Raw genomic sequence first — 57,671 nt, 5'->3', positions numbered from 1 at the left:
GAAAACAACCGTAAATCAGGCTATCAGTCGCTATAACAGCCTGTTGCGTAACCCACAGCGCCAGTTAACCGTTGGCGAACTTACCGCCCAGCGTATGGCGGCAGCACAATTATTGTTGCAAGCATGCATTCGCGAAGGTGTAAACCGCCCGTGGACTATTGTTTCACGTCACGCCGCTATGGCTGATAGCCTGGTGCCGTTTCGAATCAGCGATTCTGAATCATGGGCGATGTATCTGGAGTTAAAACGCGGGGTGCGATATGAGAAACGCGCCTAACGTTAAGCTATTACCTAAAGACCCTTTTACGGAAGCAATTATTTTTGCCGGTTCTGACGCTTGGAGCCATGCCAAGGGCTGGGAAGAAGGAATGGGTAAACAAGTTGCCGGTGACACTACTCCTCCTGTCTATCTTGGGCCAAGACAACTGGATGATTTAGATAATCTACGAATTATCGACGATGGTCGCCGGTCTGCGCGGGTATATCTGGCTGGTGATATTAAGCAACTTCAAATCAGCACTATTGCTGACAAGCTGGCAGTGGCTGGAGTTAAGGAAGCCCGTTTATTTAAAGGCATTACTGACCGTGAACCGGAAAAATGGAACATGGACAGGCTTAGAGACGCCGCCCTACGCGGTGAAAGCCTGGTGGGCATGCTGCGCAAAGAAGAACGAGCAACCGCCGCAGCAACTGTAAAAGACATTCACGATATGGCTCCTGTATTAATGACAACCTGGCCAAATATTGGAAGCAATGGCCAGCCTTTAAACACACGCCCTAATGTTGAACGTCTATTAGATAACTACAGCATTTCTGCAAAATATAATGAGATTAGCAAGGACGTTGAGGTTTTAGTACCTGGCGTTAGTGGCGGTTCAGATGCTCGCGATAACTGCGCTGTGAGTGAAATTTTAAGCCTCGCCGCACTGAACCGGTTACCAATGAGTAATATTGAAGGTCATATCAAAACTATCGCTGTGCGCAATACTTATAATCCTGTCAGGGATTTCATCAATCAACGTGAATGGGATGGACGAAGCCGATTTGCAGACCTGCTGAATACTATCAGCACGCCAGATGACTACAGTCGCGATCTGCTGGCCATGCTGGTGCGTCGTTGGTTGCTGTCTGCCGTGGCGGCTGCTTACTTAGAAGCGGGTTTCTGGTCCAAAGGCGTGCTGGTTTTCCAGGGCGAGCAGTCACTGGGTAAAACAGCATGGTTTAAAGCGCTTCTGCCCCCTGACAATCGCAACCTGGTTAAGGTGGGAGCAACTATTGACCCCGGCAATAAAGACAGCGTGGCCAGCGCAATTAGTCACTGGCTTGTTGAGCTAGGCGAATTGGATGCGACGTTTCGCAAGGCGGATATTGCCAAGCTCAAAGCATTTATCAGCCAGGACCGTGATGACCTGCGCCGCCCTTATGACCGGCTTGAATCGAAGTACCAGCGCCGCACCGTGTTTTTTGCGTCAGTGAACCCGAAACACTTCCTGGCCGATGACACCGGGAACGTTCGCTGGTGGACCATTCCTGTAACTGCCGTTAACTACGAGCATGGCATAGACACACAACAATTATGGGCCGAAGTTCTTTCCTGGTTTGAAGCAGGTGAACGCTGGTGGCTGGACCGTGATGAAGAAGCCATGCTGGAAGTCGTGAACGAACAGCACGGGCAAACTGACCCGATTGAAGAAATGATATTGGCGCGTTTTGATTGGAACAGTGATCGCCTGGCTGCATATATAGAAATGACTGCAACGGATGTTCTGTTGTCTATTGGGCAGGATCGGCCAACAAAATCCCAGGCAACGCAGTGCGGTAACATTCTGCGAAAACTGACAGGAAGGGATGCACGTAGAACAAGTAAAGGGCGTTTTTACCTAATGCCACCGAAAGTTTTTGGACAGCAAGACCATCGCTATTTTGATGGGCCTAACCACCAGTTTTGAGGTAATACTATGAGTTATCGCGCATATATCATTGCTTTTGACCCGGAACACGGCACCTACACCGAAACCGAAATTATGGAGGGTTTCGCCACTGAACAGGAAGCGGTAGACCATGCTCGCAATAGGCTGCCAGAGGTGCAGCAGGAACTGGCCAAGTTGGGTGAAAACCTGCTATGCAGCTACCGCATAAGGGTAGTGGATTCCGCTGAAATCTTGCCGTTCATCCGATCATAACATCACAACAGTTGTTGCCCATTACCCTGGCGAATGCCGGGGCTTTTTTTATTTTCAAAGTGACGCCTAGGTGTCATTAATTTATAAGGTGTCATGGTAGGTGTCATTGTTCTCAAGCCATAACCCGCAAGGGTTGCGACATTACTAATGACACCTATGACACCTATGACAGCATTTTTAAAGAAAATAACGACCACTGTAATAATGTAACAGTGGTCGTTATACTTTATAGAAATGGGTGTCATGGTGTCACAGGTGTCATTCATTACAGTATCTTGTTTGTATTTTTCTTTAATAATCAGCGTGTTTCCCGCTATGACACCTAATGACACCTTTCCAACATAACGCCGTCATGGTGACATTAGGTGTCATCGCCATCTGCTGCCAAAAAAGTCAAGGTACTTCCGAGGGGGGTACAGCCTGCGGGGGCATTGGTCCCGCGTAATTCGCGTTGTGCGTGCCCCTACAAAACTCACTTTATGATTACGTCAAGTAAATCAATCATTTATGTGAATCCTATCAAAGCACTGGCACCATACGTGCGCGATTGCAAAATAAAGCGAACACGTTTTACACACGCTGAATTGTAAAGATGTGTAAATATCGATTACGCCGGATTATGCCAGGTTATTTGCAAGTATTCAGGGTTATAACTTACTGATTTTACATTAAAAATCTCACATTGTGGCTATTGTGTTCGGTCTGGTTACTGTATATCTTTAAGTCATTCCAGGCGATTTATCGCACAACAACCGGAGCATTTTTAATGAACGTTTTATCTCAACTTATCAACGACGCGTTGAACCACCAGGGCGGCCACATTCGCACTGACGCCAACGGTGAAATTACTCAATTCATCCCTGTGGAACCTGCAGCAGTTCGCTACCTGTCCATGAATGACGTTTTATCCCCGAAAGGCGGCAAACAGACAACCATCAACGCTGTGCTGGCTGAACATTCACTGGTGGCACAGGCAGGCGCTGAAATCATCCGCATTCCTGGCCCGATGACCACGCAACCGACCGGCAAAACCGGCGCAACGACTGGCCGCGAAGTGGCTGACCGCTTCGTTGTCATCCGCCCTGGCAAGTTCGCCAAAGTGGCTGACGGCGAAGAAATCACCATGAGCGGCCTGCCTTACCTGGTATCAGCGTTCAATCACAACAACGCACCAGCTTACGGCGTTGGCTACACCCTTAGCCGCAAGCAGATGAAACACGACTTCGCAGACGATACCACGCTGGAAGTGGTCAACACCGCCATTGAGCGCGGCATAGCTGATCTTTCTGACTTCGTACTGCTGAACCACCTGGAAAGCGTAGCGGAAAACCTTACCAGCCCGTCATTCACAGCAGTGGCACAGAAGATTGCAGCCAAAAACCTGCGCTTTGATGAAGTTAAAGCCATTGTTGGCGGTGATTGCACCGGCCTGGAACTGCAAGACGGCGTTCTGCGTGCCTACGGTGTACGCGCTGAAATCAGCGGCCAGACTTCCAGCACAATCATTGGCGCTTTCGGCAATGCAGCCGTTGCCCTGGATGATGAAATTCGCGTCACCGCCAGACGCGTGCTGAATGGTGCGGTTGAAGTGGTGGTTTGGGTGAACGCATCCGCACTTGTGCCTGACTCAACTATGTTCTGGAAGGCTTGATCATGTGGTGGGGCAGCAAAAAAGCGGCAGCGGAGCGCGCTGCCCTGCCGGGTGAAATCCTGGCAGCTATCGAAGGTGTGGCCATGTATGTGCGCCACGGTGATGAAAACACACCGCGCATCGTAGTGCAGCCGGTTGGCTGGTCAGGATTCATCTACAGCGATGACGCTGCTGAAAAATGGATTCGCAAGGCTTACCCGGAGCTTAAGCAGTACCAGATTGAACGCGCCGTGAATTACCTCGCTTCCCTGGTGCGCAGTCACTACCGCGAGCAGCGCCCGAAACAGAAGCGCGAAAGCTGGATGAACAGGTACTAAGCCATGAAACGACAAGAAACACGCCAGCACGTAACGGTACGCCTCGCCCCTGACCTGGTGCGCCAGGTCGAAAGAGAGCAAGCCAAACTGGAACGCAGAACAGGTATCCGCCCTTCACGCAGCCAGGTGATTGAAAAGTTTCTGAGTAGCGGGCTGAACGGCAAATAATGGCCAAGAATACAGGTTTCACCGGTTCCCTGTGCCCCAAATAACCGGCCAAATTTAACCTTCATCGTTCCTCAGACGATGGATGCTGGAACCAGGTTGGTGGTCATCCTGGAGGTGAAAAACCACAATAACCCTCACATCATTCTTAGCGGGCAAGACTATGAAAAATCACGACCTGTACGAATCAATGAAAGAAGAAGCGCGTTTGATCCTTAGCGAAACAAAGCGTTTCCAAACCATTTCAGAGAAAAACCCTATCAGCTACGAAGCAGCCGACCTGCTGGCAAATCTTCGTAACCGTTTAAACGCATTCGAACACATGACCGATGAAGCGGGCCGCATCATGCGTGACGAAGCGGAAAGCCACGCATCCACCCTGGAACGCAAGAAGTGGCAACCATCCAGCCGCATCAGTTCCGGTGAACGGGCCAAGCGCCAGGCAGTGAAGCGCGGCGCTATCCTGGTGCGGAGCGCATAAGAATGGCAACCAACAACAACATTTATGAAGCCGTTCTGAACGTCATCGGCGTAGCCGACAAGATGACGAAGAACAACGCAAGCCAACTGACCGACGCACAAAAGTTGGCGCTCAAGAACCTTAGCGGCGCGATGAAGTCCTGGAAAGGTATCACGTTTGGGATGCGCGACATCACCGCCAACGACAAACCAACAGAAAGCAAAACCGCATAAGGGGGCACCATGCTGGACCGTATTCACACAAAACCGGAAGGAACAAACCCCTGGCCTGAACTGGTGGATATGGTCCTGCCCAAAGTTATGGTTTGCGAAACAGCGGAGGGAATGCAGGCACAGCGTAAACATCGCACCGAATGCGCCCTGCAACTGGCTGCTGCCGCCCTGCGGGCTGCTGGTGAACACACCCTGGCAGAAAATCTACTTAATTAATTCTTTCAGAGACAAATTATTATGGCCAATAAGAAGTTGAACGCCACAATCACCATCGGGGGTGCCGTTTCCGGCAGCCTCCGTGGTGCGTTTGGTACGGTGGAGAAATCCACCATAAAGATTGGCGCAGCGATTAAGCACATGTCGCGCGAACAGCGCCAGCTTAACGACGCTATGAAGCGTTATGCGCAGGATGGTGCAATGGTCGGGCGCATGAAAGAGCGTTACCAGGCTGTTGTCGGCCAGGTGGAACGCCTTCGCGCTGCGCAAGAGCGTTTAAACAGAGTGCAACGCGCCAGTGCGGAAAACCTGGCGAAGCAGGCACAGCTACGCGGGCAGATTATCGATACCGTTATGGCTGGCGCTGCCGTTGCCGCACCCATCAAGATTGCTGCCGATCGTGAACAGCACGCCATTGGCATTGCCAAACAACTGGACGGCGCACGCGATGCAGCGGGCAACCTGACGGCGAAGTTTTGGGAAATGCGCAAGGCCGTTGCTGACCTTGGGCACGAAATTCCACTGGCCACAAACGACCTGTTTGACATGGCCACAGCAGGGCTGCGCATGGGCGTAGCTGGCGACCAAATCCTGGGGTTCACCCGGAACGTGGCCAAACTGGCCAGCGCCTTGGAACTGAACCCGGAAGAAGTCGCAGACAATATGGGCAAAATCCAGAATGTTTATCGACTTACTCAAGCTGAGCTTGTGCGCCTTGGTGATGCTATTAATTACCTGGACGACCAAAACACCGTTAAAGGCGGTGAGCTTATCGACTTCCTACAGCGTGTTGGTGGTTCCGCCTCCCTCGCCAAACTCACTGCCAACGATATGGCAGCAATCGGCACCACGCTGATTTCTATGGGTGAAAGCGCAGACACTGCTGCAACGTCAGTGAAGGCGCTTGTTTCCAAGATGACGCTGGGCAGCAAATCCACGAAATCTGCGCGCGAAGCGTTCAAGGAATTGGGTTATTCCGCGCAGGAAGTGGCGAAATCCATGCAACTGGATAGCGTCAAGACCATCGAAAACTTCATGAAGACGGTGAACAAGCTGCCAGATTACAAGAAATCCGGCATCCTAGTGTCCATCTTCGGGCAGGAACACGTTGGTTCTATCTCCAAACTGGCAGCCAACATGGACAAGTTTGGCGAGGCGTTGCACCAGGCTAATGGCGAAATGTCCAAAGGCAGTGTGCAGAAGGAATTCCAGAACACCGTCAACACCACCAACGCGCAGATGGTTATCCTTCGTAACCGCACAGCTGACGTGGCTGACAATATCGGCACCGTCCTGCTACCGACCGTCAATGACGCAGCCAAAGGCATTGGCCGCATCACAACTGTTGTGGCGAACTTCGCGGCGGAACACCCTGGCCTGACCAAAGCCGTGGTGGGCACAGCGATGGCGCTCACGTCCCTGCGTGTGGCCACCCTGGCGGCGCAGTTCGGCTTCACTTTCCTGAAAGGTGGAGTGTTGCAGATGTCCAGCCTGTTTGCCCGCATGAACGCATCTGCCGTTCTGGCCAGCACTCGTGGCCTGCCTGCGGTGGCTACCGGCATTCGTGCCGTTGGTGCGGCGTTCATATCCACTGGCGTGGGTGCTGCCGTAGCTGGCCTGGCGCTGGCAGGTTATCAGATTTACCGCCATTGGGCTGGTGTGAAGGCTTTCTTTGGCGGAGTGGGTGAAGGCATCAAATCCGGGCTGGAACCGCTTAGCGACGCTCTGAGCCGCCTTTATGAACGCATGGGGCCGCTGAAACCTGTCATTGATGGTGTGGGTGCTGCGGTTAAGACGGTTTTCAACTGGTTCACGTCATTGACCGAGCCGGTCAAGTACAGTGGCGAGGAACTGGATAAGGCCGGTAAAATGGGGATGACGTTCGGTAAGACTCTGGCGGCTGGCATCGAGCTTGTGACCGCACCGATCACGTTCCTGATTGATAAGATTCTGTGGGTGTCTGACAACATCGGCAACCTGACCAACAAGGCACTGGAGTTTAAAAACGCCGTGTCTGATGTTGCTGGTGGTGCGTGGCAGAAAACCAAAGATTTCTTTACCGCACCATTCCGCGACGATGTACAGCAGCCAGCAGCAACCACTGCCTCTGGTGCTGCCCTGCCGTCACCTGCACTGGCCAACCGCTCTGGTGGCACTACGGTGCATAGCAACGACCAGTACCACATCAGCGTGAAGGCAGAACCTGGTATGAATGAAGATGCATTAGCCCGGAAGGTGATACAGCAACTACGACAGCAACAAGCAGTAAGGCAGCGAAGCATGATGATAGATGGCGCGCAAACACCATAAGGGTTGTCAGTACGGTTGCAACAAAAAGTAAAGGGACTGAAATAGCCCCTTTAATTTCATGCCGTTACAGCTTGACTTTAGTTCATGCCGTATTTTTTCAATTTTTTACGCAGCGTACCACGGTTGATGCCCATCATCAGCGCAGCACGGGTCTGGTTACCACGGGTGTATTGCATCACCATGTCCAACAGGGGCTGTTCTACTTCAGCCAGTACCAGCTCATAGAGGTCATTCACATCCTGACCATTCAGTTGAGCAAAATAGTTCTTCAGTGCCTGTTTAACCGAGTCACGCAGGGGTTTTTGGGTTACCTGATCCTGAGAGTTAACGGTAGAAACGGTCAGTACGTCAGAATTTACGCGTTGTTCGAACATAGTTCTGTCAGCTCTTTATTTCTGTTTACGCAAAATTTTCGAAGTATGCCTCCAACGCCTCCAGCTGTTCGCTGGCATCCTCAATGGCGTTGAATGTGCGCCGAAACTGGTCATTTGGAGCGTGTTCCTGGAGATACCAGGAAACGTGTTTACGTGCAATTCGGTACCCTTTTGCCGGACCATAAAAGTCATGCAGTTCCCGAACGTGCGCGCAAAGCAAGCGCTTAACCTCTGCCAAAGGCAGCGGGGGCAGCAACTCCCCAGTGTCCAGATAATGCTGGATTTCCCGAAAGATCCAGGGTCTTCCCTGAGCTGCGCGGCCTATCATCAGGGCATCCGCCCCTGTATAGTCGAGCACAGCTCTGGCTTTAAGCGGGTCAGTAATGTCGCCATTCGCGATAACCGGAATGGAAACTTTCTGCTTAACTGCCCGAATACTGTCGTACTCAGCTTCTCCATTGAACAAACAGGCGCGTGTACGGCCATGAATGGTCAGAGCCTGAATGCCACAGTCTTCAGCCAGTTGGGCAATCTCTTCGCAGTTACGGTGTTCCGGTGCCCAGCCGGTGCGAATCTTCAGGGTAACAGGAACGTCCACTGCATTGACGACCTCGGTAAGGATCGATTTAACGACATCCGGGTACTGCAAGAGGGCTGAACCTGCGAGCTTGCGATTCACTTTTTTAGCCGGGCAACCCATATTGATATCAATAATCTGGGCACCGCTTTCCACGTTAATACGTGCTGCATCTGCCATTTCTTTCGGATCGCTACCAGCAATTTGCACGGTGCGAATACCGGGTTCATCAATGTGCACCATCCGTAAACGAGATTTGTCGCTTTCCCAAACCTGTGGGTTAGAAGACATCATCTCGGATACTGTCAATCCGGCTCCCATCTCGTAGCACAACGTCCGAAAAGGTCTGTCTGTAATGCCAGCCATGGGCGCTGCGATCAGGCGATTTCTGAGCTGATATTGTCCGATGCGCATGAGTTAAGAAATGACCATACTGTGACTGCAAGGCGGCGTATATTACGCATTTTTTGCACGAGATGAAAGGCCAAACTTTGACCAATCCTCTGAGATGGATCAAAGAATTGCATTTAAAATGAGCGTGGTGCGATAATTACTCATAAAAATCATCATATTAGAAAATAGTGACTAAAATTTACACTCAAAGAAATTTGAGTAAGTTCTCAATTTTTCTTTATGAATGAAAATTTTGGCACGCAAATTTGCGTAAATAATCGGCAAATTTACGTGCCTTTTGTGAGCTTGCTCGCACTTCGCCCCGCGTCACCCTACGGCGATGCGAAGGTTAATTCTTACGACCGGTAATACGGCACCACTCTTCTTTTTCCACGACCGGGTCCAGTGCGAAGCTATCGGCATAAGCTTCACAAACGCTCTCTGCCTGGCTTGCCAGAATACCGGAAAGGCCCAGCAAACCGCCTGAAACCGGCAGGACGCTGATTAACGGTGCCAGTTCACGTAATGGGCCTGCAAGGATGTTAGCGACCACCACGTCGGCTTTCATTTCTTCTGGCTGATCTTTCGGTAAGTAGAGTTCCAGACGGTCAGAAACGCCATTACGTTCGGCGTTATCGCGGCTGGCCTGAATCGCCTGCGGATCGATATCAATACCAATGGCTTTTGCTGCACCCAGTTTCAGCGCCGCGATCGCCAGAATGCCGGAACCACAGCCAAAGTCGATGACTGTTTTACCGGTTAAATCGAGGCTGTCGAGCCATTGCAGGCACAGAGAGGTGGTTGGATGGGTACCCGTACCAAACGCCAGCCCTGGATCTAACATCACGTTGACGGCGTTTTCGTCCGGCACATCACGCCAGCTAGGGCAGATCCACAGTCGTTCACCAAAGCGCATCGGGTGGAAATTATCCATCCATTCGCGCTCCCAGTCTTTATCTTCTAGTTGTTCGATTTTATGCGCGAAGCCTGCGCCGAGCAGCGGATGGTTTTCCAGAATCGCCACCACGTCGTTCATATCGGTTTCAGCGTCGAACAGACCAATCACATCGGTGTCGCCCCACAGGCGCGTTTCGCCCGGCAGCGGTTCAAATACTGGCGTATCGTGGGTATCCTGAAAAGTGATAGAAACGGCACCCGCTTCCATCAGCGCATCGCTAAGATCTTCCGCGTTCGCGCCGGTGGTGTTCAGTTTCAGTTGGATCCAAGGCATGGCAAAACTCTTTATTTATCAGTAGTCAAAACGGTAGCTTGCGGGACGGATGTACCGAAACGGTTTCCGACCAGGAAAGCCAGCAAACTTAGTAGTAACGAGGGCACGATAGGGTGGAAGCCCAGGTACTGAATATTCAGCGTCGCGAGTACGGCATACAGCACGCCGCCAACGATCATCGCACTTAGCGCGCCTTTGGCGTTGGCGCGTTCCCAGTAAAGACCCAGCACCAGCGGCCACAGGAAAACGGCTTCCAGCCCACCGAAGGCCAACAAATTCAGCCAGATGATCATTTCTGGCGGCTTCCAGGCGGCAAGCAGCAGCAACGCGCCGAGAACTAACGTAATTACCGCCGACATCCGCTTCAGACGCGTCTCGTTTTGCATTTGATCCGGACGGATATTCAGATAGAGATCTTTAATGATCGTAGCGGAACTTTGCAGCAGTTGGGCGTTAATTGTCGACATGATCGCAGCCATCGGTGCAGCCAGGAAGATCCCGGCAGCAAACGGTGGCAGCACTTTTACCATTAACGTTGGGATCACCAGATCCGGTACGGTGAGATCGGGGATCACCGCCCGACCTAACGCTCCGGCCAGGTGCATACCGAACATCAGAATTGCGACCACAATCGTACCGATGATGATCCCCCGATGTACGGCTTTGCTGTCTTTATAAGAGATACAGCGCACCGCAGTATGCGGCAGGCCAATCACGCCAAAACACACCAGTACCCAGAACGACGTCATAAAGGCAGGCGACAGAATATCGTCAGCGCCTTGTGGCGTAACCAGTTGCGGATCGATGGTTTGCAAGGTCTGTACTGCGTTACTTAAGCCGCCAGCGGCATGTACTACGCCAATAAGCAGCACAACGGTGCCAATCAGCATCACAAGCCCTTGCATGGTGTCGTTCAGCACGCTGGCGCGAAAGCCACCAAAGGCGGTATATAACGCAATGCTGATACCAAAAATCAGCAGCCCGGTTTCATAAGGAATACCCGCCGCGGTTTCCAGCAGGCGCGCACCGCCGATAAACTGCACGGTCATCGCACCAACGAACGCAACCAGCAAACTCAAACTCGCCAGCCACACCAGAAGACGACTCTGGTAGCGGGCAAACAGCATATCGTTCAGCGTCACTGCATTGTAGCGGCGCGCAAGAATCGCAAACTTCTTGCCGAGAATACCGAGTGAAAGCCAGACTGCAGGAAGCTGAATCATCGCCAGCAATACCCAGCCCAGCCCGTATTTATAAGCAGCTCCTGGCCCGCCGATAAACGAACTGGCACTGATATAGGTCGCGGTGAGCGTCATCGCCAGCACAATACCGCCCATAGAGCGGCTGCCGAGGAAATACTCATTAAGGAAGGTGCCGGTGCTCCGTTTACGCATCGCATAAACCGAGATACCGAACACCACCACCAGATAGGCGACCAGCGGTAGAATTACTTCAAGCTGCATCGTCATCCTCCAGTGGGATATCGCGATAGATAAATTTCACCATCGCCCAGCACAGTCCAATAAACAGCAGCGGCGTCAGGATGCAGGCCATCTCAAACCAGCGCGGAAAGCCGGTAAAACCGGGGGCAACGCCAGATAAGTAAGCGGCTACTAACCAAACTGCCAGATACAAAAGGGTCAGCCCCAGCGCCCAGCGCGCCTCTTTATGGGCCTGAACAAAACGAGTGTCCATTTTTTGTCCCTGATGGGTGAAGAAAGCGGGGATTGTACCTTATGGGGGTTGTCGATCCCCAGTAATAAAAAAGGCCGGAAAATCCGGCCTTTTGACGCTTTAGCAGTCTTATTTTTCCTGAAGACCGAGTTTTTTCTCCAGATAGTGGATGTTAGTGCCACCATGCTGGAAGTTCTCGTCATTCATGATGCGGATCTGCAGATCAACGTTGGTTTTGATACCGTCGATGATCAGCTCCTGCAGCGCATTCTTCATGCGGGCAATCGCCACGTCACGGTTTTCACCGTAGCAAATCAGCTTACCGATCATTGAGTCATAGTACGGCGGTACGGTGTAGCCCGCGTAGATATGAGACTCCCAACGTACGCCAAAACCGCCAGGTGCGTGGAAACGGGTGATTTTGCCCGGACTTGGCAGGAAGGTGTTCGGATCTTCGGCGTTGATACGACATTCCACCGCATGGCCGCGAACGTGAACTTCTTCTTGCTTGATCGACAGCGGTTGACCGGCAGCGATACGCAGCTGTTCTTTGATCAGGTCAACGCCGGTGATCATTTCTGTAACCGGGTGTTCTACCTGAATACGGGTGTTCATTTCGATGAAATAGAACTCGCCGTTTTCGAACAGGAACTCGAAAGTACCTGCACCGCGATAGCCGATATCAACACACGCTTTAGCGCAACGTTCGCCGATGTAGCGACGCAGTTCCGGGGTAATGCCCGGTGCTGGCGCTTCTTCGACCACTTTCTGGTGGCGGCGTTGCATGGAGCAGTCACGTTCCGCCAGATAGATAGCGTTGCCCTGACCGTCAGCCAGTACCTGAATCTCGACGTGGCGAGGATTTTCCAGGTATTTCTCCATGTAAACCATATCGTTGCTGAAAGCAGCTTTCGCTTCCGCACGGGTCATGGAGATGGATTGTGCCAGTTCAGCGTCGCCGCGCACTACGCGCATACCGCGACCGCCGCCGCCGCCGGAGGCTTTGATAATCACCGGATAACCAATGCGTTTAGCAATGGCACGGTTTTTATCCATATCGTCGCCCAGCGGGCCGTCAGAACCCGGTACGCAAGGGACGCCCGCTTTTTTCATCGCCGCGATTGCGGATACTTTGTCGCCCATCAGGCGAATGGTTTCTGCTTTCGGGCCAATGAAGATAAAGCCGGAGCGTTCAACCTGCTCGGCAAAGTTGGCGTTCTCGGAGAGGAAGCCGTAACCCGGATGGATTGCTACTGCGCCGGTGATTTCAGCGGCGCTGATGATTGCCGGGATGTTCAGATAACTTTTTACTGACGGAGCAGGGCCAATACAGACCGTTTCATCTGCCAGTAATACGTGTTTTAGATCGCGATCCGCGCTGGAGTGCACAGCGACAGTCTTGATGCCCAGTTCTTTACAGGCACGAAGAATACGCAATGCAATCTCGCCGCGGTTGGCAATAACAATTTTATCCAGCATGTTCGCCTCGTTACTCGATGACGACCAGCGGCTCGTCAAATTCTACCGGTTGTCCACTTTCGACCAGAATTGCTTTCACGGTACCGGATTTGTCCGCTTCGATCTGGTTCATCATTTTCATGGCTTCAACGATGCACAGGGTATCGCCCACGTTGACTTTCTGACCCACTTCGATGAACGCTTTTGCGTCCGGGCTTGGGGTGCGGTAGAAAGTACCAACCATCGGGGAACGTACGATGTGACCACTGATTTCCGCTGCTGCTGGCGCTTCCATGGAAGGAACGGTCGCCGGAGCGGCTGCGTTAGATTGAGCTGGCTGCTGCATCATTGGTGCAGCGTAAGCTTGTTGCATCACAGGGAAACTTGCGGCAGGAGCTGCACGGCTAATGCGTACTGACTCTTCGCCTTCAGAAATTTCCAGTTCGGAGATGCCTGATTCTTCAACCAGCTCGATCAGTTTTTTAATCTTACGAATATCCATGAGTGGGTTCCGTACTCTTTGTTTAGTGTGATTGTGACAGGCGTTTCACCGCCGTCTGTAAAGCGTATGCCCCGACAGCTGTATGCATAGCGATAAATTCCAGCAGGCCGGGACGCCGGTCTATTTTGCCCCAGAGTGTCAATGTTAGACTTGACGGACATTGTGCAGCGATCTGCTGCTATCCTCCGGCAAAAAACAAAATATACCTTCGTTGCGCCAATGTCACCTTTTCCGCAGCGCAAAAACTGCGTCAGGGAGGACGAGGTCGCACATTATAACGATTTCGTAGCAATTGGCAGCTAAATACTGGTCTTATCAGGGAAGATAATCAACAGCTAACATGTAAATAACCTTCAACACCGTGTAATTTGCAACAAGCCGCACAATTCACGAAATTAGCGCCATCATCGACGGAACTTCTTATAACGTAAGGTGAAAAGCTGTAAAGCCAGCCCTGCGAAGATGAGGGGCTGCAATGAGATAATCTTCACAGACCACAAATAATGTAGGGATGCCAGGATCGCGACAAGATAGACGACATTACGCAGCGGTTGCTGGGGATTACCCAATTTTCACTGCATCGTCTGGATAGATGTGAATGCTAAAGCACGCAAAATTAACCGATTGACAATGCTCAGCATTAAATAGGTTCGAGTGATTAATTTTTAGTCAAACAAAATCAGATTATTCCCCCCATTTTGCAGAAGGTAAACTGTTTTGTCAGGCGGCAGTGCGGCTATCTGATGCTTTCAGAATTTGCCACCTGACAATAAAAAAGCCGATTTGGTAGCAAAATCGGCTTCGGTGAGTTTGCAGTTTTCATCACATACTCCGACAAGCTTTTTCAAGCATGACGGAGGTTGCGTTAATGCAAGGTTTCTACCCAGGGATAAAAGTGACCGTTACGGCGGATGAATATCTGTGTTGTCAGAGGATGGTCATCCTCACGGAAGCATTGTTCTGTTAACTGTCGTAATGCACTGAGATTTGCTGGCTGATCATTGTGGGTGAAAAACAGTTTTCCTCTGGAGGGAACGGTCACTAACAGGTCGCCGCATTCAGGATCGGGTGATTGCACCCAAAGATCGTCAATGAGCATCAGACTGGGCTCATAAGTACCCCCTGCGGAGATAACGGCAACTTTTCCATCGTTTGCGCCTGTATCAACGATTTCAGCCGTAACTTCCGGCAATATTTGCTTCAAATTACTGATGGCTTTTTCGCGGTCAATGGTCACTTCGTAGCGCATCAGATAGCGCATGGTTTCGCTACCATCTTCAGCAAACAAGATAATTAACTCATCGTTAAAGTCTTCCCAGGCAAAATCCAGCGAGGCGTTGAGGACCTCTGGATCAGACTCATACTGGCTAAGCTGTTGGCGAACGGTATCCAGCCAGGCTTTTTCTTTAATCACCGGAACAATACAGCGCCCGGTCGGCAGCATTTCTGCAAGCTGTTTCAGCATATCTGCAGCCACTTCTTGCAGCGGGTCTGGTGCGGCTTGATAACGTTTGTAGGCATCATCAAGGGTGATTTCCACCGTTTGGTGACCCGTATCAATGCGCATCAATTTATGGTCAGTCGAAATCATGACTTTCCAGTTTGGATGATGTTGTACAACTTCCTGACCAAGATGTTCGACGAAAGCTGTCCGGCTAACCGCTTTTCCCGTTAACCGATTGAATAATGATTTCAAAATGAGTTCCCTCTCTTATTATTCCTTGCTAAATGGTTAGTTAACCTTCACCAGCGTGCGACCCTGGATCTGGTTATTAATGATGGCCTCGGCAAACTTCGGTGCCTCTGCCAGAGATATCTCTTTTGCCGCCTGGGTATAGAATGATTCCGGTAAATCGGCGACCAGTCGCTGCCAGGCTTGTGCGCGGCGTTCTGGTGGCGTCATTACTGAATCCACCCCTTGCAAACGGACATTACGCAGAATAAATGGCATGACCGTGGTTGGCAGAGTAAAACCACCCGCCAGACCACAGGCCGCCACGCAGCCGCCGTAATTCATTTGCGCCAGCACTTTTGCCAGCACTTTGTCGCCAACGGTGTCAATTGCCCCAGCCCAGACTTGTTTTTCCAGAGGACGGGATTCGGCAAACTCATCACGAGGGAGAACACGGCTAGCACCTAAACTTTTCAGATATTCATGGGTACTTTCGCGACCGGAAACGGCAACGACCTGATAACCCAACTTATGCAGCAGCGCCACGGCGGTACTGCCGACGCCACCACTGGCACCCGTCACGACAATCTCCCCGTCCTGCGGGCGAACACCGGCATCTTCCAGCGCCATCACACACAGCATGGCGGTAAAACCGGCAGTACCGATAATCATTGCTTTACGCGCGTCCAGCCCTTGCGGCATGGCAACCAGCCAGTCACCTTTCACTCGCGCCTGCTCCGCCAGCCCACCCCAGTGGTTTTCACCAACGCCCCAGCCAGTGAGTAACACCTCCTGACCGGCATGAAAACGCGGATCTTCGCTGGTGCGTACAGTTCCGGCAAAATCGATCCCAGGAATCATCGGAAAATTACGGATGATTTTTCCCTTACCGGTAATCGCCAGCGCATCTTTATAGTTCAGGCTCGACCAGTGAACATCGACCGTGACATCGCCCTCCGGCAGGCGACTTTCGTCCAGAGTCTGTACTGATGCGAGAGTTTTGCCGTCCTGCTGTTCTAAAAGTAACGCCTGCATAAGTGGTCCTCATGTGCATGATGGATTGGAAAATAATTTCTGAAGACTATACTCGCTAATGGAAAAGCAAAGCCGATGAAGCGCAATAAATTGCGAGATAAATCTGATTTGCTAGTATGCCCGCTTCCTCACTATCGGAGTTAACACAAGGATGAGATTAACGACGAAATTTTCGGCCTTTGTTACGCTGCTCACCGGGTTAACAATTTTTGTGACTTTGCTGGGCTGTTCGCTAAGTTTCTACAACGCCATTCAGTATAAGTTTAGTCATCGCGTTCAGGCGGTGGCGACGGCGATTGATACCCACCTTGTGTCGAATGACTTCAGCGTATTAAGGCCACAAATTACCGAATTAATGATGTCGGCAGATATCGTTCGTGTAGACCTGCTCCATGGTGATAAACAGGTTTATACCCTGGCCAGAAATGGTAGTTATCGTCCAGTTGGCTCCAGCGATCTGTTTCGCGAACTGAGCGTTCCGTTGATAAAGCATCCGGGGATGTCGTTGCGTCTGGTTTATCAGGATCCGATGGGCAACTATTTCCATTCGTTGATGACCACCGCGCCGCTCACGGGGGCGATTGGCTTTATCATTGTTATGCTCTTCCTGGCGGTACGCTGGTTACAACGGCAACTTGCCGGGCAAGAATTGCTGGAAACCCGGGCTACTCGTATCTTAAACGGTGAGCGTGGCTCTAATGTGTTGGGAACCATCTATGAATGGCCGCCCAGAACCAGCAGTGCGCTGGATACGCTGCTTCGTGAAATTCAGAACGCACGCGAACAACACAGCCGTCTTGATACGCTGATCCGCTCTTATGCCGCCCAGGACGTGAAAACCGGCCTCAATAACCGACTCTTTTTCGATAATCAGTTAGCAACGTTACTGGAAGATCAGGAGAAAGTAGGTACCCACGGGATCGTGATGATGATTCGTCTGCCGGATTTCAATATGTTGAGCGATACCTGGGGGCACAGCCAGGTTGAAGAACAGTTCTTCACTCTGACGAATCTGCTGTCGACATTTATGATGCTCTACCCTGGCGCACTGCTGGCGCGTTACCACCGCAGTGATTTTGCTGCGCTGTTACCGCACCGGACGTTAAAAGAGGCAGAGAGCATCGCCGGTCAGTTAATCAAAGCCGTTGATACCTTGCCGAACAATAAAATGCTCGATCGCGACGATATGATCCACATTGGTATCTGCGCCTGGCGTAGTGGTCAGGATACCGAGCAGGTAATGGAACATGCAGAGTCTGCCACGCGTAATGCGGGATTGCAGGGCGGCAATAGCTGGGCTATTTACGATGACTCGTTGCCTGAAAAAGGACGCGGTAATGTTCGCTGGCGTACGCTTATCGAGCAAATGCTCAGTCGCGGCGGCCCGCGCCTTTATCAAAAACCGGCGGTTACTCGCGAAGGTCAGGTTCATCATCGCGAACTCATGTGCCGCATCTTCGATGGTAATGAAGAGGTTAGCTCGGCGGAGTATATGCCGATGGTCTTGCAGTTTGGCTTATCGGAAGAGTATGACCGTCTGCAAATCAGCCGTCTTATTCCACTATTGCGTTACTGGCCAGAGGAAAATCTGGCGATTCAGGTTACCGTTGAGTCGCTGATTCGCCCGCGTTTTCAGCGTTGGCTGCGCGATACGTTAATGCAATGTGAAAAATCACAACGAAAACGCATGATTATTGAACTTGCAGAGGCCGATGTAGGTCAACATATCAGTCGTTTACAACCTGTTATTCGTTTAGTGAATGCTTTAGGGGTACGGGTAGCCGTCAACCAGGCTGGTTTGACGCTGGTAAGTACCAGTTGGATCAAAGAACTTAATGTTGAGTTACTCAAGCTCCATCCGGGGCTGGTCAGAAACATTGAGAAGCGAACGGAGAACCAGCTGCTGGTTCAAAGCCTGGTGGAAGCCTGCTCCGGGACCAGCACCCAGGTTTACGCCACCGGCGTGCGTTCGCGAAGCGAGTGGCAGACCCTGATTCAGCGCGGTGTTACAGGCGGGCAAGGGGATTTTTTCGCGTCCTCACAGCCACTTGATACTAACGTGAAAAAATATTCACAAAGATACTCGGTTTAACCTGCCGTTTAATCCGTTTTCACGTAGAATAACGCGCGCTGCGTCTCATGGGAGTGTGCTTGTCTGCTCGCCAGATTGTTGCAGCACATATGCAGATGAATGACCTTACGCGGTTGCAAACAGGCGAGGAATGCTGCTGATGCATTAAGCCTTTCTGGACTCAGGCAGAGATTTGTAACAAAGGAAACGAACTGCACTAATTTTCACCGTAGCAGATGATTTTTGCGCCTTGTCGCTGCTGCGTGTGGTTGGTAAAGTAAGCGGATTTTCTTTTCCGCCCCAGCTTTCAGGATTATCCCTTAGTATGTTGAAAAAATTTCGTGGCATGTTTTCCAATGACTTGTCCATTGACCTGGGTACTGCGAATACCCTCATTTATGTAAAAGGACAAGGCATCGTATTGAATGAGCCTTCCGTGGTGGCCATTCGTCAGGATCGTGCCGGTTCACCGAAAAGCGTAGCTGCAGTAGGTCATGACGCGAAGCAGATGCTGGGCCGTACGCCGGGCAATATTGCTGCCATTCGCCCAATGAAAGACGGCGTTATCGCCGACTTCTTCGTGACTGAAAAAATGCTCCAGCACTTCATCAAACAAGTGCACAGCAACAGCTTTATGCGTCCAAGCCCGCGCGTTCTGGTTTGTGTGCCGGTTGGCGCGACCCAGGTTGAACGCCGCGCAATTCGTGAATCCGCGCAGGGCGCTGGTGCCCGTGAAGTCTTCCTGATTGAAGAACCGATGGCTGCCGCAATTGGTGCTGGCCTGCCGGTTTCTGAAGCGACCGGTTCTATGGTGGTTGATATCGGTGGTGGTACCACTGAAGTTGCTGTTATCTCCTTGAACGGTGTGGTTTACTCCTCTTCTGTGCGCATTGGTGGTGACCGTTTCGACGAAGCTATCATCAACTATGTGCGTCGTAATTACGGTTCTCTGATCGGTGAAGCCACCGCAGAACGTATCAAGCACGAAATCGGTTCGGCTTATCCGGGCGATGAAGTCCGTGAAATCGAAGTTCGTGGCCGTAACCTGGCAGAAGGTGTTCCACGCGGTTTTACCCTGAACTCCAATGAAATCCTCGAAGCACTGCAGGAACCGCTGACCGGTATTGTGAGCGCGGTAATGGTTGCACTGGAACAGTGCCCGCCGGAACTGGCTTCCGACATCTCCGAGCGCGGCATGGTGCTCACCGGTGGTGGCGCACTGCTGCGTAACCTTGACCGTTTGTTAATGGAAGAAACCGGCATTCCAGTCGTTGTTGCTGAAGACCCGCTGACCTGTGTGGCGCGCGGTGGCGGCAAAGCGCTGGAAATGATCGACATGCACGGCGGCGACCTGTTCAGCGAAGAGTAATCGGATGCAGGCAGGGGAAGTGTCTGTTTACCCTGCCTGGTCTGATACGAGAATACGCATAACTTATGAAGCCAATTTTTAGCCGTGGCCCGTCGCTACAGATTCGCCTTATTCTGGCGGTGCTGGTGGCGCTCGGCATTATTATTGCCGACAGCCGCCTGGGGACGTTCAGTCAAATCCGTACTTATATGGATACCGCCGTCAGTCCTTTCTACTTTGTTTCCAATGCTCCTCGTGAATTGCTGGATGGCGTATCGCAGACGCTGGCCTCGCGTGACCAATTAGAACTTGAAAACCGGGCGTTACGTCAGGAACTGTTGCTGAAAAACAGTGAACTGCTGATGCTTGGACAATACAAACAGGAGAACGCGCGTCTGCGCGAGCTGCTGGGTTCCCCGCTGCGTCAGGATGAGCAGAAAATGGTGACTCAGGTTATCTCCACGGTTAACGATCCTTATAGCGATCAAGTTGTTATCGATAAAGGTAGCGTTAATGGCGTTTATGAAGGCCAGCCGGTCATCAGCGACAAAGGTGTTGTTGGTCAGGTGGTGGCCGTCGCTAAACTGACCAGTCGCGTGCTGCTGATTTGTGATGCGACCCACGCGCTGCCAATCCAGGTGCTGCGCAACGATATCCGCGTAATTGCAGCCGGTAACGGTTGTACGGATGATTTGCAGCTTGAGCATCTGCCGGCGAATACGGATATTCGTGTTGGTGATGTGCTGGTGACTTCCGGTCTGGGCGGTCGTTTCCCGGAAGGCTATCCGGTCGCGGTTGTCTCTTCCGTAAAACTCGATACCCAGCGCGCTTATACTGTGATTCAGGCGCGTCCGACTGCAGGGCTGCAACGTTTGCGTTATCTGCTGCTGCTGTGGGGGGCAGATCGTAACGGCGCTAACCCGATGACGCCGGAAGAGGTGCATCGTGTTGCTAATGAACGTCTGATGCAGATGATGCCGCAGGTATTGCCTTCGCCAGACGCGATGGGGCCAAAGTTACCTGAACCGGCAACGGGGATCGCTCAGCCGACTCCGCAGCAACCGGCGACAGGAAATGCAGCTACTGCGCCTGCTGCGCCGACACAGCCTGCTGCTAATCGCTCTCCACAAAGGGCTACGCCGCCGCAAAGTGGTGCTCAACCGCCTGCGCGTGCGCCGGGAGGGCAATAGTGGCGAGCTATCGTAGCCAGGGACGCTGGGTAATCTGGCTCTCTTTCCTCATTGCGCTGTTGCTGCAAATCATGCCCTGGCCAGATAACCTGATTGTTTTCCGGCCAAACTGGGTGTTACTCATCTTGTTGTATTGGATCCTGGCCTTGCCTCATCGCGTAAATGTGGGCACAGGTTTTGTGATGGGTGCCATACTGGATCTGATCAGCGGCTCGACGCTTGGCGTACGCGTATTGGCGATGAGCATCATTGCTTACCTGGTGGCGCTGAAATACCAGCTTTTCCGCAACCTCGCATTATGGCAGCAGGCGCTGGTCGTCATGTTGCTTTCGCTGGTGGTGGATATTATTGTTTTCTGGGCAGAGTTTTTAGTGATTAACGTCTCTTTCAGACCGGAAGTGTTCTGGAGTAGTGTAGTCAATGGGGTGCTCTGGCCGTGGATTTTCTTGCTGATGCGCAAAGTCCGTCAGCAGTTTGCAGTGCAATAAAGGTTTCTATGACTTCTCTGTATTTAGCTTCCGGTTCTCCGCGTCGTCAGGAGTTACTTGCGCAACTTGGCGTGACCTTTGAACGTATTGTTACGGGCATTGAGGAGCAGCGTCAGCCGCAGGAGAGCGCGCAGCAGTATGTTGTGCGTCTGGCGCGCGAGAAAGCACGGGCAGGTGTCGCGCAAACGGCGAAGGATCTCCCGGTGCTGGGTGCGGATACTATCGTTATCCTGAACGGAGAAGTGCTGGAGAAACCGCGCGACGCAGAGCATGCGGCGCAGATGTTGCGCAAATTATCGGGTCAGACCCATCAGGTGATGACAGCAGTGGCGTTGGCCGACAGCCAGCACATTCTCGATTGCCTGGTGGTCACCGATGTGACTTTCAGAACGTTAACAGACGAAGACATCGCGGGCTATGTCGCCAGCGATGAACCGTTAGATAAAGCAGGTGCATACGGTATTCAGGGGCTGGGTGGCTGTTTTGTCAGGAAGATAAATGGCAGCTATCACGCCGTAGTCGGCTTACCGCTGGTTGAAACGTATGAATTATTAAGTAATTTTAACGCACTGCGTGAGAAAAGGGATAAACATGACGGCTGAATTGTTAGTAAACGTAACGCCTTCGGAAACGCGAGTGGCGTATATTGATGGCGGTATTCTGCAGGAAATTCATATTGAACGTGAGGCGCGACGCGGAATAGTAGGCAATATCTACAAGGGTCGTGTAAGTCGTGTACTTCCGGGTATGCAGGCGGCTTTTGTAGATATTGGGCTGGATAAAGCCGCGTTTCTTCATGCATCCGACATCATGCCGCACACCGAATGTGTGGCGGGTGAAGAACAAAAGCAATTCACGGTGCGCGACATCTCGGAACTGGTTCGTCAGGGGCAAGATCTGATGGTGCAGGTGGTGAAAGATCCGCTTGGCACTAAAGGTGCGCGCCTGACCACCGATATCACGCTCCCTTCTCGCTATCTGGTGTTTATGCCAGGGGCTTCTCACGTTGGGGTTTCCCAACGTATTGAAAGCGAATCAGAACGTGAACGCCTGAAAAAAGTGGTCGCAGAGTATTGCGACGAGCAGGGCGGGTTTATCATCCGTACCGCAGCGGAAGGGGTTGGCGAGGCTGAACTGGCCTCCGATGCCGCTTATCTGAAACGCGTCTGGACCAAAGTTATGGAGCGTAAAAAACGCCCGCAGACCCGTTATCAGCTGTACGGCGAACTGGCGCTGGCGCAGCGTGTTCTGCGTGATTTCGCCGATGCCGAACTGGACCGCATTCGCGTTGACTCACGCCTGACTTACGAAGCGTTACTTGAGTTCACCTCGGAGTACATTCCCGAGATGACAAGCAAGCTGGAGCATTACACAGGACGCCAGCCGATTTTCGATCTCTTTGATGTCGAAAACGAAATCCAGCGAGCGCTGGAACGCAAAGTAGAACTGAAATCCGGTGGTTATCTCATTATCGACCAGACCGAAGCGATGACCACCGTGGACATCAATACCGGAGCGTTTGTCGGTCATCGCAATCTGGACGACACCATTTTCAATACCAATATTGAAGCGACGCAGGCTATCGCTCGCCAGTTACGGTTGCGTAATCTGGGCGGGATTATCATTATTGATTTCATCGATATGAATAATGAAGATCACCGCCGCCGAGTGCTGCACTCGCTGGAGCAGGCGTTGAGCAAAGACCGGGTGAAAACCAGCGTTAATGGTTTTTCGGCGCTGGGGCTGGTGGAGATGACGCGTAAACGCACCCGCGAAAGCATTGAGCACGTACTGTGTAACGAATGCCCAACCTGCCACGGTCGCGGAACGGTGAAAACCGTGGAAACGGTATGCTATGAAATCATGCGCGAGATTGTTCGTGTCCACCATGCTTACGACTCCGACCGTTTCCTGGTCTATGCTTCTCCGGCAGTAGCTGAAGCCTTGAAAGGCGAAGAGTCACACTCGCTGGCGGAAGTGGAAATTTTCGTTGGCAAACAGGTTAAAGTACAAATTGAACCGCTCTATAACCAGGAGCAGTTTGACGTCGTAATGATGTAAACAGATGCTGGGCCGCCATCCGGCAAAGGGTTTTTGAGTCACATTTTTAGCAGACAAGGAGTGACGGGTGAGGCGATTGCCGGGGATTTTACTGCTTACTGGAGCCGCGCTCGTTGTGATCGCTGCCCTGCTGGTTAGCGGCCTGCGTATTGCTTTACCGCATCTTGACGCCTGGCGTCCGGAAATCCTCAACAAAATAGAATCCGCGACTGGCATGCCGGTAGAAGCCAGTCAGCTCTCAGCCAGCTGGCAGAATTTTGGCCCGACGCTTGAAGCACACGACATCCGTGCAGAACTAAAAGATGGCGGCGAATTTTCGGTTAAACGCGTTACTCTGGCGCTGGATGTCTGGCAGAGCCTGTTACATATGCGCTGGCAGTTTCGCGACCTCACTTTCTGGCAGCTGCGCTTTCGCACCAACACTCCTATCACCAGCGGTGGTAGTGATGACAGTCTGGAAGCCAGTCACATCAGCGATCTGTTTCTTCGTCAATTTGACCATTTCGATCTTCGCGACAGTGAAGTCAGTTTCCTGACGCCATCCGGTCAGCGCGCCGAGCTGGCGATCCCACAACTCACCTGGCTGAACGATCCACGTCGACACCGTGCGGAAGGCCTGGTAAGCCTCTCCAGCCTTACCGGACAGCACGGCGTGATGCAGGTGCGCATGGATTTGCGCGATGATGAGGGGTTGTTAAGCAATGGTCGCGTCTGGCTCCAGGCGGATGACATCGACCTGAAGCCGTGGCTCGGTAAATGGATGCAGGACAATATTGCGCTGGAAACGGCACAGTTCTCCCTTGAAGGCTGGATGACGATCGACAAAGGCGATGTAACCGGCGGTGACGTCTGGCTGAAACAGGGCGGTGCCAGCTGGTTGGGCGAGAAGCAAACGCATACGCTGTCGGTGGATAATCTGACCGCGCATATTACGCGTGAAAATCCGGGCTGGCAGTTCTCTATTCCCGATACACGGATCACGATGGACGGCAAACCCTGGCCGAGCGGAGCATTGACGCTGGCCTGGATACCGGAACAGGACGTTGGCGGCAAAGACAATAAACGCAGTGACGAACTCCGGATTCGCGCCAGTAATCTGGAGCTGGCAGGCCTGGAGGGCATACGCCCGCTGGCCGCGAAACTTTCACCTGCACTGGGTGATGTTTGGCGCTCCACACAACCGAGCGGCAAGATTAACACTCTGGCGCTGGATATCCCGCTTCAGGCGGCAGACAAGACCCGTTTTCAGGCATCGTGGAGCGATCTGGCCTGGAAGCAATGGAAATTATTACCGGGTGCGGAACACTTCTCCGGGACGCTTTCCGGCAGCGTTGAAAATGGTTTGCTTACCGCGTCGATGAAGCAGGCAAAGATGCCTTACGAAACGGTATTCCGTGCGCCACTAGAAATCGCCGACGGCCAGGCAACTATAAGCTGGCTGAACAATAACAAAGGTTTCCAGCTGGATGGGCGTAATATTGACGTTAAAGCCAAAGCCGTCCATGCGCGCGGCGGTTTTCGTTACCTGCAACCTGCTAACGATGAACCCTGGCTGGGTATTCTGGCTGGCATCAGTACCGATGATGGTTCACAAGCCTGGCGCTATTTCCCGGAAAACTTGATGGGTAAAGACCTGGTTGATTACTTAAGTGGCGCGATTCAGGGCGGTGAAGCGGATAACGCGACGCTGGTTTATGGTGGCAATCCGCAACTCTTCCCCTATAAACACAACGAAGGTCAGTTTGAAGTGCTGGTGCCGCTGCGCAACGCGAAGTTTGCCTTCCAGCCGGACTGGCCTGCATTAACTAACCTTGATATTGAACTGGACTTTATTAACGACGGTTTATGGATGAAAACCGATGGCGTTAATCTGGGCGGCGTGCGCGCGAGTAATCTTACCGCAGTGATCCCTGACTACTCAAAAGAAAAACTGCTGATTGACGCTGACATTAAAGGTCCGGGTAAAGCCGTTGGCCCTTACTTTGATGAGACACCGCTGAAAGATTCTCTGGGTGCGACCCTGCAAGAACTCCAGCTCGACGGCGATGTGAATGCTCGCTTACATCTTGATATCCCGCTGAACGGCGAGCTGGTAACCGCGAAAGGTGAAGTGACGCTGCGTAATAACAGTCTGTTTATCAAACCACTCGCCAGCACCCTGAAAAATTTGAGCGGTAAATTCAGCTTTATCAATGGCGATCTGCAAAGTGAATCACTGACAGCAAGCTGGTTTAATCAGCCGTTGAACGTGGATTTTTCCACCAAAGAAGGGGCAAAAGCCTACCAGGTAGCGGTAAACCTCAACGGTAACTGGCAACCGGCGAAAACCGGCGTTCTGCCTGCAGCGGTGAACGAAGCATTGAGTGGCAGCGTGGCGTGGGATGGTAAAGTGGGCATTGTTCTGCCTTATCATGCTGGCGCGACGTATAACGTAGAGCTAAACGGCGATTTGAAGAATGTGAGCAGTCACTTACCTTCACCGTTAGCCAAACCTGCGGGTGAACCACTGCCGGTAAACGTTAAGGTTGATGGCAATCTCAACAGCTTTGATTTAACCGGACAGGCTGGTGCGGATAACCATTTCAATAGCCGCTGGTTGCTCGGTCAAAAGCTGACGCTCGACCGTGCTATTTGGGCGGCAGACAGTAAAACGCTCCCGCCGTTGCCGGAACAAAGTGGTGTTGAACTCAATATGCCGCCGATGAATGGTGCCGAGTGGCTGGCCCTGTTTCAGAAAGGTGCGGCGGAGAGTGTCGGTGGTGCAGCGAGTTTCCCACAACACATAACGTTACGTACGCCTATGTTGTCGCTGGGAAATCAGCAATGGAATAACCTGAGTATTGTTTCGCAACCGACGGCAAATGGCACCCAGGTTGAGGCGCAAGGGCGTGAAATCAACGCCACGCTGGCGATGCGTAATAACGCGCCGTGGCTGGCGAATATCAAATATCTTTATTACAACCCGAGCGTGGCGAAAACTCGTGGTGATTCAACGCCGTCATCACCTTTCCCGACAACGGAGCGCATTAACTTCCGTGGCTGGCCGGACGCACAAATACGATGCGCAGAGTGCTGGTTCTGGGGGCAAAAATTCGGTCGTATTGACAGTGATCTCACCATTTCTGGCGATACATTAACGCTGACCAATGGACTGATTGATACTGGTTTCTCGCGGCTTACTGCCGATGGTGAATGGGTTAATAATCCGGGGAATGAACGTACCTCGCTGAAAGGAAAACTGCGCGGGCAGAAAATTGATGCCGCCGCAGAATTTTTTGGTGTCACGACGCCCATACGGCAGTCGTCATTTAATGTGGATTACGATTTACACTGGCGTAAAGCACCGTGGCAGCCAGATGAGGCGACGTTGAATGGCATCATTCATACTCAACTGGGTAAAGGCGAAATTACCGAAATCAATACCGGACATGCCGGGCAATTGCTGCGCTTATTGAGCGTAGATGCCCTGATGCGTAAGCTGCGTTTTGATTTCAGAGACACTTTTGGCGAAGGGTTCTATTTTGACTCCATTCGCAGCACCGCGTGGATTAAAGACGGCGTTATGCACACCGACGACACGCTGGTGGATGGCCTGGAGGCGGATATCGCCATGAAAGGGTCGGTAAATCTGGTACGTCGCGACCTGAATATGGAAGCGGTTGTCGCACCAGAGATTTCTGCGACGGTGGGCGTGGCTGCGGCTTTTGCGGTTAACCCCATTGTTGGCGCGGCAGTGTTTGCCGCCAGTAAAGTGCTGGGGCCGCTGTGGAGCAAAGTCTCCATTTTGCGCTATCACATTTCGGGTCCGCTGGACGATCCGCAAATCAACGAAGTGTTGCGCCAACCGCGTAAAGAAAAAGCGCAATGATTTGACGAGGGCGCGTAATTGCCCCAATCTCATAGGATAATCGTTGCCAAAGGCCAACGAGCCAGAACATAACCGTAGGTCGGATAGGGCGTTCACGCCGCATCCGGCAGCCGTTGCCTGATGCGACGCTGTGCGTCTTATCAGGCCTACAAACGGAACATAACCGTAGGTCGGATAAGGCGTTTACGCCGCATCCGACAGCCGTTGCCTGATGCGACGCTGTGCGTCTTATCAGGCCTACAAACCGGAACATAACCGTAGGCTGGATAGGGCGTTCACGCCGCATCCGGCAGCCGTAAAAAATCCTCTACTGCAGTAACTAACGAGTAGCAAAAACGATGAGTCTTAACCTGGTAAGTGAACAATTGCTAGCGGCGAACGGCCTGAAACATCAGGACTTGTTCGCGATCCTCGGTCAACTGGCCGAACGTCGCCTTGATTATGGCGATCTCTATTTTCAGTCGAGCTATCACGAATCCTGGGTTTTAGAAGACCGCATTATTAAAGATGGTTCTTACAACATCGATCAGGGCGTTGGTGTGCGTGCAATCAGCGGTGAAAAAACCGGATTTGCTTACGCTGACCAAATCAGCCTGCTGGCGCTGGAACAGAGTGCGCAAGCGGCGCGCACCATCGTCCGTGATAGTGGTGATGGTAAAGTACAGACGCTGGGCGCGGTAGAGCATAGCCCGTTGTATACCTCGGTAGATCCGCTGCAAAGCATGAGCCGTGAAGAGAAGCTGGATATCCTGCGTCGCGTCGATAAGGTTGCCCGCGAAGCGGACAAGCGCGTACAGGAAGTGACTGCCAGCCTCAGTGGTGTCTATGAATTAATTTTGGTTGCGGCCACCGACGGCACGCTAGCGGCGGATGTCCGTCCGCTGGTGCGTCTTTCCGTGAGCGTTCTCGTCGAAGAAGATGGCAAACGCGAACGCGGTGCCAGTGGCGGCGGCGGTCGTTTTGGTTATGAATTCTTCCTTGCCGATCTCGACGGCGAAGTCCGTGCGGATGCATGGGCAAAAGAAGCAGTGCGTATGGCGCTGGTCAATCTTTCTGCCGTTGCTGCACCAGCGGGCACCATGCCGGTAGTACTTGGCGCAGGTTGGCCGGGCGTGCTGTTGCATGAAGCGGTTGGTCACGGTCTGGAAGGCGACTTCAACCGCCGTGGCACTTCAGTATTTAGTGGACAGGTCGGGGAGCTGGTGGCTTCAGAACTGTGTACCGTGGTTGATGATGGCACGATGGTCGATCGCCGAGGTTCGGTGGCGATTGATGACGAAGGTACGCCAGGCCAGTACAACGTGCTGATTGAGAACGGCATTCTGAAAGGCTACATGCAGGATAAACTCAACGCGCGTTTGATGGGGATGACGCCGACTGGCAACGGTCGCCGTGAATCCTACGCCCATCTGCCCATGCCGCGTATGACCAACACCTATATGCTGCCGGGTAAATCGACCCCGCAGGAAATTATTGAATCCGTTGAGTACGGTATCTATGCACCGAACTTTGGTGGCGGTCAGGTGGATATCACCTCCGGCAAATTCGTTTTCTCCACTTCAGAAGCATATCTGATTGAAAACGGTAAAGTAACGAAGCCGGTGAAAGGCGCAACGTTGATTGGTTCCGGTATCGAAACCATGCAGCAGATTTCGATGGTTGGCAACGACCTGAAACTGGATAACGGCGTGGGTGTCTGCGGTAAAGAAGGGCAAAGTTTGCCGGTTGGCGTGGGCCAGCCAACGTTGAAAGTCGATAACCTGACTGTTGGCGGTACTGCGTAATAATTTCACTATTTTCAGAAGGATAATTAATCTTTCTACGTGCACGAACGGTCCCCTCGCCCCTTTGGGGAGAGGGTTAGGGTGAGGGGAACCCGTTGGCACAGGTTTGAACAACGTAACAGTACAATATGAATTACTTCTCTTTCCCGCGCCCATGCATCTCCTGAAACAATTTACCGACCTCAACAAAATAATCCGTCAGCGAGTTGATCACGACCTGTACCTTCAGCGGCAGTTTATCTTTTTCGGTATACAACGCATAAACCGGGCGTGGATCTGACTGGTAACGCGGCAGCAGGATCTCCAGCTCCCCACGATTGATCTCGTTGATCACCCACATCAGCGGCACGTAGGCGATCCCGGCACCCGCCGTCAGCCAGCGCACCAGCGTCATCGGATCATTAGTCACAAATCTTCCTTGTGGGATCAGGCGAGTCGAGATCCCTTCCGGTGCGATCAGTTCAAATTCATTGTCGGGCCGCACGCTGTATTCAAGCCATGAATGACTACTCAAATCGGCGGGTTTTTCCGGTATGCCGTATTGTGTGAGATAGCTTTTCGCGGCGCACACCACCATCGGCATCGCGCCCAGACGGCGGGAAAACAGGCTGGAATCCTGCAACGCGCCGACGCGGATTACCACATCCAGACCATCGGCAATCAGGTCGGGGGCAGGAATTCCGGTAACCAGATTGACGCTCAAACCTGGGTATTCTTTCAGCATTTTTGCTGTCAGCCCGGCGAGAACATTTTGTGCCATAGTTGAAGAACAGCCAATGCGCAGCGTCCCGATGGGGGTGTTATTGAAGGCATACAGTTGCTCATGAACATCCTGCACTTCATGGAGCATCCGACGGCAGCCCTGGTAGTAAATTCTGCCGGCTTCAGTCAGACCAATGCTGCGTGTACTACGGTTTAACAGCTTTACCTGCAACTCATCTTCCAGTTTTGACACCGTCTGACTGATGGACGAAACGCTCATCTGTAGCTGTCTGGCGGCGGCGGTAAAAGAGCCAAATTCAACTACTTTGGCAAACACCGACATGCGTTTTAGTCGTTCCATTATTCACTCTGACTTAAAAGTGATTTAGATCACATAATATAGATAACAGCATAACAGTTACGCTAATATATTAAATATCAATCTACAGCAATGTTGCTCTCGCCCGGCTTTCCATGCCCTTCTCTGCGGCGACAGATGCTGAAAATAATAACGCCTGCTCTCTCTATACAACCAAGGTCGACATGAGTCTGTTTCCCGTTATCGTGGTGTTTGGGCTGTCCTTCCCACCGATATTTTTTGAATTGCTTTTATCACTGGCGATTTTCTGGCTGGTGCGCCGGGTACTTGTGCCAACAGGTATCTACGACTTTGTCTGGCATCCGGCGTTGTTCAACACCGCGCTCTATTGCTGCTTGTTTTATTTGATATCGCGACTGTTCGTTTGAGGTTGAAGTGAAAACACTAATAAGAAAATTCTCCCGTACGGCCATCACGGTCGTATTAGTCATTCTGGCCTTCATCGCAATTTTTAATGCCTGGGTCTATTACACCGAATCCCCGTGGACGCGTGACGCGCGCTTTAGCGCTGATGTCGTTGCGATCGCGCCGGACGTTTCTGGACTCATTACCCAGGTGAATGTTCATGATAACCAGCTGGTGAAAAAAGGACAGGTACTGTTCACCATCGACCAGCCGCGCTATCAAAAGGCGCTTGAGGAAGCGCAAGCCGATGTTGCTTATTATCAGGTACTGGCACAGGAGAAACGCCAGGAGGCCGGACGTCGTAATCGTCTCGGTGTGCAGGCGATGTCTCGCGAAGAGATCGACCAGGCCAACAACGTACTACAAACGGTTCTGCATCAGTTAGCGAAAGCGCAGGCGACCCGCGATCTGGCAAAACTGGATCTTGAACGCACGGTGATCCGCGCGCCAGCGGATGGCTGGGTGACCAACCTCAACGTCTATACCGGTGAGTTTATTACTCGTGGATCAACGGCGGTTGCGCTGGTGAAACAGAACTCTTTCTATGTACTGGCCTATATGGAAGAAACTAAGCTGGAAGGGGTGCGCCCTGGGTATCGTGCAGAGATCACGCCGCTTGGCAGTAACAAAGTGCTGAAAGGGACTGTTGATAGTGTTGCCGCTGGGGTCACCAACGCCAGCAGCACGCGTGACGACAAAGGGATGGCGACCATCGACTCTAACCTTGAATGGGTGCGTTTGGCGCAACGTGTTCCGGTTCGTATTCGTCTCGACAACCAGCAAGAGAACATCTGGCCTGCGGGCACCACTGCTACAGTGGTGGTCACTGGCAAACAAGATCGCGACGAAAGCCAGGATTCGTTCTTCCGTAAAATGGCCCATCGCCTGCGTGAGTTTGGTTAATCACGATGGGTATTTTCTCCATTGCTAACCAACATATTCGCTTTGCGGTAAAACTGGCGACCGCCATTGTACTGGCGCTGTTTGTTGGCTTTCACTTCCAGCTGGAAACGCCACGCTGGGCGGTACTGACAGCGGCGATTGTTGCTGCCGGTCCGGCCTTTGCTGCGGGAGGTGAACCGTATTCTGGCGCTATTCGCTATCGTGGCTTTTTGCGCATCATCGGCACATTTATTGGCTGTATTGCCGGACTGGTGATCATCATTGCGATGATCCGCGCACCATTATTGATGATTCTGGTGTGCTGTATCTGGGCCGGTTTTTGTACCTGGATATCCTCGCTGGTACGAATAGAAAACTCGTATGCGTGGGGGCTGGCCGGTTATACCGCGCTGATCATTGTGATCACCATTCAGCCTGAACCATTGCTTACGCCGCAGTTTGCCGTCGAACGTTGTAGCGAGATCGTTATCGGTATTGTGTGTGCAATTATGGCGGATTTGCTCTTTTCTCCGCGATCGATCAAACAAGAAGTGGATCGAGAGCTGGAAAGTTTGCTGGTCGCGCAATATCAATTAATGCAACTCTGTATCAAGCATGGCGATGGTGAAGTTGTCGATAAAGCCTGGGGCGACCTGGTTCGACGCACCACGGCGCTACAAGGTATGCGCAGCAACCTGAATATGGAATCTTCCCGCTGGGCGCGGGCCAATCGACGTTTAAAAGCGATCAATACGCTATCGCTGACGCTGATTACCCAATCCTGCGAAACTTATCTTATTCAGAATACGCGCCCGGAATTGATCACTGATACTTTCCGCGAATTTTTTGACACACCGGTAGAAACCGCGCAGGACGTCCACAAGCAGCTCAAACGCCTGCGAAGAGTTATCGCCTGGACCGGGGAACGGGAAACGCCTGTCACCATTTATAGCTGGGTCGCGGCGGCAACGCGTTATCAGCTTCTCAAGCGCGGCGTTATCAGTAACACAAAAATCAACGCCACCGAAGAAGAGATCCTGCAAGGCGAACCGGAAGTAAAAGTAGAGCCAGCCGAACGTCATCATGCAATGGTTAACTTCTGGCGAACCACACTTTCCTGCATTCTGGGAACGCTTTTCTGGCTGTGGACGGGCTGGACTTCCGGTAGTGGTGCAATGGTGATGATTGCGGTCGTGACGTCACTGGCAATGCGTTTGCCGAATCCACGCATGGTGGCGATCGACTTTATCTACGGGACGCTGGCCGCGCTGCCGTTAGGGCTGCTCTACTTTTTGGTGATTATCCCTAATACCCAACAGAGCATGTTGCTGCTGTGTATTAGCCTGGCAGTGCTGGGATTCTTCCTCGGTATAGAAGTACAGAAACGGCGACTGGGCTCGATGGGGGCACTGGCCAGCACCATAAATATTATCGTGCTGGATAACCCGATGACTTTCCATTTCAGTCAGTTTCTCGACAGCGCATTAGGGCAAATCGTCGGCTGTGTGCTCGCGTTCACCGTTATTTTGCTGGTGCGGGATAAATCGCGCGACAGGACTGGACGTGTACTGCTTAATCAGTTTGTTTCTGCCGCTGTTTCCGCGATGACTACCAATGTGGCACGTCGTAAAGAGAACCACCTCCCGGCACTTTATCAGCAGCTGTTTTTGCTGATGAATAAGTTCCCAGGGGATTTGCCGAAATTTCGCCTGGCGCTGACGATGGTTATCGCCCACCAGCGCCTGCGTGATGCGCCGATCCCGGTTAACGAGGATTTATCGGCGTTTCACCGACAAATGCGCCGCACAGCAGACCATGTGATATCTGCCCGTAGCGATGATAAACGTCGTCGGTACTTTGGTCAGTTGCTGGAAGAACTGGAAATCTACCAGGAAAAGCTACGCATCTGGCAAGCTCCACCGCAGGTGACGGAACCGGTTCATCGGCTGGCGGGGATGCTCCATAAGTATCAACATGCGTTGACCGATAGTTAAGTCAAAACCGACGCCAAAAGCGTCGGTTTTTTCATGGCTATACTTAGCGATGCACGGCAGAACTCGCCGCGAAACGTGACGGTGGCAACAGATGAATATTTATACCTTTGATTTTGATGAGATTGAGAGTCAGGAGGATTTTTATCGTGACTTTAGCCAAACCTTTGGTCTGGCGAAAGATAAGGTACGCGATCTCGACTCACTATGGGATGTGTTAATGAACGATGTCCTGCCGCTACCACTTGAGATTGAATTTGTTCATCTGGGAGAGAAAACGCGTCGCCGTTTTGGCGCGTTAATATTGCTGTTTGATGAGGCAGAGGAAGAGCTGGAAGGGCATTTGCGTTTTAATGTTCGTCATTAGCGCAAAAAAAAGCCCCCGAACCGGGGGCAATATCGTCGGACAAGACGATGAGGGTTTATTTGTACAGTTCAGCCGTAGCGTGCCAGGTGTCACCGCTACGAGCTTCAGTAATCTGGTAGGCCGTTGCGCCTTTCTCTTCCGCTTTTTTGTTCAGCATTTCACGCATATCCATTGGCGAAGACGCCACACCACTTACGGATACGGTCCCGATTGCTTCACGATTTTGTGCTTGTGCAGCATCAATGGAGTCGGCAGCGAATGCACCGAAAGAGAGAACAGAAAGTACGCTTAATGCAGCAACAGTGGTTTTGATTTTCATGATTTTTACCTCGACATAATCTTTTAGCTGGGCCTTTGTTTCGTGACCCATATCACAAAATCAAGTATACACTAATTATTGAGCTAATTAATACCGCGCTAACTGTTTCAGTTGATACTAAGTGTTAAAAATGTGAATTTTAATAACAAAAAAGAATTAAAAATACGGTTATTTATCGTTAATTCTAGTTTTTTCAATTAGATAATGAATTTTGCATAATGTGCTTTTTTTACCTTATGTATTCATTGTGTGAATGACATGTCGCAGTAAAACGCACTATTCGTTAAATTAATCGCAGGGGAAAGCAGGGGGTTGAGAGGGATAAGCAACATTTTCCCCGCCGTCAGAAACGACGGGGCAGAGATTAAAGCTCCTGGTCGAACAGCTCTAAAATCGCTTCGTACAGGTCTTTGACTGTGAAACCGTTAGCAGGGGTGGTAAAGATGGTGTCATCGCCAGCGATGGTGCCCAGAATACCTTCTGCTTTGCCCAGTGAGTCCAGCAGGCGAGCAATTAACTGCGCCGCGCCAGGGCTGGTATGAATCACGACAACTGCATCGTTGTAGTCGATATCCAGCACCAGATTCTTCAATGGACTGGAGGTGGTTGGTACACCCAGTTCAGCTGGCAGGCAGTAAACCATTTCCATTTTGGCATTGCGTGTACGTACAGCACCAAACTTGGTCAACATCCGCGAGACTTTAGACTGATTAATATTGTCAAAGCCTTGCTCCTGCAACGCGGCGACGATTTCGCCCTGGGAGCTAAATTTCTCTTCTTTAAGTAATGCTTTAAATGCTTTAACTAGTTCTTCTTGCTTAGCCGAGCTTCGCATAAGTCACCCGATATGGTGGTTGATACAACATTATTGTGCATACAGATGAATTTTTATGCAAACAGTCAGCCCTGAAGAAGGCTGAAATAATGTTATGAAAGAGCGGGATTTTATCAAATTTCGTTATTGAGAAACATGCCTGCGTCACGGCATGCAAATTCTGCTTAAAAGTAAATTAATTGTTATCAAATTGATGTTGTTTTGGCTGAACGGTAGGGTATATTGTCACCACCTGTTGGAATGTTGCGCTAATGCATAAGCGACTGTTAATTACGTAAGTTAGGTTCCTGATTACGGCAATTAAATGCATAAACGCTAAACTTGCGTGACTACACATTCTTGAGATGTGGTCATTGTAAACGGCAATTTTGTGGATTAAGGTCGCGGCAGCGGAGCAACATATCTTAGTTTATCAATATAATAAGGAGTTTAGGATGAAAGTCGCAGTCCTCGGCGCTGCTGGCGGTATTGGCCAGGCGCTTGCACTACTGTTAAAAACCCAACTGCCTTCAGGTTCAGAACTCTCTCTGTATGATATCGCTCCAGTGACTCCCGGTGTGGCTGTCGATCTGAGCCATATCCCTACTGCTGTGAAAATCAAAGGTTTTTCTGGTGAAGATGCGACTCCGGCGCTGGAAGGCGCAGATGTCGTTCTTATCTCTGCAGGCGTAGCGCGTAAACCGGGTATGGATCGTTCCGACCTGTTTAACGTTAACGCCGGCATCGTGAAAAACCTGGTACAGCAAGTTGCGAAAACCTGCCCGAAAGCGTGCATTGGTATTATCACTAACCCGGTTAACACCACAGTTGCAATTGCTGCTGAAGTGCTGAAAAAAGCCGGTGTTTATGACAAAAACAAACTGTTCGGCGTTACCACGCTGGATATCATTCGTTCTAACACCTTTGTTGCGGAACTGAAAGGCAAACAGCCAGGCGAAGTTGAAGTGCCGGTTATTGGCGGTCACTCTGGTGTTACCATTCTGCCGCTGCTGTCACAGGTTCCTGGCGTTAGTTTTACCGAGCAGGAAGTGGCTGATCTGACCAAACGCATCCAGAACGCGGGTACTGAAGTGGTTGAAGCGAAGGCCGGTGGCGGGTCTGCAACCCTGTCTATGGGCCAGGCAGCTGCACGTTTTGGTCTGTCTCTGGTTCGTGCACTGCAGGGCGAACAAGGCGTTGTCGAATGTGCCTACGTTGAAGGCGACGGTCAGTACGCCCGTTTCTTCTCTCAACCGCTGCTGCTGGGTAAAAACGGCGTGGAAGAGCGTAAATCTATCGGTACCCTGAGCGCATTTGAACAGAACGCGCTGGAAGGTATGCTGGATACGCTGAAGAAAGATATCGCCCTGGGCGAAGAGTTCGTTAATAAGTAATTGATTAGCGGATAATAAAAAACCGGAGCACAGACTCCGGTTTTTTGTTTTGAGCGCACGACTTAATTGGTTGCCGGATATTCCTGAATGGTGACCTGCAGCGTTAACTGCTTATCATCACGCATCACTACTACAGGGATCACCGAACCAGGGCGAATTTCCGCCACCTGATCCATCGTCTCCAGAGCAGAGATGGCCGGTTTGTTATCCACCGAAATAATCAGATCGTTGACCTGAATACCCGCATTCGCCGCCGGGCCGTCAGGTGACACTTCATTAACCACGATCCCTTGCAGTTGATCTATACCACCGCCCTGCGCGTGCAGTGGTGCGATCTCACGTCCGCCGATACCAATGTAGCCGCGGATCACGCGACCATCGCGGATCAGCTTATCCATAATTTTGGTTGCTAACTGGAAAGGAATCGCAAAGCCGATACCTTCCGGCGTTTCGCCATCGTTACTCTTATCAAACGACAGCGTATTAATGCCCATCAGTTCGCCCAGCGAGTTCACCAGCGCGCCGCCAGAGTTACCGTGGTTAATGGAAGCATCGGTTTGGAGGAAGTTTTGCCGCCCGGTCGGGTTCAGACCGATTCGACCCGTGGCACTAATAATCCCCTGGGTAATGGTCTGCCCGAGGTTGTACGGGTTACCGATCGCCAGTACTACGTCGCCAATGTGCGGTACGCGACGTGCATTAATTGGAATGGTAGGTAAACCGCCAGTGGCATTAATTTTAAGTACCGCCAGATCGGTTAGAGAGTCAGATCCCACCAGCAATGCTTCAAATACACGTCCATCCTGTAAGGCGACGATGATCTGATCGGCGTCGTTGATGACGTGTTTATTGGTGATGATATAACCGCGTTGATCCATGATTACACCGGATCCCAGGGTGCGGATCTCAAGCTGGTTGTGAGAGTTGGTGTTCAAACCACGGTTGTAAACGTTAACCACCGCTGGCGCGGCGCGGCGAACCGCCAGATTATAGCTGGCAGGCGTCTCATCGGTACTGTCAAATTGCGGAGTGGAAAGCGGGTTAAGGCTGCGCAGCGAAGGCATGGCAACCAGCAGAATAGCGCCGACAATTAATCCAATCGCAACGGAACGTAAGAGCTTCACAAACATGATGGAGGCGTCATTAAAAAAGGGAACGGCAGCAGCATACCACGAGTTAACCGGACATCACACGTAAGCCTGATGCCCGGTTTACGACATTAACGCATCAGCAGATAGATGCTTTCATTGCCGCGTACAATTTGCAGGGCGATGATGGCCGGTTTTGCCGCCAGCACTTTACGCATTTCAGCAATCGAGTTCACCCGATCGCGGTTGACGCCAATGATCACATCGTCTTTTTGCAAGCCAGCCTGAGCAGCTGGGCTTCCTTTGACAACTTCATCGATTTTAATACCTTTGCCGCCATCTTTTAGCTGACCATCGCTCAACGTTGCACCTTCCAGCGCTGGCGTGATCATTTCAGCGCTGGCCGACGAAGAGGTGCTGGTATCGAGCGTCACTTCTACTTCCAGTGGTTTGCCGTTACGCAGCAGGCCAAGCTTCACTTTCGTGCCCGGCTCGGTGGTCGCGATACGAGAGCGCAACTCAGCAAAGCTATTCAGCGGTTTGCCGTTGAGGCTGGTAATAATATCGCCCGCTTTGACGCCCGCTTTTGCCGAGCCAGAACCTGGCAACACTTCGCTGACAAACGCGCCACGCTGCACGTCAAGGTTGAAGGCTTTGGCGATATCGGCACTCATCTCGGTGCCTTTGATGCCTAACAAACCGCGTTTGATTTCACCAAAGTCGATAAGCTGCTGCGCCAGTGTTCGCGCCATATTACTGGGGATGGCAAATCCAATCCCGACGCTCCCGCCGCCAGGCGCAAGGATTGCAGTGTTGATGCCAATTAACTCACCGTTAAGGTTTAATAGTGCACCGCCGGAGTTACCGCGGTTAATGGAAGCATCTGTCTGGATAAAGTTTTCCAGACCTTCAAGATTCAACCCGCTGCGGCCTAATGCGGAAACAATGCCAGAGGTGGCGGTTTGCCCAAGGCCAAATGGGTTACCGACCGCTACGGCAAAATCACCGACGCGCAATTTATCGGAGTCGGCAATAGCGATTTGCGTTAATTTGCTCGGGTTTTGAATTTGTAACAGGGCGATATCGCTCTGGTCATCGCTACCAATCAGTTTTGCATCAAACTCGCGCCCATCATTGAGCTGAATACTGATTTTCTGTGCCTGATTAATCACATGGTTGTTGGTCAGCACATAGCCTTTACTGGCGTTGATGATGACACCGGAGCCTAAACCTTCGAAGGGTTGTGCAGGTTGATCCGGTAAATCATCACCAAAAAACTTTTTGAATTCTTCCGGGATTTTCTGTCCCTGACTGGCCGTTCCTTCCACCCGTACGCTCACCACTGCCGGAAGCACTTTTTCCAGCATTGGAGCCAGACTGGGGAGAGGGGCCTGATCGGCAACCTGGCCTGGAATCGACGCGACGGCCTGAAATGACGCCGAGAGAGTTAACCCGACACTTAACGCTAATGCACTCAACAGCTGGGTTTGTTTTTTCATTATTCCTGCTCTCGTACCTGAATGATAAGAAAAGAGATTCAAAACAGTTTGATGTTATTGAATTTTCAGACGGCTAACAATGAGACACCAGATTAAATGATAGTCGGGGAGGGAGAGAAGAGGAGGGCGCAATGGCTGCGCCCGAAAAATAAATTAGTCGCGCTTCGCGCCAGTACGCAGCAGGCCGGATGCGCCTTCAGAATAGTCGCGAGGCATCTGCACCGGTGCCTGATCGTTGCTGGCTTCAGACTCTGCCAGACGATTACGGAACGGGTTTGCTTCAGCAGACAGTTCCGGCAGCAGGCTGCTGGAGCTTTTTGCCATGTGCTGATACAGCTGGCGATAGTCGTGCGCCATGGTATCCAGTAATTCCGCGCTGCGGGCAAAGTGGCTAACCAGCTCTTCGCGATACTCGTCCAGTTCAGCTTTATTCTTTTCCAGTTCGTACTGCAACGCCTGTTGCTGGCGTAGTTTACGATTACCAAAACGCATGGCCACAGCACCAATAATGATGCCGACGACTAACCCAATTAGCGCATATTCCCAGGTCATGAACATCTCCCGTTGTCTTTTGTTTCCGTAGGGTGTTGGCTTCAGGCTCCATGCCTGCGGCTGATTATGCCACTATAACCGTTAATTCCACAGAAGTGGAATCCCGACTGCATATCGCGTAGTGTAGAACGGCCTTTTTTTCGTCAACCGTGAACAACGGCGCACCGATTATTCAAGGAATAACAATAAGATCATGCAAAGCGTTACCCCAACATCGCAATACCTGAAGGCGCTCAATGAAGGCAGCCATCAACCCGACGACGTTCAAAAAGAGGCCGTCAGCCGCCTGGAAATTATTTATCAAGAACTCATCAATAGCAGGCCACCAGCCCCCAGGACGAGTGGGCTAATGGCGCGGGTCGGTAAGCTGTGGGGTAAACGCGAAGACACAAAGCATACGCCAGTGCGTGGCTTATATATGTGGGGCGGTGTAGGACGCGGGAAAACCTGGCTGATGGACCTTTTCTATCAAAGCCTGCCGGGAGAGCGGAAACAGCGCCTGCACTTTCACCGTTTTATGCTGCGGGTGCACGAAGAGCTAACTGCCTTACAGGGGCAGACCGATCCGCTGGAAATTATTGCCGATCGCTTTAAAGCCGAAACTGACGTGCTCTGTTTTGACGAATTTTTTGTTTCTGATATTACCGACGCCATGCTACTTGGCGGTCTGATGAAAGCCCTGTTCACCCGCGGTATTACCCTGGTAGCGACGTCAAATATTCCGCCGGACGAACTTTATCGAAATGGCCTGCAACGTGCGCGTTTTCTGCCTGCAATCGATGCCATTAAACAGCATTGTGATGTAATGAACGTGGACGCTGGTGTTGATTATCGACTGCGTACACTCACTCAGGCGCATCTGTGGCTTTCGCCACTCAACGATGAAACCCGGGCGCAGATGGATAAACTATGGTTGGCGCTGGCGGGGGCGAAACGAGAAAATTCACCGACGTTAGAAATCAACCATCGGCCATTGGCGACAATGGGCGTCGAGAACCAGACGCTGGCAGTCTCTTTTACTACGCTGTGCGTCGACGCCCGCAGTCAGCATGACTATATTGCGCTCTCACGTCTCTTTCATACGGTCATGTTGTTTGATGTACCAGTTATGACGCGGTTGATGGAGAGCGAAGCGCGGCGCTTTATTGCGCTGGTGGATGAGTTTTACGAGCGCCATGTCAAATTAGTGGTGAGTGCAGAAGTGCCGCTGTATGCAATTTATCAGGGCGAGCGGCTGAAATTTGAGTTCCAGCGTTGCCTGTCACGTCTGCAAGAGATGCAAAGCGAAGAGTATCTGAAGCGCGAGCATTTAGCAGGTTAAAACCTGCCACAAATCACAAAAAGGGGTCGATCTTTGACCCCGACTTCTCTATAATCCTGCGACCCCACGTTACAAGAAAGTTTTTTTCCCAAAACTTTTTGTGTGCTGGCATAGGCTATTCGAAGGGGTAGGTTTGCCGGACTTTGTCGTGTGAACCTCAACAATTGAAGACGTTTGGGTGTTCACCAACGTGTAACTATTTATTGGGTAAGCTTTTAATGAAAACTTTTACAGCTAAACCAGAAACCGTAAAACGCGACTGGTATGTTGTTGACGCGACCGGTAAAACTCTGGGCCGTCTGGCTACTGAACTGGCTCGTCGCCTGCGCGGTAAGCACAAAGCGGAATACACTCCGCACGTAGATACCGGTGATTACATCATCGTTCTGAACGCTGACAAAGTTGCTGTAACCGGCAACAAGCGTACTGACAAAGTGTACTATCACCACACCGGCCACATCGGTGGTATCAAACAAGCGACCTTTGAAGAGATGATTGCTCGCCGTCCTGAGCGTGTGATTGAAATCGCGGTTAAAGGCATGTTGCCAAAAGGCCCGCTGGGTCGTGCTATGTTCCGTAAACTGAAAGTTTACGCGGGTAACGAGCACAACCACGCGGCACAGCAACCGCAAGTTCTTGACATCTAATCGGGATTATAGGCAATGGCTGAAAATCAATACTACGGCACTGGTCGCCGCAAAAGTTCCGCAGCTCGCGTTTTCATCAAACCGGGCAACGGTAAAATCGTAATCAACCAACGTTCTCTGGAACAGTACTTCGGTCGTGAAACTGCCCGCATGGTAGTTCGTCAGCCGCTGGAACTGGTCGACATGGTTGAGAAACTGGACCTGTACATCACCGTTAAAGGTGGTGGTATCTCTGGTCAGGCTGGTGCGATCCGTCACGGTATCACCCGCGCTCTGATGGAATACGACGAGTCCCTGCGTTCTGAACTGCGTAAAGCTGGCTTCGTTACTCGTGACGCTCGTCAGGTTGAACGTAAGAAAGTCGGTCTGCGTAAAGCACGTCGTCGTCCGCAGTTCTCCAAACGTTAATTGGCTTCTGCTCCGGCAGAAAACAATTTTCGAAAAAACCCGCTTCGGCGGGTTTTTTTATAGCTAAAATCTGAATCAGCGTAAAAACTGGAAAGTTGCTTTTTGCTGCCACCTGACAGACAGGTACAACAAAAACCACATCGCCAATAAGGGACTAAGTCAACTATTTCAGACTAAAGCGCATCTCTTTTTCCCCATTTCCGGCATCGACTCACCACAATGGTCGCAAAATCTGGTAAACTATCATCCAATTTTCTGCCCAAATGTCGGGTATTGCTCATTTTTTGTTTGATTTTCGAACAAAGAGAGTCGTTCCTTATTGGGTAACACAACTTCTGACTGGCCACCTGGTGGCTGGTAGCAGTAAAAATTCTGACTATACCTGGAGGTTTTCATGGCTGTCGCTGCCAACAAACGTTCGGTAATGACGCTGTTTTCCGGTCCTACTGACATCTATAGCCATCAGGTCCGCATTGTGCTGGCTGAGAAAGGTGTAAGTTTCGAGATCGAACACGTGGAAAAGGACAATCCGCCTCAGGATCTGATTGACCTCAACCCGAATCAGAGCGTTCCGACCCTGGTGGATCGTGAGCTGACCCTGTGGGAATCTCGCATCATTATGGAATATCTGGATGAGCGTTTCCCGCATCCGCCACTGATGCCTGTTTACCCGGTAGCTCGCGGTGAAAGCCGTCTGTACATGCATCGCATCGAAAAAGACTGGTACACGCTGATGAACACCATCATCAACGGTTCAGCTTCTGAAGCAGATGCCGCACGTAAGCAACTGCGCGAAGAACTGCTGGCGATTGCGCCGGTCTTCGGTCAGAAGCCGTACTTCCTGAGCGATGAGTTCAGCCTGGTCGATTGCTATCTTGCTCCGCTGCTGTGGCGTCTGCCGCAACTGGGCATCGAGTTCAGCGGCCCGGGTGCGAAAGAGCTGAAAGGCTATATGACCCGCGTCTTTGAGCGTGACTCTTTCCTTGCTTCTTTAACTGAAGCAGAACGTGAAATGCGTCTGGGCCGGAGTTAATCTGTATGGATTTGTCACAGCTAACACCACGTCGTCCCTATCTGCTGCGTGCATTCTATGAGTGGTTGCTGGATAACCAGCTCACGCCGCACCTGGTGGTGGATGTGACGCTCCCTGGCGTGCAGGTTCCTATGGAATATGCGCGTGACGGGCAAATCGTACTCAACATTGCGCCGCGTGCTGTCGGCAATCTGGAACTGGCGAATGATGAGGTACGCTTTAACGCGCGCTTTGGTGGCATTCCGCGTCAGGTTTCTGTGCCGCTGGCTGCCGTGCTGGCTATCTACGCCCGTGAAAATGGCGCAGGCACGATGTTTGAGCCTGAAGCTGCCTACAATGAAGATACCAGCATCATGAATGATGAAGAGGCATCGGCAGACAACGAAACCGTTATGTCGGTTATTGATGGCGACAAGCCAGATCACGATGATGACACTCATCCTGACGATGAACCTCCGCAGCCACCACGCGGTGGTCGACCGGCATTACGCGTTGTGAAGTAATACAAAAACAGGCCCTGGTGGCCTGTTTTGTCTTTTAATGGCTTAATAAAATAGCGTGATTGTGGCAATCATATTCACCACGAAACCGACTGCCATGGGGATCGCTGTTCGCTTCACCACCGCAAAAGGCGAAACGCCTGCAATTCCTGACGTAACGACCACCACCGCAGTAATCGGCGAAACCGCGCGCGCTAGCGTCGTGGCAAAATGCATCGGCATAATCATTACAACCGCTGGTACATGTAGTCCGGCTGCGATATTCGGAATAAGACTGGCAAATGACATAAACGGCGCATTGCCAGAGCCCATCACAATGGCACAAATGGCAATGACCAGCGCCATAATAATCATCACGCCAATACCGCCCAGACCAGAATGCTCCGCACCCCTGATAACCGCATCGACAGTGCCAATCGTCGTTAAGCCTTTCGCAAATATTTCACCCGCGACCACCAGCGTTACCACGTTGGCAAACTGCGTACCCATGCCGTCAAAAAACGCCTGCACATCGTCCATTGTTTCGCGCAAGTTATGCTTGCGGAAGAACTCAACAAACATCGTCACCGTCAAACTCAGTAACATCACCACCACCAGATGCAGTTCTGACTGCATCAGCCCGACGTGGGCGAGGAACAGCGAGCCGAGCATCAGGATTAACGGCATCACAGGTAAAATGGCGTAATAGAGCGGCGGGACATTATCGAGAGCTTTTTGCTCTGCCTGTTCATGATTGATATTTTTATCTTTTTTGTCAAAAGCGCGTTGCACGAAAAAGTGGGAGATCGCCACCGAGATAATGACGCAAGAGGCGACCGGAAGCTGGTAGTGGAAGAAGTATGTGGCAATTTTCATTCCCGCTACCTGGGCAGCAAAAATGGAGTTCGTTTCCAGAATTCCCCACTCAATGGACATTGTGGTTGCGATAACCGCCACCGCAGAGAGGCGACTTACTCCCAGACTCACCAGCGTCGGAAATAAGGTGACCATCAGCAACATACCCAGACCGGAGGCGCTGGTAATAAACTGCGCCATGATTTGGCCGATGACGTAAGTTGCCGACAGAATAATATACGGCGAGCGAATGAGTTTTAACGGGCGGCTTAACAAGCTCACCATCGCGCGACTGGCCCCTATGCGCTCCATGTAGCGGGCATAACCGCCCACCGCCATAATCGACAGCCCCAATCCGGCAATGCGGTTGGACAGCATGCGCAGGATTTCATTATAAATATCGACGATCAAGTAGCCGCTGCTTTTGGTGGGATCGAGTACACCACCGAACCCTAACCAGACACCGCACATCATCAGGAAGATACCTGCGGCAGCCAGCACCACCTGAGGTTTGTAGTTTTTCAGGATCAAATAGCCCATCGTAATTAATACGATGACAGATATAATTATGCCGAACATTGTTGAACTCCGTGTCAAAAGAAAACGGTCAATCCCATAAACGGCAGATTGAAAACAACGATGTTATATTTTTTGCAAGGCTATTTATGGTGCGGATGTCGTGTTTTTAATTGTAGGTGAGGTGATTTTTCATTAAAAAATATGCGCTTATGATTATTTTGTAAGAACACATTCATAATATTCATAATGCTCGTGAATAGTCTTATGAATAATTCAAACGGGATGTTTTTATCTGCGTTACATTAATTTTTCGCAATAGTTAATTATTCCGTTAATTATGGTAATGATGAGGCACAAAGAGAAAACCCTGCCATTTTCCCCTACTTTCAATCCTGTGATAGGATGTCACTGATGATGTTAATCACACTGACCTTACAGAATGGGCCTTATGAACGCATTTGATTCGCAAACCGAAGATTCTTCACCTGCAATTGGTCGCAACTTGCGTAGCCGCCCGCTGGCGCGTAAAAAACTCTCCGAAATGGTGGAAGAAGAGCTGGAACAGATGATCCGCCGTCGTGAATTTGGCGAAGGTGAACAATTACCGTCTGAACGCGAACTGATGGCGTTCTTTAACGTCGGGCGTCCTTCGGTGCGTGAAGCGCTGGCAGCGTTAAAACGCAAAGGTCTGGTGCAAATAAACAACGGCGAACGCGCTCGCGTCTCGCGTCCTTCTGCGGACACTATCATCGGTGAGCTTTCCGGCATGGCGAAAGATTTCCTTTCTCATCCCGGTGGGATTGCCCATTTCGAACAATTACGTCTGTTCTTTGAATCCAGTCTGGTGCGCTATGCGGCTGAACATGCCACCGATGAGCAAATCGATTTGCTGGCAAAAGCACTGGAAATCAACAGTCAGTCGCTGGATAACAACGCGGCATTCATTCGTTCAGACGTTGATTTCCACCGCGTGCTGGCGGAGATCCCCGGTAACCCAATCTTCATGGCGATCCACGTTGCCCTGCTCGACTGGCTTATTGCCGCACGCCCAACGGTTACCGATCAGGCACTGCACGAACATAACAACGTTAGTTATCAACAGCATATTGCGATCGTTGATGCGATCCGCCGTCATGATCCTGACGAAGCCGATCGTGCGTTGCAATCGCATCTCAACAGCGTCTCTGCTACCTGGCACGCTTTCGGTCAGACCACCAACAAAAAGAAATAATGCCACTTTAGTGAAGCAGATCGCATTATAAGCTTTCTGTATGGGGTGTTGCTTAATTGATCTGGTATAACAGGTATAAAGGTATATCGTTTATCAGACAAGCATCACTTCAGAGGTATTTATGGCAACGAATTTACGTGGCGTAATGGCTGCACTCCTGACTCCTTTTGACCAACAACAAGCACTGGATAAAGCGAGTCTGCGTCGCCTGGTTCAGTTCAATATTCAGCAGGGCATCGACGGTTTATACGTGGGTGGTTCGACCGGCGAGGCCTTTGTACAAAGCCTTTCCGAGCGTGAACAGGTACTGGAAATCGTCGCCGAAGAGGCGAAAGGTAAGATTAAACTCATCGCCCACGTCGGTTGCGTCAGCACCGCCGAAAGCCAACAACTTGCGGCATCGGCTAAACGTTATGGCTTCGATGCCGTCTCCGCCGTTACGCCGTTCTACTATCCTTTCAGCTTTGAAGAACACTGCGATCACTATCGGGCAATTATTGATTCGGCGGATGGTTTGCCGATGGTGGTGTACAACATTCCAGCCCTGAGTGGGGTAAAACTGACCCTGGATCAGATCAACACACTTGTTACATTGCCTGGCGTAGGTGCGCTGAAACAGACCTCTGGCGATCTCTATCAGATGGAGCAGATCCGTCGTGAACATCCTGATCTTGTGCTCTATAACGGTTACGACGAAATCTTCGCCTCTGGTCTGCTGGCGGGCGCTGATGGTGGTATCGGCAGTACCTACAACATCATGGGCTGGCGCTATCAGGGGATCGTTAAGGCGCTGAAAGAAGGCGATATCCAGACCGCGCAGAAACTGCAAACTGAATGCAATAAAGTCATTGATTTACTGATCAAAACGGGCGTATTCCGCGGCCTGAAAACTGTCCTCCATTATATGGATGTCGTTTCTGTGCCGCTGTGCCGCAAACCGTTTGGACCGGTAGATGAAAAATATCTGCCAGAACTGAAGGCGCTGGCCCAGCAGTTGATGCAAGAGCGCGGGTGAGTTGTTTCCCCTCGCTCGCCCCTACCGGGTGAGGGGAAATAAACGCATCTGTACCCTACAATTTTCATACCAAAGCGTGTGGGCATCGCCCACCGCGGGAGACTCACAATGAGTACTACAACCCAGAATATCCCGTGGTATCGCCATCTCAACCGTGCACAATGGCGCGCATTTTCCGCTGCCTGGTTGGGATATCTGCTTGACGGTTTTGATTTCGTTTTAATCGCCCTGGTACTCACCGAAGTACAAGGTGAATTCGGGCTGACGACGGTGCAGGCGGCAAGTCTGATCTCTGCAGCCTTTATCTCTCGCTGGTTCGGCGGCCTGATGCTCGGCGCTATGGGTGACCGCTACGGGCGTCGTCTGGCAATGGTCACCAGCATCGTTCTCTTCTCGGCCGGGACGCTGGCCTGCGGCTTTGCGCCAGGCTACATCACCATGTTTATCGCTCGTCTGGTCATCGGCATGGGATGGCGGGTGAATACGGTTCCAGCGCCACCTATGTCATTGAAAGCTGGCCAAAACATCTGCGTAACAAAGCCAGTGGTTTTTTGATTTCAGGCTTCTCTGTGGGGGCCGTCGTTGCCGCTCAGGTCTATAGCCTGGTGGTTCCGGTCTGGGGCTGGCGTGCGCTGTTCTTTATCGGCATTTTGCCAATCATCTTTGCTCTCTGGCTGCGTAAAAACATCCCGGAAGCGGAAGACTGGAAAGAGAAACACGCAGGTAAAGCACCAGTACGCAAAATGGTGGATATTCTCTACCGTGGTGAACATCGCATTGCCAATATCGTAATGACACTGGCGGCGGCTACTGCGCTGTGGTTCTGCTTCGCCGGTAACCTGCAAAATGCCGCGATCGTCGCTGTTCTTGGGCTGTTATGCGCCGCAATCTTTATCAGCTTTATGGTGCAGAGTACAGGCAAACGCTGGCCAACGGGCGTAATGCTGATGGTGGTCGTGTTGTTTGCTTTCCTCTACTCATGGCCGATTCAGGCGCTGCTGCCAACGTATCTGAAAACCGATCTGGCTTATAACCCGCATACTGTAGCCAATGTGCTGTTCTTTAGTGGCTTTGGCGCGGCGGTGGGATGCTGCGTAGGTGGCTTCCTCGGTGACTGGCTGGGAACCCGCAAAGCGTACGTTTGTAGCCTGCTGGCCTCGCAGCTGCTGATTATTCCGGTATTTGCGATTGGCGGCGCAAACGTCTGGGTGCTCGGTCTGTTACTGTTCTTCCAGCAAATGCTTGGACAAGGGATCGCCGGGATCTTACCAAAACTGATTGGCGGTTATTTCGATACCGACCAGCGTGCAGCGGTCCTGGGCTTTACCTACAACGTTGGCGCATTGGGCGGTGCACTGGCCCCAATCATCGGCGCGTTGATCGCTCAACGTCTGGATCTGGGTACTGCGCTGGCATCGCTCTCGTTCAGTCTGACGTTCGTGGTGATCCTGCTGATTGGGCTGGATATGCCTTCTCGCGTTCAGCGTTGGTTGCGCCCGGAAGCGTTGCGTACTCATGACGCTATCGACGGTAAACCATTCAGCGGTGCCGTGCCGTTTGGCAGCGCCAAAAACGATTTAGTCAAAACCAAAAGTTAATCCTGTTGCCCGGTCTATGTACCGGGCCTTTCGCTAAGGGAAGATGTATGTCGTTACTTGCACAACTGGATCAAAAAATCGCTGCTAACGGTGGCCTGATTGTCTCCTGCCAGCCGGTTCCGGACAGCCCGCTCGATAAACCCGAAATCGTCGCCGCCATGGCATTAGCGGCAGAACAGGCGGGCGCGGTTGCCATTCGCATTGAAGGTGTGGCAAATCTGCAAGCCACGCGTGCGGTGGTGAGCGTGCCAATTATCGGGATTGTGAAACGCGATCTGGAGGATTCTCCGGTACGCATCACGGCCTATATTGAAGATGTTGATGCGCTGGCGCAGGCGGGCGCGGACATTATCGCCATTGACGGCACCGACCGCCCGCGTCCGGTGCCTGTTGAAACGCTGCTGGCACGTATTCACCATCACGGTTTACTGGCGATGACCGACTGCTCAACGCCGGAAGACGGCCTGGCATGCCAAAAGCTGGGAGCCGAAATTATTGGCACTACGCTTTCTGGCTATACCACGCCTGAAACGCCAGAAGAGCCGGATCTGGCGCTGGTGAAAACGTTGAGCGAAGCCGGATGTCGGGTGATTGCCGAAGGGCGTTACAACACGCCTGCTCAGGCGGCAGATGCGATGCGCCACGGCGCGTGGGCGGTGACGGTCGGTTCTGCCATTACGCGTCTTGAACACATTTGTCAGTGGTACAACACAGCGATGAAAAAGGCGGTGCTATGACCACACTGGCGATTGATATCGGCGGTACTAAACTTGCCGCCGCGCTGATTGGCGCTGACGGGCAGATCCGCGATCGTCGTGAACTTCCTACGCCAGCCAGCCAGACACCAGAAGCCTTGCGTGATGCCTTATCCGCATTAGTCTCTCCGTTGCAAGCTCATGCGCAGCGGGTTGCCATCGCTTCAACCGGAATTATTCGCGACGGCAGTTTGCTGGCGCTGAATCCGCATAATCTCGGTGGATTGCTACACTTTCCGTTAGTCAAAACGCTGGAACAACTTACCAATTTGCCGACCATTGCCATTAACGACGCGCAGGCCGCAGCATGGGCAGAGTATCAGGCGCTGGAAGGCGATATAACCGATATGGTCTTTATCACCGTTTCCACTGGCGTCGGCGGCGGTGTAGTGAGCGGCGGCAAACTGCTTACCGGCCCTGGCGGTCTGGCGGGGCACATCGGGCATACGCTTGCCGATCCACACGGCCCAGTCTGCGGCTGTGGACGCACAGGTTGCGTGGAAGCAATTGCTTCTGGTCGCGGCATTGCGGCGGCAGCGCAGGGCGAGCTGGCTGGCGCGGATGCGAGAACTATTTTCACACGCGCCGGGCAGGGCGATGAGCAGGCGCAGCAACTGATTCATCGCTCCGCACGTACGCTTGCAAGGCTGATCGCTGATATTAAAGCCACAACTGATTGCCAGTGCGTGGTGGTTGGTGGCAGCGTTGGTCTGGCAGAAGGGTATCTGGCGTTGGTGGAAATGTATCTGGCGCAGGAGCCAGCGGCATTTCATGTTGATTTACTGGCGGCGCATTACCGCCATGATGCAGGTTTACTTGGGGCTGCGCTGTTGGCCCAGGGAGAAAAATTATGATGATGGGTGAAGTACAGTCATTACCGTCTGCTGGGTTACATCCTGCGTTACAGGACGCGTTAACGCTGGCCTTAGCTGCCAGACCGCAAGAAAAAGCGCCGGGTCGTTACGAATTACAGGGCGACAATATTTTTATGAATGTCATGACGTTTAACACTCAATCGCCCGTCGAGAAAAAAGCGGAATTGCACGAGCAATACATTGATATCCAGCTGTTATTAAACGGTGAGGAACGGATTCTGTTTGGCATGGCAGGCACTGCGCGCCAATGTGAAGAGTTCCACCATGAAGATGATTACCAGCTTTGCAGCGCCATTGAAAACGAGCAAACCATCAACTTAAAACCGGGAATGTTCGCCGTGTTTATGCCGGGAGAACCGCATAAACCAGGATGCGTTGTCGGCGAGCCGGGTGAGATTAAAAAGGTGGTGGTGAAGGTTAAGGCTGATTTAATGGCTTAAATTTATTAGATCAGGTGTGACCTGACCCATCTTTGGCACAGAGCCAAACCTGAACTGACGGACCGCTCTGTGCCATTACCTGACGTTGTATTCTTTTATGTTAACACCCTTGATACTGTATATACCTGTCCGCTTAATTCGCTTGCCCTTTTTATTCGTAATAGTTGCTGTAAGTGTACTGCAGCGAATGGAATGACGTTCATCAATCACCAGCCGAATTGCTTCTGAAGCATCTTCCACCTCTAGAAGGTCGTGAGTCTTATTTAAGCCGAATGGAACAAGGTGGAAGGCAGTTTTTCCTGATGATTTTCTGGTTATTTTTACTGGATACAACACATCACCACTTTTATGGATTAATTCAAGCTGTTCAATGTAAATCATGGCAACTTTCCTTCGTTTATTTGCATGAATATACAAACCGAAAATAGGAGATGCAATACAAAAGCTGTGGAAATATCAAACAGCCTCTCAATTTGGCAGACAGCGTCTGCCAAATCTTTGCCGATGGGAATTCTGCAGATGGTGTCTGCGGAATTCCCAATGGTGTTAATTCGCCAGACACTGTCTGGCGAATTTCAACATGTTGAAAAAAGAGGTAAAAAAGCCTCATTTGGCGTAAGTTTTTTGCAGAGAACCCACGCTTATACCTTAGACTTAAATCCTTTGATAGTCGCTTGATTAGCTGCGCACCATACGCAGCCCTGGCCTCGCCACCTTGTTCAAATTCGACAATTCGTCGGCCAATTTCCCAGTATGTCGCGGTCATCAGCGCGTTAACGCTACGTACCGTTTCCGTCCGGGCGCTATCGACCAGGTGAATAATACCGTCATGGATTTGCTGGTAGCCTGTTGAGGTTCTCTCTGAGAGCGATTCCATTATCTGTCCCTTTATATGGCGCTGCGTTGAATAATGGAATCAGCTATACGCCGGGCATCTACCGGTAACAATCCAGATGAGCGTATTACATTGGTTTTCTTCAGATTATGCGAGGCGCTTTCCAGAAAGAAAGGAGAATTTCAGCGCCGACTCTTTTCTGAGGAGGCGGCGCTGGGACAGAGCTTAAACTTCCAGCCAGTTCATAATACCGTCTGCCGCCTTACGACCTTCGGCAATAGCGGTTACCACCAGATCGGAACCACGGACGATATCGCCGCCAGCAAAGATTTTCGGGTTGCTGGTCTGGAAGGCGTTGTCGCTGCCTTCCGGGGCGATGATGCGGCCTTGTGAATCCAGCTCGACGCTGTGTTTTGCCAGCCATTCCATGTTGTGTGGACGGAAACCAAACGCCATGATCACCGCATCTGCCGGAACGATATGTTCGGAACCTGCAACGATCTCCGCGCGGCGACGGCCTTTGGCATCCGGTTCGCCCATTTCGGTACGTACCATTTTTACGCCGCTGACTTTGCCGTTACCGTTCACTTCAATCCCCAGTGGCTGGACGTTGAATTTGAACTCTACGCCTTCTTCCCGCGCGTTTTTCACTTCGCGGCGGGAACCCGGCATGTTCTCTTCATCACGACGATAGGCACAGGTAACGTGCTTCGCTCCCTGGCGCACGGACGTACGCACGCAGTCCATCGCAGTGTCGCCACCGCCAAGGACCACCACGCGTTTGCCTTCCATGCTGACGAACGGTTCGTCGCGGGTTTCACCAAAGCCCATTAACTGTTTGGTGTTGGCGATAAGGAACGGCAGCGCTGCGTACACGCCATCGGCGTCTTCGTTTTCCAGCCCGCCGTGCATTGACTGATAAGTCCCGACGCCAAGGAAGACGGCATCGTAATCACTCAGCAGATCGTCCAGCTGCACGTCGCGGCCCACTTCGGTATTGAGTTTGAATTCAATACCCATGCCGGTGAAGATTTCACGGCGACGCGTCATTACCTCTTTTTCCAGCTTGAAGGCCGGAATACCGAAGGTCAGCAGCCCGCCAATTTCTGGATGACGGTCGAAGACAACGGCTTTTACGCCGTTACGCGTCAGGACATCCGCACACGCCAGACCTGCCGGGCCTGCGCCGATAATCGCCACTTTTTTACCGGTCTGTTTCACACCAGACATATCCGGACGCCAGCCCATCTCGAACGCTTTATCGTTGATATAGCGCTCAATGTTGCCGATGGTCACCGCGCCAAACTCATCGTTCAGAGTGCAGGAACCTTCGCACAGACGGTCTTGCGGGCAGACTCGTCCGCAAACTTCCGGCAGGGTGTTGGTCTGGTGCGACAGTTCCGCCGCTTCAAAAATACGCCCCTCGTTGGCGAGCTTCAGCCAGTTCGGGATGTAGTTGTGTACCGGGCATTTCCACTCGCAGTATGGGTTGCCGCACGACAGGCAGCGGTCAGCCTGCGCTTTGGCCTGGCCTTCGGAAAACGGCTCGTAAATTTCAACAAACTCAATTTTGCGGATCTTCAGCGGTTTCTTTGGCGGATCAACGCGCTGCAGGTCGATAAATTGATAAACATTCTGACTCATTGTTGCTACCCCTTACTGCGCCTGCACGCGCAACTCAGCTGCGCTACGACTACGGTGACCCAGCAGTGCTTTTACATCACTGGACTTCGGTTTAACCAGCGCAAATTTAGTGGCGAAGGTTGACCAGTTCGCCAGAATCTCTTCACCGCGCTGAGAGCCGGTATGCTGCACATGCTCGGTGATAAGACCACGCAGATGCTCTTCATGGATCGCCAGAGCGTCAACGCTTAAGACCTCGACCAGTTCCGGGTTAACGCGTTTGCGGAAATCGCCGCTTTCATCGAGAACGTAAGCGAAACCGCCGGTCATGCCCGCACCGAAGTTAACGCCGGTTTTACCCAGAATGCAGACGATACCACCCGTCATATATTCACAACCGTTGTCGCCAATGCCTTCTACCACGGTGATAGCACCGGAGTTACGCACGCCGAAACGTTCACCCGCGCGGCCTGCGGCATACAGACGACCACCGGTCGCGCCATACAGGCAGGTGTTGCCGATAATGCTTGCTTCATGGCTGCGGAAGGCGGAACCAACCGGAGGACGAATGGCGATTAAGCCGCCCGCCATGCCTTTACCGACATAGTCGTTGGCATCACCGGTCAGGTACAGTTCCACGCCGCCCGCGTTCCACACGCCGAAGCTCTGGCCTGCGGTGCCGTTGAAGTACGCTTTGATAGGATCGGCTGCCAGCCCCTGATCGCCGTGCGTCTGGGCGATATAGCCTGAAAGCGACGCGCCGACAGAACGGTCGGTGTTGCGAATATCGAACCAGAAGGTTTTGCTCTGGCGCTCATCGACAAACGGTTTCGCCTGTTGCAGCAACTGCGCGTTCAGCAGGCCGTTATCAAACGGCGGGTTGTTTTCGGTGCAGTAGAGTGCCTTACCTGGATGCGGTTCGGCAGTCTCCAGCAGCTTCGACAGCGCCAGCTTCTGCTGTTTGGCGGTGAAACCGTCCAGCTCTTTCAGCAGGTCGGTGCGACCAATCAGATCCACCAGACGTGTTACGCCAAGCTGTGCCATCAGCTCGCGGGTTTCACGGGCGATAAACTCAAAGTAATTCGTCACCTTGAATGGCAGGCCGTGATAGTGGTTCTTACGCAGTTTGTCATCCTGAGTTGCTACACCCGTTGCGCAGTTGTTCAGATGGCAAATACGTAGATATTTACAGCCGAGCGCCACCATCGGGCCAGTGCCGAAGCCGAAGCTTTCTGCGCCGAGAATCGCCGCCTTGATGATATCGACACCCGTTTTCAGGCCGCCATCGACCTGCAAACGGATCTTGTGACGCAAGCCGTTAGCAACCAGCGCCTGCTGGGTTTCAACAAGCCCCAGCTCCCACGGACAGCCTGCGTATTTCACCGATGAAAGCGGACTTGCGCCGGTGCCGCCGTCATAGCCTGCGATGGTGATCAAGTCCGCATAAGCTTTTGCCACGCCAGTCGCGATGGTGCCTACTCCCGGTTCGGAAACCAGCTTCACGGAGATCATCGCTTTCGGGTTAACCTGCTTGAGGTCGAAAATGAGCTGCGCTAAGTCCTCGATAGAGTAGATATCGTGGTGCGGCGGCGGGGAGATCAGCGTCACTCCGGGCACCGAATAGCGCAGTTTGGCGATGTAAGGCGTGACTTTATCACCCGGCAACTGACCGCCTTCGCCTGGCTTCGCGCCCTGGGCGACTTTAATCTGAATGACGTCGGCATTGACCAGATACGCCGGAGTAACCCCAAAGCGACCGGAAGCCACCTGCTTGATGCGCGACACTTTGTTGGTGCCGTAGCGCGCCGGGTCTTCGCCGCCTTCACCGGAGTTCGAATTACCGCCGATGCTGTTCATCGCTTCCGCCAGCGCCTCGTGGGCTTCCGGGCTTAACGCGCCGATAGACATCGCGGCGGTATCAAAGCGTTTAAACAGTTCGCTTGCCGGTTCAACATCAGCAATGTTGACCGCGTTTTCACCCGGCGTAATTGCCAGCAGATCGCGCAGCGTGGTTGCCGGACGCTCATTAACCAGCTTCGCGTATTCCTGATAGTCGCTGTACTCGCCGCTTTGTACCGCTTGTTGCAGCGTGCGCACCACGTCCGGGTTGTAGGCGTGGTATTCGCCGCCGTGGACGTATTTCAGCAGTCCGCCCTGGCTGATGGGCTTACGCGCCAGCCAGGCACGTTTCGACAGATTCAGCAGATCCTGCTGGAAGTCTTCAAAGCTTGCCCCACCAATGCGGCTGACCGCCCCCTGGAAGCACAGGCCCACTACATCATCGTGTAGACCGACCGCTTCAAACAGTTTCGAGCAGCGGTAAGAGGCGATGGTGGAGATGCCCATTTTGGACATGATTTTGTACAAGCCTTTGTTGATGCCGTTACGGTAGTTGAGCATCACGGTACGATAATCTTTGGCAATCGCATGGGTGTCTACCAGGCGGCCCAGCGTTTCATAGGCAAGGTATGGATAAATAGCCGTCGCGCCGAAGCCCAGCAACACGGCGAAGTGGTGCGGATCGCGGGCGCTGGCGGTTTCGACGATGATGTTGGCATCGCAACGCAGGCTTTGATCGACCAGACGGGTCTGGATCGCGCCAACCGCCATCGGGGCTGGAACCGGCAGGCGATCTTTAGCGATATTCCGGTCGGAGAGCACCAGCAGCACGGTGCCGCTACGTACCATTTTTTCGGCTTTGTCGCACAGCTCTTTGACTGTCGCTTCGAGCGTGGTTTTAGTGACGTCAAAGGTGATATCCAGCGTATCTGCGCGGTAGTGCTCCTCTTTCATCGTCGTGAGCTGTTTGAAATCGGAGTAGAGCAGAATCGGCGATTTAAAGCTTAAACGGTGCGCCTGGCCCTCTGCTTCGCAAAAGACGTTCATTTCACGACCGATACTGGTGGCGAGCGACATAACATGCGCTTCACGCAGCGGGTCGATTGGCGGGTTAGTCACCTGGGCAAACTGCTGGCGGAAGTAGTCGTAAATAATGCGCGGCTGACTGGAGAGCACGGCGAATGGGGTATCATCGCCCATCGAACCGACCGCTTCCTGACCGTTTTCGCCCAGTACGCGAATTACGGAGTCCAGCTCTTCCGCGCTGTAGTTAAACTGTTTCTGGTAGCTGGCAAGCGTGTCGTCGTCCAGTTCGCGGCTACCCACTTCTTCATCGGGCAGATCTTCAAACGGTACCAGTCGGCGGACGTTTTTCTCCATCCACTCTTTATATGGATGGCGGCTTTTCAGATCGTCATCGGTTTCTGCCGAGTGCAGAATACGCCCACTGCGGGTGTCGATAACCATCAGTTCGCCTGGCCCGACGCGGCCTTTTTCGACCACTTCGTCAGGCTGGTAATCCCAGATACCGACTTCAGAGGCGCAGGTGATGAGCTTATCTTTGGTGATGACGTAGCGCGCCGGACGCAGACCGTTACGGTCGAGGTTACAGGCGGCAAAACGACCGTCGGACATCACGATGCCCGCCGGGCCATCCCACGGCTCCATATGCATGGAGTTAAAGTCAAAGAAGGCACGCAGTTCCGGGTCCATATCCGGGTTGTTCTGCCAGGCGGGTGGTACTAATAGACGCATGGCGCGGATGATATCCATCCCGCCTGCCAGCAGCAGTTCCAGCATGTTATCCATCGAACTGGAGTCAGAGCCGGTTTCGTTGACGAACGGTGCGGCGTCGTGCAGGTCAGGGATAAGCGGTGTCTGGAATTTATAAGTACGCGCACGCGCCCATTGGCGGTTACCGGTGATGGTGTTGATTTCACCGTTATGCGCCAGATAGCGGAACGGTTGCGCCAGCGGCCAGCGCGGTACGGTGTTAGTGGAGAAGCGCTGGTGGAACAGGCAAATGGCCGATTCCAGACGCAGGTCCGCAAGATCCAGATAAAAGCGCGGCAGATCCGTCGGCATACACAGACCTTTATAGATGTTCACCAGATTCGACAGGCTACAGACGTAGAAGTCTTTGTCGGCTTCGAGACGCTTTTCAATGCGGCGGCGGGCGATAAACAGACGGCGCTCCATATCGCGTGGACGCCAGCCTGCCGGGGCGTTCACAAAAATTTGCTCAATGCGTGGCAGAGAGGAGAGGGCGATTTCACCCAGCACGCCTTCGTTAGTGGGGACATCACGCCAGCCCACAATCGACAAGGTTTCGCGTTGCAGTTCTTCTTCAACGATGCGGCGTGCGGCAGCGGCGAGTTCAGGATCTTTATTCAGGAAGAGCATCCCGACAGCGTAGTTTTTTGCTAAACGCCAGCCGCGCTCCTGCGCAACGATGCGAAAAAAGCGATCCGGTTTTTGTAACAGCAAGCCGCAACCGTCGCCGGTTTTACCATCGGCGAGAATCGCGCCACGGTGCTGCATGCGG

At 52.1% G+C, this 57,671-nt stretch carries 53 protein-coding genes and 3 pseudogenes (2 of these 56 only partly in view); 34 read left to right on the top strand and 22 right to left on the bottom strand.

Features of this window, described 5'->3' with window-relative positions:
• The 3 genes in view from RTW80_RS01120 to RTW80_RS01110 are tightly spaced (at most 9 nt apart) and all read left to right on the top strand, a layout consistent with a single transcriptional unit that may run on beyond the window.
• Positions 1–277 carry the 3' portion of a hypothetical protein gene (locus RTW80_RS01120; protein ID WP_000754198.1) on the top strand. Its footprint begins 5 nt before the window's first position, so only the last 277 of its 282 coding nucleotides appear in the window; its start codon lies off the left edge, out of view; it ends in the stop codon at positions 275–277.
• Positions 261–1,949 (top strand): VapE domain-containing protein, encoded by a 1,689-nt coding sequence (locus RTW80_RS01115; RefSeq protein WP_021530714.1) that lies wholly within the window; start codon positions 261–263, stop codon positions 1,947–1,949. The genes RTW80_RS01120 and RTW80_RS01115 overlap by 17 nt, the downstream gene beginning before the upstream one ends.
• Positions 1,950–1,958: 9 nt before the next feature.
• Complete coding sequence (locus RTW80_RS01110; protein WP_000122089.1) at positions 1,959–2,183, top strand: hypothetical protein; 225 nt, start codon at positions 1,959–1,961, stop codon at positions 2,181–2,183.
• Between the two features lie 2 nt (positions 2,184–2,185).
• Here the strand turns inward: RTW80_RS01110 and RTW80_RS01105 are convergent, their stop codons facing one another.
• Positions 2,186–2,515, bottom strand: a complete 330-nt coding sequence (locus RTW80_RS01105) for a hypothetical protein (RefSeq protein ID WP_000052065.1) — start codon at positions 2,513–2,515, stop codon at positions 2,186–2,188.
• Between the two features lie 434 nt (positions 2,516–2,949).
• On the opposite strand from RTW80_RS01105, the gene RTW80_RS01100 reads away from it, so the two are divergent.
• The 7 genes from RTW80_RS01100 (at position 2,950) to RTW80_RS01070 (ending at position 7,535) form a co-directional block, all read left to right on the top strand.
• Positions 2,950–3,834 (top strand): hypothetical protein, encoded by an 885-nt coding sequence (locus RTW80_RS01100; RefSeq protein ID WP_085693450.1) that lies wholly within the window; start codon positions 2,950–2,952, stop codon positions 3,832–3,834.
• A gap of 2 nt (positions 3,835–3,836) precedes the next feature.
• The gene (locus tag RTW80_RS01095; protein WP_000270230.1) at positions 3,837–4,151 is read left to right on the top strand and encodes a hypothetical protein; all 315 of its coding nucleotides are present in this window, start codon (positions 3,837–3,839) and stop codon (positions 4,149–4,151) included.
• A 3-nt stretch (positions 4,152–4,154) separates the two neighbouring features.
• Positions 4,155–4,319 (top strand): hypothetical protein, encoded by a 165-nt coding sequence (locus RTW80_RS01090; protein WP_000828579.1) that lies wholly within the window; start codon positions 4,155–4,157, stop codon positions 4,317–4,319.
• A gap of 160 nt (positions 4,320–4,479) precedes the next feature.
• On the top strand, positions 4,480–4,797 hold the full coding sequence (locus RTW80_RS01085) for a hypothetical protein (protein WP_000788502.1): 318 nt from the start codon (positions 4,480–4,482) through the stop codon (positions 4,795–4,797).
• A gap of 2 nt (positions 4,798–4,799) precedes the next feature.
• The gene (locus RTW80_RS01080) at positions 4,800–5,009 is read left to right on the top strand and encodes a hypothetical protein (protein WP_000224730.1); all 210 of its coding nucleotides are present in this window, start codon (positions 4,800–4,802) and stop codon (positions 5,007–5,009) included.
• A gap of 9 nt (positions 5,010–5,018) precedes the next feature.
• Positions 5,019–5,225, top strand: a complete 207-nt coding sequence (locus tag RTW80_RS01075) for a hypothetical protein (RefSeq protein WP_000887033.1) — start codon at positions 5,019–5,021, stop codon at positions 5,223–5,225.
• A gap of 21 nt (positions 5,226–5,246) precedes the next feature.
• Positions 5,247–7,535, top strand: coding sequence for a phage tail tape measure protein (locus RTW80_RS01070; RefSeq protein WP_001284540.1), 2,289 nt, complete (start codon positions 5,247–5,249; stop codon positions 7,533–7,535).
• 77 nt (positions 7,536–7,612) lie between these two features.
• On the opposite strand, the gene fis is transcribed toward RTW80_RS01070, so the two are convergent.
• From fis to RTW80_RS01020, 10 genes and pseudogenes are all read right to left on the bottom strand, one after another.
• Positions 7,613–7,909, bottom strand: coding sequence for a DNA-binding transcriptional regulator Fis (fis, locus tag RTW80_RS01065; protein WP_000462905.1), 297 nt, complete (start codon positions 7,907–7,909; stop codon positions 7,613–7,615).
• A gap of 25 nt (positions 7,910–7,934) precedes the next feature.
• Positions 7,935–8,900, bottom strand: a complete 966-nt coding sequence (dusB, locus tag RTW80_RS01060; RefSeq protein WP_001219652.1) for a tRNA dihydrouridine synthase DusB — start codon at positions 8,898–8,900, stop codon at positions 7,935–7,937.
• A 328-nt stretch (positions 8,901–9,228) separates the two neighbouring features.
• On the bottom strand, positions 9,229–10,110 hold the full coding sequence (gene prmA / locus RTW80_RS01055) for a 50S ribosomal protein L11 methyltransferase (RefSeq protein WP_001145827.1): 882 nt from the start codon (positions 10,108–10,110) through the stop codon (positions 9,229–9,231).
• A gap of 11 nt (positions 10,111–10,121) precedes the next feature.
• Complete coding sequence (gene panF / locus RTW80_RS01050; protein WP_001175728.1) at positions 10,122–11,573, bottom strand: sodium/pantothenate symporter; 1,452 nt, start codon at positions 11,571–11,573, stop codon at positions 10,122–10,124.
• A complete protein-coding gene (locus RTW80_RS01045) occupies positions 11,563–11,805 on the bottom strand; it encodes a YhdT family protein (RefSeq protein ID WP_000381173.1) in 243 nt (80 codons plus the stop codon). Before RTW80_RS01045 ends, panF begins: the two co-directional genes overlap by 11 nt.
• Before the next feature lie 108 nt (positions 11,806–11,913).
• Positions 11,914–13,263, bottom strand: a complete 1,350-nt coding sequence (gene accC, locus RTW80_RS01040; RefSeq protein WP_000884639.1) for an acetyl-CoA carboxylase biotin carboxylase subunit — start codon at positions 13,261–13,263, stop codon at positions 11,914–11,916.
• A gap of 10 nt (positions 13,264–13,273) precedes the next feature.
• Positions 13,274–13,744: an acetyl-CoA carboxylase biotin carboxyl carrier protein gene (gene accB / locus RTW80_RS01035; protein WP_000354622.1), complete on the bottom strand. Its 471-nt coding sequence runs from the start codon at positions 13,742–13,744 to the stop codon at positions 13,274–13,276.
• Positions 13,745–14,148: 404 nt separating this feature from the next.
• Positions 14,149–14,451 (bottom strand): annotated as a pseudogene (locus RTW80_RS01030) (sulfoxide reductase heme-binding subunit YedZ); the annotation flags it as partial.
• A gap of 158 nt (positions 14,452–14,609) precedes the next feature.
• Entirely contained in the window at positions 14,610–15,440 is an 831-nt protein-coding gene (locus RTW80_RS01025; protein ID WP_000838307.1) for a hypothetical protein, read from the bottom strand.
• Between the two features lie 36 nt (positions 15,441–15,476).
• Positions 15,477–16,451, bottom strand: coding sequence for an MDR family oxidoreductase (locus tag RTW80_RS01020; protein WP_001148480.1), 975 nt, complete (start codon positions 16,449–16,451; stop codon positions 15,477–15,479).
• A gap of 151 nt (positions 16,452–16,602) precedes the next feature.
• Here RTW80_RS01020 and csrD point away from each other — a divergent pair, with 151 nt between their 5' ends.
• The 8 genes from csrD (at position 16,603) to tldD (ending at position 29,261) form a co-directional block, all read left to right on the top strand.
• Positions 16,603–18,543 (top strand): RNase E specificity factor CsrD, encoded by a 1,941-nt coding sequence (gene csrD, locus RTW80_RS01015; protein WP_312718158.1) that lies wholly within the window; start codon positions 16,603–16,605, stop codon positions 18,541–18,543.
• A gap of 304 nt (positions 18,544–18,847) precedes the next feature.
• Entirely contained in the window at positions 18,848–19,891 is a 1,044-nt protein-coding gene (gene mreB, locus RTW80_RS01010) for a rod shape-determining protein MreB (RefSeq protein ID WP_000913396.1), read from the top strand.
• A gap of 65 nt (positions 19,892–19,956) precedes the next feature.
• The gene (gene mreC, locus RTW80_RS01005; RefSeq protein ID WP_000802511.1) at positions 19,957–21,060 is read left to right on the top strand and encodes a rod shape-determining protein MreC; all 1,104 of its coding nucleotides are present in this window, start codon (positions 19,957–19,959) and stop codon (positions 21,058–21,060) included.
• Positions 21,060–21,548, top strand: a complete 489-nt coding sequence (mreD, locus tag RTW80_RS01000) for a rod shape-determining protein MreD (RefSeq protein ID WP_000179409.1) — start codon at positions 21,060–21,062, stop codon at positions 21,546–21,548. The genes mreC and mreD overlap by 1 nt, the downstream gene beginning before the upstream one ends.
• Positions 21,549–21,556: 8 nt before the next feature.
• Positions 21,557–22,150, top strand: a complete 594-nt coding sequence (gene yhdE / locus RTW80_RS00995; protein ID WP_000203105.1) for a nucleoside triphosphate pyrophosphatase YhdE — start codon at positions 21,557–21,559, stop codon at positions 22,148–22,150.
• Positions 22,140–23,609, top strand: a complete 1,470-nt coding sequence (gene rng, locus RTW80_RS00990; RefSeq protein ID WP_000123197.1) for a ribonuclease G — start codon at positions 22,140–22,142, stop codon at positions 23,607–23,609. Before yhdE ends, rng begins: the two co-directional genes overlap by 11 nt.
• A 67-nt stretch (positions 23,610–23,676) precedes the next feature.
• Positions 23,677–27,477 (top strand): AsmA2 domain-containing protein YhdP, encoded by a 3,801-nt coding sequence (gene yhdP / locus RTW80_RS00985; protein ID WP_063119377.1) that lies wholly within the window; start codon positions 23,677–23,679, stop codon positions 27,475–27,477.
• Positions 27,478–27,815: 338 nt separating this feature from the next.
• Entirely contained in the window at positions 27,816–29,261 is a 1,446-nt protein-coding gene (gene tldD, locus RTW80_RS00980; protein ID WP_000055909.1) for a metalloprotease TldD, read from the top strand.
• A gap of 133 nt (positions 29,262–29,394) precedes the next feature.
• On the opposite strand, the gene aaeR is transcribed toward tldD, so the two are convergent.
• Complete coding sequence (gene aaeR / locus RTW80_RS00975; RefSeq protein ID WP_000440317.1) at positions 29,395–30,324, bottom strand: HTH-type transcriptional activator AaeR; 930 nt, start codon at positions 30,322–30,324, stop codon at positions 29,395–29,397.
• 182 nt (positions 30,325–30,506) lie between these two features.
• On the opposite strand from aaeR, the gene aaeX reads away from it, so the two are divergent.
• The 4 genes from aaeX to RTW80_RS00955 all read left to right on the top strand — a co-directional run bounded on the left by aaeX (position 30,507) and on the right by RTW80_RS00955 (position 33,987).
• Positions 30,507–30,710 carry a p-hydroxybenzoic acid efflux pump operon protein AaeX gene (gene aaeX / locus RTW80_RS00970; protein WP_000051841.1) on the top strand — a complete coding sequence of 68 codons (204 nt, stop codon included), beginning with the start codon at positions 30,507–30,509 and terminating at the stop codon, positions 30,708–30,710.
• Positions 30,711–30,717: 7 nt separating this feature from the next.
• Positions 30,718–31,650, top strand: a complete 933-nt coding sequence (gene aaeA, locus RTW80_RS00965; protein ID WP_000854033.1) for a p-hydroxybenzoic acid efflux pump subunit AaeA — start codon at positions 30,718–30,720, stop codon at positions 31,648–31,650.
• Between the two features lie 5 nt (positions 31,651–31,655).
• Entirely contained in the window at positions 31,656–33,623 is a 1,968-nt protein-coding gene (aaeB, locus tag RTW80_RS00960; protein ID WP_063119376.1) for a p-hydroxybenzoic acid efflux pump subunit AaeB, read from the top strand.
• A gap of 91 nt (positions 33,624–33,714) precedes the next feature.
• The gene (locus tag RTW80_RS00955; RefSeq protein ID WP_001029013.1) at positions 33,715–33,987 is read left to right on the top strand and encodes a barstar family protein; all 273 of its coding nucleotides are present in this window, start codon (positions 33,715–33,717) and stop codon (positions 33,985–33,987) included.
• A 55-nt stretch (positions 33,988–34,042) separates the two neighbouring features.
• Here RTW80_RS00955 and yhcN read toward each other — a convergent pair whose 3' ends face one another.
• A complete protein-coding gene (yhcN, locus tag RTW80_RS00950) occupies positions 34,043–34,306 on the bottom strand; it encodes a peroxide/acid stress response protein YhcN (RefSeq protein ID WP_000695690.1) in 264 nt (87 codons plus the stop codon).
• A gap of 364 nt (positions 34,307–34,670) precedes the next feature.
• Positions 34,671–35,141: a transcriptional regulator ArgR gene (gene argR / locus RTW80_RS00945; protein WP_001257846.1), complete on the bottom strand. Its 471-nt coding sequence runs from the start codon at positions 35,139–35,141 to the stop codon at positions 34,671–34,673.
• Positions 35,142–35,575: 434 nt separating this feature from the next.
• Between argR and mdh the strand changes: the two genes are divergently transcribed.
• Positions 35,576–36,514: a malate dehydrogenase gene (mdh, locus tag RTW80_RS00940; protein WP_001295272.1), complete on the top strand. Its 939-nt coding sequence runs from the start codon at positions 35,576–35,578 to the stop codon at positions 36,512–36,514.
• Between the two features lie 62 nt (positions 36,515–36,576).
• Here mdh and degS read toward each other — a convergent pair whose 3' ends face one another.
• The 3 genes from degS to zapG form a co-directional block, all read right to left on the bottom strand.
• Complete coding sequence (gene degS / locus RTW80_RS00935; RefSeq protein ID WP_000497723.1) at positions 36,577–37,644, bottom strand: outer membrane-stress sensor serine endopeptidase DegS; 1,068 nt, start codon at positions 37,642–37,644, stop codon at positions 36,577–36,579.
• 89 nt (positions 37,645–37,733) lie between these two features.
• Entirely contained in the window at positions 37,734–39,101 is a 1,368-nt protein-coding gene (gene degQ / locus RTW80_RS00930; RefSeq protein ID WP_001295271.1) for a serine endoprotease DegQ, read from the bottom strand.
• Between the two features lie 153 nt (positions 39,102–39,254).
• Positions 39,255–39,653, bottom strand: a complete 399-nt coding sequence (gene zapG / locus RTW80_RS00925; RefSeq protein ID WP_001295270.1) for a Z-ring associated protein ZapG — start codon at positions 39,651–39,653, stop codon at positions 39,255–39,257.
• Between the two features lie 193 nt (positions 39,654–39,846).
• Between zapG and zapE the strand changes: the two genes are divergently transcribed.
• The 5 genes from zapE to sspB all read left to right on the top strand — a co-directional run bounded on the left by zapE (position 39,847) and on the right by sspB (position 43,565).
• A complete protein-coding gene (gene zapE / locus RTW80_RS00920; RefSeq protein ID WP_001192312.1) occupies positions 39,847–40,974 on the top strand; it encodes a cell division protein ZapE in 1,128 nt (375 codons plus the stop codon).
• A gap of 218 nt (positions 40,975–41,192) precedes the next feature.
• Complete coding sequence (gene rplM / locus RTW80_RS00915; protein ID WP_000847559.1) at positions 41,193–41,621, top strand: 50S ribosomal protein L13; 429 nt, start codon at positions 41,193–41,195, stop codon at positions 41,619–41,621.
• Between the two features lie 15 nt (positions 41,622–41,636).
• On the top strand, positions 41,637–42,029 hold the full coding sequence (rpsI, locus tag RTW80_RS00910) for a 30S ribosomal protein S9 (RefSeq protein WP_000829818.1): 393 nt from the start codon (positions 41,637–41,639) through the stop codon (positions 42,027–42,029).
• Positions 42,030–42,423: 394 nt separating this feature from the next.
• Entirely contained in the window at positions 42,424–43,062 is a 639-nt protein-coding gene (gene sspA / locus RTW80_RS00905) for a stringent starvation protein SspA (RefSeq protein ID WP_000257293.1), read from the top strand.
• 5 nt (positions 43,063–43,067) lie between these two features.
• A complete protein-coding gene (gene sspB, locus RTW80_RS00900; RefSeq protein ID WP_032247320.1) occupies positions 43,068–43,565 on the top strand; it encodes a ClpXP protease specificity-enhancing factor in 498 nt (165 codons plus the stop codon).
• Positions 43,566–43,607: 42 nt separating this feature from the next.
• Here sspB and dcuC read toward each other — a convergent pair whose 3' ends face one another.
• The gene (gene dcuC, locus RTW80_RS00895; protein WP_000467018.1) at positions 43,608–44,975 is read right to left on the bottom strand and encodes an anaerobic C4-dicarboxylate transporter DcuC; all 1,368 of its coding nucleotides are present in this window, start codon (positions 44,973–44,975) and stop codon (positions 43,608–43,610) included.
• A gap of 379 nt (positions 44,976–45,354) precedes the next feature.
• On the opposite strand from dcuC, the gene nanR reads away from it, so the two are divergent.
• From nanR to nanQ, 6 genes and pseudogenes are all read left to right on the top strand, one after another.
• Positions 45,355–46,146 carry a transcriptional regulator NanR gene (nanR, locus tag RTW80_RS00890; RefSeq protein WP_000523845.1) on the top strand — a complete coding sequence of 264 codons (792 nt, stop codon included), beginning with the start codon at positions 45,355–45,357 and terminating at the stop codon, positions 46,144–46,146.
• Positions 46,147–46,267: 121 nt separating this feature from the next.
• On the top strand, positions 46,268–47,161 hold the full coding sequence (nanA, locus tag RTW80_RS00885) for an N-acetylneuraminate lyase (RefSeq protein ID WP_000224714.1): 894 nt from the start codon (positions 46,268–46,270) through the stop codon (positions 47,159–47,161).
• Positions 47,162–47,269: 108 nt separating this feature from the next.
• Positions 47,270–48,759 (top strand): annotated as a pseudogene (gene nanT / locus RTW80_RS00880) (sialic acid transporter NanT).
• A 47-nt stretch (positions 48,760–48,806) separates the two neighbouring features.
• A complete protein-coding gene (locus tag RTW80_RS00875; RefSeq protein WP_001300570.1) occupies positions 48,807–49,496 on the top strand; it encodes an N-acetylmannosamine-6-phosphate 2-epimerase in 690 nt (229 codons plus the stop codon).
• A complete protein-coding gene (gene nanK, locus RTW80_RS00870) occupies positions 49,493–50,368 on the top strand; it encodes an N-acetylmannosamine kinase (protein ID WP_000209020.1) in 876 nt (291 codons plus the stop codon). Before RTW80_RS00875 ends, nanK begins: the two co-directional genes overlap by 4 nt.
• Positions 50,365–50,829, top strand: coding sequence for an N-acetylneuraminate anomerase (gene nanQ, locus RTW80_RS00865; RefSeq protein ID WP_000979881.1), 465 nt, complete (start codon positions 50,365–50,367; stop codon positions 50,827–50,829). The genes nanK and nanQ overlap by 4 nt, the downstream gene beginning before the upstream one ends.
• A 75-nt stretch (positions 50,830–50,904) precedes the next feature.
• Here nanQ and RTW80_RS00860 read toward each other — a convergent pair whose 3' ends face one another.
• The 4 genes and pseudogenes from RTW80_RS00860 to gltB form a co-directional block, all read right to left on the bottom strand.
• Positions 50,905–51,210: a transposase gene (locus RTW80_RS00860; RefSeq protein ID WP_000639208.1), complete on the bottom strand. Its 306-nt coding sequence runs from the start codon at positions 51,208–51,210 to the stop codon at positions 50,905–50,907.
• Between the two features lie 91 nt (positions 51,211–51,301).
• A pseudogene (locus RTW80_RS00855) lies at positions 51,302–51,706 on the bottom strand (DUF1016 N-terminal domain-containing protein); the annotation flags it as partial.
• Between the two features lie 183 nt (positions 51,707–51,889).
• The gene (gltD, locus tag RTW80_RS00850; RefSeq protein ID WP_000081664.1) at positions 51,890–53,308 is read right to left on the bottom strand and encodes a glutamate synthase subunit GltD; all 1,419 of its coding nucleotides are present in this window, start codon (positions 53,306–53,308) and stop codon (positions 51,890–51,892) included.
• Positions 53,309–53,320: 12 nt separating this feature from the next.
• Positions 53,321–57,671 carry the 3' portion of a glutamate synthase large subunit gene (gene gltB, locus RTW80_RS00845; protein ID WP_001300352.1) on the bottom strand. The gene runs 110 nt beyond the window's last position, so the window shows 4,351 of its 4,461 coding nt (coding positions 111–4,461); the start codon falls outside the window, past its right edge; it ends in the stop codon at positions 53,321–53,323.

The organism is Escherichia sp. AM3 (assembly GCF_032029835.1).
Classification (GTDB): Bacteria; Pseudomonadota; Gammaproteobacteria; order Enterobacterales; family Enterobacteriaceae; genus Escherichia; species Escherichia coli.
This window is presented reverse-complemented; position numbering and strand designations above follow the sequence as displayed.

Bases quoted from the DNA above. Each gene is read 5' to 3' on its own strand.
- aaeB (WP_063119376.1), top strand. From the start codon at position 31,656: ATGGGTATTTTCTCCATTGCTAACCAACATATTCGCTTTGCGGTAAAA.
- degQ (WP_001295271.1), bottom strand. From the start codon at position 39,101: ATGAAAAAACAAACCCAGCTGTTGAGTGCATTAGCGTTAAGTGTCGGG.
- RTW80_RS01045 (WP_000381173.1), bottom strand. From the start codon at position 11,805: ATGGACACTCGTTTTGTTCAGGCCCATAAAGAGGCGCGCTGGGCGCTG.
- rng (WP_000123197.1), top strand. From the start codon at position 22,140: ATGACGGCTGAATTGTTAGTAAACGTAACGCCTTCGGAAACGCGAGTG.
- RTW80_RS01090 (WP_000828579.1), top strand. From the start codon at position 4,155: ATGAAACGACAAGAAACACGCCAGCACGTAACGGTACGCCTCGCCCCT.
- yhcN (WP_000695690.1), bottom strand. From the start codon at position 34,306: ATGAAAATCAAAACCACTGTTGCTGCATTAAGCGTACTTTCTGTTCTC.
- dcuC (WP_000467018.1), bottom strand. From the start codon at position 44,975: ATGTTCGGCATAATTATATCTGTCATCGTATTAATTACGATGGGCTAT.
- aaeR (WP_000440317.1), bottom strand. From the start codon at position 30,324: ATGGAACGACTAAAACGCATGTCGGTGTTTGCCAAAGTAGTTGAATTT.
- csrD (WP_312718158.1), top strand. From the start codon at position 16,603: ATGAGATTAACGACGAAATTTTCGGCCTTTGTTACGCTGCTCACCGGG.
- gltD (WP_000081664.1), bottom strand. From the start codon at position 53,308: ATGAGTCAGAATGTTTATCAATTTATCGACCTGCAGCGCGTTGATCCG.
- prmA (WP_001145827.1), bottom strand. From the start codon at position 10,110: ATGCCTTGGATCCAACTGAAACTGAACACCACCGGCGCGAACGCGGAA.
- rpsI (WP_000829818.1), top strand. From the start codon at position 41,637: ATGGCTGAAAATCAATACTACGGCACTGGTCGCCGCAAAAGTTCCGCA.
- RTW80_RS01095 (WP_000270230.1), top strand. From the start codon at position 3,837: ATGTGGTGGGGCAGCAAAAAAGCGGCAGCGGAGCGCGCTGCCCTGCCG.
- RTW80_RS01115 (WP_021530714.1), top strand. From the start codon at position 261: ATGAGAAACGCGCCTAACGTTAAGCTATTACCTAAAGACCCTTTTACG.
- sspB (WP_032247320.1), top strand. From the start codon at position 43,068: ATGGATTTGTCACAGCTAACACCACGTCGTCCCTATCTGCTGCGTGCA.
- argR (WP_001257846.1), bottom strand. From the start codon at position 35,141: ATGCGAAGCTCGGCTAAGCAAGAAGAACTAGTTAAAGCATTTAAAGCA.
- RTW80_RS01100 (WP_085693450.1), top strand. From the start codon at position 2,950: ATGAACGTTTTATCTCAACTTATCAACGACGCGTTGAACCACCAGGGC.
- accC (WP_000884639.1), bottom strand. From the start codon at position 13,263: ATGCTGGATAAAATTGTTATTGCCAACCGCGGCGAGATTGCATTGCGT.
- zapG (WP_001295270.1), bottom strand. From the start codon at position 39,653: ATGACCTGGGAATATGCGCTAATTGGGTTAGTCGTCGGCATCATTATT.
- RTW80_RS00955 (WP_001029013.1), top strand. From the start codon at position 33,715: ATGAATATTTATACCTTTGATTTTGATGAGATTGAGAGTCAGGAGGAT.
- RTW80_RS01085 (WP_000788502.1), top strand. From the start codon at position 4,480: ATGAAAAATCACGACCTGTACGAATCAATGAAAGAAGAAGCGCGTTTG.
- nanA (WP_000224714.1), top strand. From the start codon at position 46,268: ATGGCAACGAATTTACGTGGCGTAATGGCTGCACTCCTGACTCCTTTT.
- zapE (WP_001192312.1), top strand. From the start codon at position 39,847: ATGCAAAGCGTTACCCCAACATCGCAATACCTGAAGGCGCTCAATGAA.
- mreC (WP_000802511.1), top strand. From the start codon at position 19,957: ATGAAGCCAATTTTTAGCCGTGGCCCGTCGCTACAGATTCGCCTTATT.
- sspA (WP_000257293.1), top strand. From the start codon at position 42,424: ATGGCTGTCGCTGCCAACAAACGTTCGGTAATGACGCTGTTTTCCGGT.
- fis (WP_000462905.1), bottom strand. From the start codon at position 7,909: ATGTTCGAACAACGCGTAAATTCTGACGTACTGACCGTTTCTACCGTT.
- RTW80_RS01070 (WP_001284540.1), top strand. From the start codon at position 5,247: ATGGCCAATAAGAAGTTGAACGCCACAATCACCATCGGGGGTGCCGTT.
- rplM (WP_000847559.1), top strand. From the start codon at position 41,193: ATGAAAACTTTTACAGCTAAACCAGAAACCGTAAAACGCGACTGGTAT.
- RTW80_RS01110 (WP_000122089.1), top strand. From the start codon at position 1,959: ATGAGTTATCGCGCATATATCATTGCTTTTGACCCGGAACACGGCACC.
- mdh (WP_001295272.1), top strand. From the start codon at position 35,576: ATGAAAGTCGCAGTCCTCGGCGCTGCTGGCGGTATTGGCCAGGCGCTT.
- RTW80_RS00860 (WP_000639208.1), bottom strand. From the start codon at position 51,210: ATGATTTACATTGAACAGCTTGAATTAATCCATAAAAGTGGTGATGTG.
- nanR (WP_000523845.1), top strand. From the start codon at position 45,355: ATGGGCCTTATGAACGCATTTGATTCGCAAACCGAAGATTCTTCACCT.
- aaeX (WP_000051841.1), top strand. From the start codon at position 30,507: ATGAGTCTGTTTCCCGTTATCGTGGTGTTTGGGCTGTCCTTCCCACCG.
- nanK (WP_000209020.1), top strand. From the start codon at position 49,493: ATGACCACACTGGCGATTGATATCGGCGGTACTAAACTTGCCGCCGCG.
- accB (WP_000354622.1), bottom strand. From the start codon at position 13,744: ATGGATATTCGTAAGATTAAAAAACTGATCGAGCTGGTTGAAGAATCA.
- degS (WP_000497723.1), bottom strand. From the start codon at position 37,644: ATGTTTGTGAAGCTCTTACGTTCCGTTGCGATTGGATTAATTGTCGGC.
- nanQ (WP_000979881.1), top strand. From the start codon at position 50,365: ATGATGATGGGTGAAGTACAGTCATTACCGTCTGCTGGGTTACATCCT.
- RTW80_RS01020 (WP_001148480.1), bottom strand. From the start codon at position 16,451: ATGCAGGCGTTACTTTTAGAACAGCAGGACGGCAAAACTCTCGCATCA.
- RTW80_RS00875 (WP_001300570.1), top strand. From the start codon at position 48,807: ATGTCGTTACTTGCACAACTGGATCAAAAAATCGCTGCTAACGGTGGC.
- dusB (WP_001219652.1), bottom strand. From the start codon at position 8,900: ATGCGCATCGGACAATATCAGCTCAGAAATCGCCTGATCGCAGCGCCC.
- tldD (WP_000055909.1), top strand. From the start codon at position 27,816: ATGAGTCTTAACCTGGTAAGTGAACAATTGCTAGCGGCGAACGGCCTG.
- mreB (WP_000913396.1), top strand. From the start codon at position 18,848: ATGTTGAAAAAATTTCGTGGCATGTTTTCCAATGACTTGTCCATTGAC.
- RTW80_RS01080 (WP_000224730.1), top strand. From the start codon at position 4,800: ATGGCAACCAACAACAACATTTATGAAGCCGTTCTGAACGTCATCGGC.
- panF (WP_001175728.1), bottom strand. From the start codon at position 11,573: ATGCAGCTTGAAGTAATTCTACCGCTGGTCGCCTATCTGGTGGTGGTG.
- RTW80_RS01075 (WP_000887033.1), top strand. From the start codon at position 5,019: ATGCTGGACCGTATTCACACAAAACCGGAAGGAACAAACCCCTGGCCT.
- yhdE (WP_000203105.1), top strand. From the start codon at position 21,557: ATGACTTCTCTGTATTTAGCTTCCGGTTCTCCGCGTCGTCAGGAGTTA.